We start from the raw sequence: 57,671 nt of genomic DNA, 5'->3' as shown, positions 1-57,671 counted from the left end.
GCCCGAGCCTGGCCCCCTAAGCCATGCGCTGCAAGAGATTATGCAAGAAGCTTATGCCCAGCATAACGTGCAAGTTGAGTACGTGGAGATGCCGCGTACGCGCAGTTTAGTTGAAGCCAACAACGGCCGAATTGCCGGCGAGCTAGGGCGCTTGCCTGATTTAGACGAAAACTATCCGAATTTACGCCGCAGCAGCTTTCCGTTGTTTGGCTTTCAATTAGTGCTGGTTGCCGATCGTCGTTATTGCGGCGTGTGTAATTTGCAAGATGTCGAAAACCTAGCCTACATCAATGGTCAACAAGGGCCGGTGCAACTACTCAAACAGGAGTCTTTTAAGGGCCCGACAGTACAGGCTCAAGACCTGCACCAGTTGCACTTGATGTTTAGTAATAATCGCGTTCGGGCGCTGCTCATCAACGATTTTGAAGCGCGTCAATTGGGTTACTATCAGCAAAAACATTTGGTGATTGTGCCACTCAAATACATCGTTGGTTATCATTACCTACACAAGCAGCATGAAGCCTTGCTGGCCAAGCTCGATAGCACCCTTGACGAGATGCACGATAACGGTCGTATCACGCAAATTTTTAATGACCATCAAGTGATTATCGAGCCGCTACAAGAGTTTAACCAGCCGCCCCATTTTCAGTTAGTGTCAGCCGCTGCCGGGTTATGGCGAACGCGCACCTCGGTGGATGGGTCAGGCCGTTATTGGGATGTCATTCGGCACGTTTTTGAACCCGTCGCAGACGAACTTGATTTACATACCAGCAGCTTTCAGCGCGCGGTATTGGGGCTGCAAGATCAGCGCTTCGATATGCTCATTGGTAGCAATATCGAGCAGGTTCGTGTGGATGCTGTCAGTTCTCGCTTGCATGTTGATTACGACATGGATTTATATGTGTTTGCCCTCAATCAACACAGCATCACCGCGGCCATGCAGGGGGCGTTGAAGCGGCCCGTGTGTTTTGTTGCCGGGTACCATTACGAGCATTATTTTCCGACCGGTACATCCTTTTATCATGGCAGCAACGCGCTGGATTGCTTTGTGATGTTAGACAAAGGACGCGTTGGTGCAGTGGTCACCTTCAGGGCCAATCAACCCGATTGGATAACTGCCCCATATCACGAATTGAAACTTCGTGAGGCTGACCCTATTCATGTGTTATTTCACAACACCCCACGCGGGCGCCTGCTGCGAGATTGGTTTGATACCCAATTTAGAGAGTTGGTGAGCTCAGGCGAGATTCGTCAATTTTACTCTGAGCCGGAACTTGAGCACGCCCAGTTAGATACTGACAAAGATCGTTAGTAGCATCCGCTGCTAATGAGTAAAGAGAGTTCATTTGCATGTTTCATATTGCTTTGTTTAACCCGGTGATGGCAGCCAACACCGGTAATATTATCCGTTTATGTGCGAACAATGGCTGTATGTTGCACTTAATTGAGCCGCTGGGTTTTGACTTTGAAGAGAAAAAACTACGCCGAGCAGGGTTGGATTATCACGATTTAAGCCGGGTTGAGCGCTATCCTGATTTTGCAGCGTTTAAGCAGGCTATGGGTGAGCGTACCCTTTATGCGATTACCACCAAAGGTACTGTAGGTTATACCGAGGTAGCTTATCAGCCCGACGATGTGCTGCTGTTTGGTTCCGAGACCAGTGGCTTAGCGCCTGAGGTGATGGAGCAAATTGCACCAGCCCAACGTTTGCGAGTTCCCATGATGCCCAACAACCGCTCACTCAATTTATCTAACACGGCGGCGCTGGTGAGCTACGAAGCTTGGCGTCAGCAGGGTTTCGCACAAGGACAATAGGTAACGCAATGCGTGATTATGGCTTTTGGGTAAAACTAGCAACACGGGCATCGGTGTCGGTGGCACTGTTGTTGATTGTGGTTAAAGCCGGTGCTTGGCTGATGACAGACTCATCGAGTATGTTGGCCTCGCTGACGGATTCCATGCTAGATAGCTTAGCCAGCCTGTTCACCTTTTTCGCCGTTCGTTATGCTATTCAGCCAGCCGATAACGAGCACCGCTTTGGCCATGGTAAAGCTGAATCGCTAGCCGCGTTAGTGCAGTCGGCGCTCATCACGGGCTCCGCGCTGTTGTTGTTTGTGCATAGTATTCAGCAATGGGTGCAAGGCTCACCGGTGCAACAACACCAGATTGGTATCTATGTGTCGCTATTTGCTATTGTCGCCACCTTGGCCTTGGTGATCTTGCAGCGCATTGTGGTGGCAAAAACACAATCTAAAGCCATTGCTGCTGATTCGTTGCACTTTACCTCTGATTTAGCCTTAAATACCGCAGTTATTGTTGCGCTCCTGTTCAATGCCTATGGCATGGGCTGGGCGGATAGTGTGTTTGCTATCGGGATTGCTATTTTCTTGGCCTATGGCGCGGTGCGCATCGGCTGGGATGCGTTTCAAAGCTTGATGGATAGAGAACTACCAGAAGCTGAGAAGCAGCAGATTTTAGCCACCATTAAAGCGGTACCGGGGGTGTTGGGCGTGCACGATTTACGCACTCGCGAAGCCGGCCAAGTTCGTTTTGTACAATGCCATATAGAATTAGATGATCATTTGTCGATTCGTCAAGCTCATCACATTGCTGATACGGTTGAACGCCAAGTAGCGGCGCTGTTTCCGCCTACCGATGTGATTGTGCACATGGATCCACAATCGGTGGTACCAGATAACGACGACACGCCTTTTTAGGGATGCGCTTGGTTAAACCAAGCTTGAATGTGCGTTAGCGCTTGTTGCCGATACGGGTCTGCTTCGATGAATAATTCATGCCGAGCTCCCTTTATCACTTCGATGCGGCTAGCCGCATGCGGTAGTTGCTGCACAAACTGTCGTTGGCCTTGGTTATCGACAATGGTGTCAGCCCCAGCTTGCAACATTAAGATCGGAATACTGATTTGCGCTGCTTGTTGCTGAGCTGCGCGCACAGCCGCAAAGGCCTGTGCTACCCAATTAAATGTAGGCCCGCCTAGTTGTACTTGCGGATGCTGATCGTACAAGTCACGGAACATCTGATAACGAGCTTCGCTATGCGTGAGTTCGTTTTCGTCAAAGGGCACCGTGCGGTAATCTTCCATCCCAATAAAGTACCAAGGCTTGCGCGGCTGTACCCATCGATTCAACAAAGCGCCTGATACTGCAATGGTTTGCGCCAGCCACTTGGGCGTACGGCCGGTATCTAGCCCCAACATAGGCGCTGAAAACACGGCTTTCTCAATCTTATGGTTGCCACGAGCTAGCATCAAACTGGCAATAGCGCCGCCCATGGAGTGAGCCAGCAGGTATTGTGGCAACTGCGGACACAGTTCGGTGGCGGCGGCAGCAACGGCTTCAAGGTCGGTGACAAAATCTTCAAATTGGTCGATATGGCCATGGTGAGGATTATTACTTAACCTATCTGAGAAACCTTGGCCACGGTGATCTAACACGGCCACGGCGTAGTCTTGTTGGGCTAGCCACCAGACTAATTCTTGATATTTTAAGCCCGCTTCTACTCGCCCTGGGCTAATCAGCACCAAGGCTTTGGCTTGCTCCGGCTGATGCAAATACCAGGTTAAGTTAACCTTATCAGGGCGCACTAACTGCAGGGTTTGTACTTGCTGCTGCCAAAAGGGAGTGATGGTTTGTAGATAAAAGCGCAGCCATTGAGGATCATTATCGGCTGGCACAGATTGCTGCGTCATTGCATGGTTACCGCTGGTTAACTATTGGGCCTCAACTTAGGCAGATGGTGCTTGTGCTGCGGTTTCATCCTCGCTCACTAAGGGTAGTGTTACTGTCACTTCTAAGCCACCGTCAGGATGATTGCGCGCGCTCACCGAGCCGCCTAACACATTTGCTGCCCTTAAGCTTAACGCCATGCCTAGCCCAACGCCAGCTTTATGATGGCGCGATGGGTCACCACGATAGAAAGGTTCGAACAGCTGCGCTAGTTGCTCTTCTGGCACGCCATCACCGTGGTCACGCACCAAGATAAAGCACTCGCTATCGCCAAGCTCGCAACTGATCTCAATACCATGGTCGGTATATTGCAGCGCATTACGCACTAAGTTTTCTATCACTAGGCGCAACAGTTCGTCATCGCTAGCAGTAATCGGCCAATCACCATCTAGTACCCTCACCCGCTCCCCGTAGCTGGCATCTACGTAAGCCAAATCAGCTGCGAGTACGCGCATGAGTTCGCCGACATCAAGTTGTTCACGCTGTAGCGGTACTAAGCCGTTTTCTAGGCGCGATAAAGATAAAATTCGCTCAATGATGGTGCCTAAGCGATCCACGTCACGGGCCATCTGGCTTAAGTGTGGGTTGCTATCAGGGTTATCATCGTCTTGGCTTAGCATCAAGGCTACTTGCATCCGCGCCAGCGGTGATCGCAACTCGTGCGAGACATCACTCAATAAACGCCGTTGGGCGTTTCGTGACACGGTAAGATCGTGTGCGGCAGACTCTAATGAGCGAGCTAGTTCGCCCAACTCATCGGAACGTTTAGGGAGCTTTTTTAGATGCAGTCGCTCTGCACCTTCGGCAATTTCCTTGGTAGCAAAGGTGAGCCGCTTCAGCGGCTGCACCAACCAAAAGCCAAGCAAGACGGCGATGAGCAAACTGCCAAACACCAAGGTTAGAGTTTGTGCTTGCTCTGATTGCTGGGCGTCGGCTTGTTGCTCTGCTTGCTCGGTTGCACTCAGCGGTCGAATCAACAGAATCTTTTGTTCGCCTAAACTAAAAGGGCCGATCAATAAGCCATTGGCGAGCCGTAATTGTTCGGGCTGGTCGGCGGCTAACTGGCTTAGCAGCACTTCGTAATGGGTACTGGCTAAATTAGGCTCTAGCTGCAGGCGGTTGGGCCCGGCCTCGGAAGTGACAGCCGCTGCCACTCGGTACTGGGCTGCTACTAAACGCCCTGGCGATAGTGAGCTGAAGGTTACTTGATCGGATAACAGCGGCGCCAAGGCAGTTTTAATACTGTCTTGTAAGGGTTCTGGCTGGGCTGGTTTGGCATACCATAGCGCTAATAGATAACCGCTGGTGGCTACCGCAAAGAGCAGTAGCCAGAACAACAGCAATAGTCTTAAGGTAAGCGATTGATACCAGCGAATAGCCATGCTGTCCCTAGCTTAGGCCAGTTGCAGTAGGCGGTAACCGCGGCCACGCACGGTTTGAATGCGCTCGGGGTTAAGCTCAATTTTTTTACGGATGTTGCTGATATGCACATCAAGGCTGCGATCAAATGGCGCAAGTTGACGTCCCAACGCTGCTACTGATAACTGATCTTTGCTCACAACTTGGCCTTGTCCCTGCACTAAGGTTCGTAAAATATCAAACTCAGTGGGGGTCAGTTCTAGCTTAGCTTCATCGCAGCGCACTTCGTTTTGCTGAGGGTCAACCCAAAAGCCCGCATAATGAATAGGCTCAGGCACCACTGTCGTATTTGGAGTGCGTCGCAACAAGGCTTTCACTCTTGCAACTAACTCGCGCGGGTTAAAAGGTTTAGGCAGGTAGTCGTCAGCACCTAGCTCAAGGCCTTGTACGCGGTCATCATCATCACCACGCGCGGTTAGCATCAACACTGGGGTGCTGCGTTGCTGCTGGCGTAAGCGCTGTAATAACTGAAAACCGTTAATACCAGGCAGCATCACATCTAACAGAATGAGATGATAAGAGCCGCTAAGGGCACGCTCTAAACCCGTCTCACCATCGGCGGCTAAGGTTAATTGATAGCCTTCTTTGGTCAGAATCTGCTCCAGCATACTGCTTAATTCGGCATCATCATCTACTAACAATAACTTGGTCATGGTGTTGTTCCTGAGTTTTCTAGAAGTATAGTTTTCTTAATTATGTAAAGAAAGCTCGTTGCTTTACACAGGGTTTACCTTAACTTTACGCTTCGTTAAGTTTGCGCGCTAAGGTATTGCGCCCCCAACCCAGGATCTTCGCGGCGTTTTGCTTGTGTCCTTGAGTATGTTCTAAGGCAAGCTCCAACGCCAGTTGTTCCACTTCTTTGCACAAAGGTGCCAAAATATCTTGCTCGCCGGCCGCGATGCGCCGCTTCAACTCCGTCTGAAGAACCACTTGCAGACCCAGCTCTGGCCCCAGCTCCGTAGCTGGGGCCGAATGTCTTTCGGCTTGCAACTCAGGGGGCAGATCGCTTACTTCGACCACGGCGGCGGGGGCCATTACAGTTAGCCAGCGGCAGCTGTTCTCGAGTTGGCGTACGTTTCCTGGCCAAGGCGCTTGCTGCAACACTGCCATGGCAGCCGCACTGATACGCTTGGGTTGACCACCGAGTTCTTGCGCTGCTTGCTGCAGAAAATGTTCCACCAATTGCGGAATGTCGCTACGCCGTTCAGCTAAAGTGGGCAAGGTTAGTCGGATCACGTTGAGCCGATGCAGCAAATCCTCTCGAAACAACCCGTCTTTGACTCGTTGTTCGAGATTCTGATGGGTGGCTGCGATGATACGCACATCAACAGTAACAGGTTCATAGCTACCGATGGGATAAAACTGGCCTTCTGCGAGTACTCGTAACAAGCGCGTCTGCACCGCTAACGGCATATCACCAATTTCATCTAAAAAGAGTGTGCCGCCATGCGCTTGCGCAAAACGGCCTTGGCGGGCATTGCTGGCCCCGGTAAAAGCACCTTTTTCGTGCCCAAACAGTTCAGCTTCTATCAAGTCAGCAGGAATCGCCGCCATGTTGAGCGCAATAAAGGGTTTGTGCGCGCGCGGGCTATTATCATGTAGCGCTCGGGCGACCAGTTCTTTACCAGTGCCCGATGCACCATTGATCAGTACCGTCACGCTAGAATGAGAGAGCCGCCCAATGGCCCGAAACACATCTTGCATCGCTGGTGCTGAGCCAATCAAACCACGCAGCCCGCTGCTAGGTTCAACCGCGGTAGCTGGAGTGGGAGCTTGGCTGCGCTCTCTTTGTAAGGCGCGACTCACCGTTTGCACCACGTCGTTTAAATCAAAGGGTTTGGCGAGGTATTCAAAGGCACCACCCTGAAACGCACTCACCGCTGATTGTAAATCAGAATGGGCAGTCATCACGATTACGGCTAGCTCCGGATAATGATGACGCATATGCTCTAGCACCGCTAAGCCATCATCACCGGGCATCCGAATGTCACTTAACAGCACCCGCGGCTGGCTGCTGGGCGCTTGCTGTGCCAAGGCCTGATACACACTGCTGGCATCGGCAAAACTGCGACAGCTTAAACCCGCCCGGGCGAGCGCCCGCTCTAATACCCAGCGAATGGAGCTGTCATCATCCAGAATCCAAATGTCCGCATTGCTGCTGCGGTTTGCTTCGTTGCTGCTTAGGTTGTTCATGTTAAGGTTTCTACATAGGGTAGATAAAGGGTAAATTCGGTGTGCCCTGGGCGCGATTGCAACTCAATCTTGCCACTATGTTGGTGCACGATATTCTGCGCTATCGCTAAGCCCAAGCCAGTACCGCCGGCTCGCCCACTTACCATAGGATAAAACAGGGTATCGCGGAGTGCTTCGGCAATACCCGGGCCGTTATCTTGAATCACGATCACCGCACATTGCCGGTAGCGCTTACCATACAAGGTTTGTTGGTGGGCGATGCGGGTTCGTAGCACAATCTCGCCACCAGCTTCTGGCGCCAGCGCTTCACATGCGTTCATGACAATATTGAGTAACGCTTGCTCAATCTGGTCTGCGGCCATGGTTAACTCAGGCAAACTTGGGTCGTAATCTCGTTGCCAACGAATCTGTTCGGCACCAGCTAAACGGGCCACTTGCAGCACCCGCTCGAGCACCGCATGGATGTTGCTGGGCTCTGGTTGGGGCAACTGATTTGACCCTAACATGCGATTAACCAAGGTGCTGAGACGATCGGCTTGGTTAATGATTAAATCGGTATACTCTTGTAATTCGGCATCATCAAGTTCGCTTGCCAGCAACTGCGCAGCGCCACGTAAGCCACCTAACGGGTTTTTGATTTCATGGGCCATGCCGCGCACCATGCTTTGCACTGCCAGTAGTTGCTGCTGTTGTACGGTTTCTTGATTAATGCGCCTAATTTGGTCCATTTGCCGCAGCTCAAGCAATACGCCAATGCGCTGCTGCTCTAGTTTCAGTGGCTGCGCAACTAGCTCGACCGTGATGCGTTGGCCGTCATGAAAAACTAAGGTCACGTCGCTGTCGGATACCGATTGGTCGTCATTGAGCGCTTGCTTGAGGGTGTTGGGGTCGATGCTGCTGTAGCTAAACAGACTAAAAAAATCCTGCTGTTGCAGCCGATTACGACTGCCATCAAGAAGCGCCTCGGCCGCGGTGTTCATGTAGGCAATACAATAATCGGTATCGAGTTGCACCACCGCGGTTAAGAGCTGATCTAAACTAGGTTGCACCACAGTGGTGCAATCAGCGTTAGTTGCCGTCATTGCCACCACCATCACCGCTAGTTGCTCCGGTCGCCAAGGCTGGGCTGTTGATATTAGCCCGCAGCACATACACCACAATAGTATCTGAGCGCGATACTTCGTTACCTTCGGCATCAAGCACCCGCAGTTGCAAGCGCCGCTCGCCGCGGTCGATATCAGTCAAGGTCAGTTCGGTTTGGCTGGAACCCTGCCAAGCAATGCGCTGATCAACTCGCAATTGTAACTGATAGCCATCGGGTAGTGGGTTGGGTGTGGTTTGCCACCGCACCGCAACTGAACCATCGTTGGCACGCACCGCGGCTTGTTGCGCGGGCGCAATGATCTGGGCCGTGGGCGCTGCGGTATCAGTAACCGTTGGCATGGCGGTTTGAGTTTGGGTAGTAACCGGGGTGTGCGTGGTGAATTCGGTGACTGGCACCGGCTGTAAGTTAATCACTTCAGCTTGGGGTAAGGGTTGATCCGAATATGTGACCGAGCCATCAGCATTTTGCCGTTTGTAAACTTGCTGTGCCGCTGCAGTTGAAACTGCAACGGCCAGCATTATCACAACCATGAGGCGGCTAATAAGCATCGGTCCTCCTAGGTTCAAACCTCAGCTGAATTAGACGCTGTAGTAAAGGTCGAACTCGATTGGGTGAGTGGTCATTTTCAGCGTCATTACTTCTTTGTGTTTCAGCTTAATGTACGCATCAATCATGTCGTCCGTCATCACGCCACCAGCGGTTAAGAACTCGCGATCTTTATCCAACGCTTCTAGGGCCATTTCTAATGAATGACACACGGTTGGAATTTCTTTCGCTTCTTCTGGTGGTAAGTCGTACAAGTCTTTATCCATAGCATCGCCAGGATGAATCTTGTTTTTAATACCGTCTAAACCAGCCATTAAGAGTGCCGCAAAACATAAGTATGGGTTAGCGGCTGGGTCTGGGAAGCGAACTTCGATACGACGTGCTTTTGCACTAGCAACCACTGGGATACGAATAGAGGCAGAACGGTTACGTGCTGAGTAGGCCAACATGACCGGTGCTTCGTAACCAGGGACTAACCGCTTGTATGAGTTGGTGGTTGGGTTACAGAAAGCGTTCAAGGCACGTGCGTGCTTGATGATACCGCCGATGTAATACAACGCCATTTCGCTCAAACCGCCGTACTGGTCGCCAGCAAACAGGTTTTTACCATCTTTGCTAATCGACATGTGAACGTGCATACCTGAACCGTTATCGCCAACAATCGGCTTCGGCATAAAGGTTGCGGTCATACCGTAAGAATGGGCTACGTTGTGGACCACATACTTGTAGGTTTGAATCTCGTCAGCTTTTTTAACCAATGTGTTAAAACGGGTGGCAACTTCGTTCTGGCCAGCAGTAGCAACCTCGTGGTGATGCGCTTCAACCACTAAGCCCATGTCTTCCATCACGGTACTCATAGTGCTGCGGATGTCGTGCGCTGAGTCTACCGGAGGCACAGGGAAGTAACCGCCTTTTACGCCAGGACGGTGCGCTAAGTTGCCGTCTTTGAATTCTTTACCTGAGTTCCATTTTGCTTCGTCGGCTTCAATTTTGTAGAAGCTGCCGCTCATGTCAGTATGAAAACGTACATCGTTGAACAAGAAGAACTCTGGCTCTGGACCAAAGAACGCGGTGTCACCGATGTTCATGCTTTGTAAGTATTCTTCAGCGCGACGAGCGATAGAGCGTGGGTCACGATCGTAACCTTGCATGGTGTCTGGCTCGAGGATATCACAAACCACGTTCATGGTGACTTCGTCAGTAAACGGGTCTAATACTAGGGTACTGCAATCTGGCATCAGTACCATGTCTGATTCGTTAATACCTTTCCAGCCGCCAATCGACGAGCCGTCAAACATTTTGCCTTCTTCAAAGAATTCTTCGTTAATTTGCGACACCGGAATGGTCACGTGCTGCTCTTTACCTTTGGTATCGGTAAAGCGCAAATCTACAAATTTAACTTCGTTTTCTTCAATAAAAGCCATAACGTCTTGTGGTGTAGACATGTGATCCTCCGCGATCGCAATCGTCAAAATGAACAATGAGTATAGCGTGCACTGAAACTTTCTGCACTGCGTTTGCACAAAACTAAAGCAAACCCCGTGCCAACTATTTAAATATCAATTAAATCAATAACTAATAATTATGCTAACGATATTAGGAGGTGCTTTTACTCACCTTTTGCACCATGATAGTGCATTTGCGTGCATTGTGATAGTGCATCGCGATAGTGCAACCGGTAAAATGCACAAAAAAAGGGCCCCACCCACGGAGCCCTTCGCAATCAATCAGTAACGAACAAGGTTGAACAATTAAAGATGCTTAGCCTTGCGTCGTAATAACGACGCATACAGCAGCGGAATAACCACCAAGGTTAATGCTGTTGATACTGCGATACCGAAGATCAAACTCACTGCTAAACCACTGAAAATCGGGTCATCCAGAATGAAGAACGCCCCCAACATGGCCGCTAGTGCCGTTAATACAATCGGCTTAGCTCGCACCGCTGCAGCTTCTATCACTGCCTCGTTCAAATCCTTGCCAGCCGCCACTTCTTCGCGGACAAAATCCACCAAGAGAATGGAGTTGCGCACAATGATGCCAGCCAACGCAATCATCCCGATCATCGAGGTTGCGGTAAACTGTGCTCCCAGTAACGCATGCCCTGGCATAATCCCTATCAGGGTGAGCGGGATCGGAGCCATGATTACCAGCGGTACCGCGTAGCTGCCAAAGTGGCCCACAACCAGCAAGTAAATCAACAACAAACCGACGGCATAGGCAGCTCCCATATCACGGAAGGTCTCGTAGGTGATTTGCCACTCTCCATCCCATTTTAGTGCAGCCGTATCCCACACATCGGGCTGGCTGATGTAGGTTTGTGGCAACTCAATGTCACCAGCTGCGGCAAACAAACCGTATAAAGGACTATCCAAATCACCCGCCATATCTGCCGTCACATAAACCACCGGACGTAGGTCTTTGTGGTAAATCGGCTGGGCATAAGGGCGCTGAACTCGGTCGATAAGCTCCGCCACCGGAATCGCCTGGCCACTGGTTTGTGATAGCACAGTGACATTTTGCAGCTGGCTTAACTGACCTTGCCAAGTGTTTGGTAACCGTACTTTTACTGCTACCGGTTGGGTTTGATGGGGAATGGCTAAATAAGTGACATCCATCCCTGCCAAGGCCGTTTGCAATACCCGTACCACTTGTTCAGCCGTCACTCCTAATTGCGCCGCACGCTCGCGGTTAACCTGCCAAACTTCTTCTAAACTATCGCTCACCAAGGTGCTATCAATATCCACCACACCTTCGGTTTGCTGCAGTTGTGCCAAGGTTAACTGAGCGGCATCAGCCCGAGCCTGTGCACTTGGGCCGTAAATTTCTGCAACAATGGGTGCCATCACCGGTGGCCCTGGCGGCACTTCAACGATTTTCAATGACGCGCCAACAGCTTCGGCAATAGGTGTCAGTAACGGGCGAATGGCTAAGGCCAACTCATGGCTTGCCCGCTCTCGCTCGCCAAGCTCTTTCAGAGTGACTTGCACATCGCCCATGTTAGCGCCTTGGCGCAAATAGTACTGCCGCACTAAACCATTAAAGCCTATCGGTGATGCGGTACCCGCATAAATCTGCGTCGCGGCTACTTCGTCCACGCTATCAAGCGTCTGCGCTAGTTCCACCAGCACCGCGTTGGTCTGCTCTAAGGTGCTGCCTTCGGGCATATCCAACACCAGCTTAATTTCACTTTTGTTGTCAAACGGGAGCATTTTCATCACCACTGCTTGCACCACCGCAAGACCGAGCATCGCCACAATCAGGCCAATGAGGCCAAAGCCCATCAGGTAGCGACGTTTGCGATGAGTTAGCAGCGGTAGCATCAGCTTATGAAAGAAACGATGCAATTTATCACTTTGCTGCTCTTGATGATGCTCATCTTTGAGTAAGTGGCGCGCCAGCCAAGGGGTAACGGTTAACGCAATCAGCAGCGACAGCAACATTCCCAAAGATGCATTGATAGGAATGGGGCTCATGTATGGGCCCATTAAGCCACTAACAAAGGCCATGGGCAAGAGCGCGGCAATCACCGTGAAGGTTGCCAATATCGTTGGCCCACCTACTTCGTCTACAGCAGCAGGAATGGACGTTTTAAGTGACTTGCCCAGCCCTAAATGGCGGTGAATATTTTCTACCACCACGATAGCGTCATCCACCAAAATACCAATCGAGAAGATCAGGGCAAACAGCGACACGCGGTTTAAGGTAAAGCCCCACGCCCACGATGCAAATAAGGTCATGGCTAGGGTTAAGACCACCGCACTGCCCACCACCACGGCCTCACGTTTACCAAGTGTGAGCAGCACTAAAGCCACCACCGAGATAGTCGCAAAGATCAGTTTTTGGATCAGCTTAGAAGCTTTATCGTCTGCAGTTTGGCCGTAATTGCGAGTGACTTCTACCTGCAATTGTTCAGGCAACAATTGCTGCTGCATGGTAGCTAAACGAGCGAGTACTTGCTCGGCTACCACCACGGCGTTTTCGCCTGCCTTTTTGGTAATGGCTAAGGTTATTGCTGGTGCAAGCTCACCCCCCTTTTGCCGCGACCACACGTACTGTGACGGTACTTCTGCTTGGGTTGATATTTCCGCCACTTGATGCAAGCGCACTGGCTTACCATCAACATTGGCTACAATCAGATTGCTCAGCGCCTCAGCACTTTCAATAAACCCACCTACTTGCACTGGGATGTACTGATTGCCCTGTAATCGATACCCCGCTTGCCCACTTTGGTTTTGGCTAGCTAGCGCTTGGCTAACCGCATTAAAATCCAAACCAACACGAGTGAGGGCGGTGTTATCTAAGGTGACATTTATTTGCTCGGGCTCGGCACCAATAATACTGATGTCTCGCACCCCGGCGACGTTTTGCAGCGGCTCAATCAAACTATCAGCTACATCCTTCAGCTCTAAGTCTGCGCCGGTTAGGGTTAGCCCTAAAATTGGTACATCATCAATGCCTCGAGCTTTCACAAGCGGTTGCGTAAACTGCGGATGCTGTTGCTGCCAACCGGCTAACGTATCAAACAATTGCACCAATGCCGTGTCGCGCGCGATGCCAACTTCAAACTGCACCGTCACTAAGGCTTGGCCAGGCTGCGACACCGAGAAAATATGTTCAATACCCTGCATGCGGGCAAAATGACGCTCTAACGGTGTGGTCAGTTGCTGTTCAACTTGACTCACATCGGCACCAGGAAAGGCGATCATGATATCAGCCATGGTCACATCAATTTGGGGCTCTTCTTCGCGCGGCGTGATCATCGCCGCCATAATCCCCAGAATTAAGCCAAATACCGCCAACAGCGGGGTTAGTTGGGAGCGCTCACCCCAGGCTGCAAACTTACCTGCAATCCCTAGTGGTTTATTACTCATAACGAATAACCTCGCCAGCTTTTAGCCCGCTGACCACTTCTACTTGACCATTTTGAGTGAGGCCTAAGCGAACCGCACGCCAGCTATTATCTTGCATTCGCACCATGGTCAGTTCACCACGTTGCAACACCGCTTGCTGTGGTACTAGAAGGCCCTCGTGCTCACCCACTTGCACGACCACCGGTAACCACTGACCGGGCAATAGATTACCGTCTGCAGGCAAATTTAACCGTAATCGCACGGTACTGGAGGCACTATGAATGGTGGGAAATAGACGCTGTGCTACGGGTTTTAAGCCGGCTACTTCAGCCCATTTGAATTGCTCGACCGCCGTTGCAAACAGCGCAGGAATATCAACATGCACTCGTAATTCGGCCGGATCAAAGCCCGACATCAACGGGGTGCCTGGCTGCACTAACTCACCTGGCTCTACTAAACGCTCACTCACGACACCGCTGTAAGGAGCTTTGACTGCGGTATAAGACAGTTGCTCTTGGGCGCGCTTGGCTGCTGCTTGCGCCGCTTTTAACTGGGCATTAGCGTTGTCTAAGCGCGCTTTAGCCCGATCGAGTTCGGCATCGGGCACTAACTTTTGCGCCACTAATTTAGTGACTCGATCAAATTCCTGCTGCTCAGCCACTAGGGTTGCTCGTGCTGCCGCTACTTGGGCTTGGGCCTGAGCCACAGCTTGATATTGATCAACGGAGGTGATGGTGACTATGGTGGCACCCGCTTCAACCTGGTCACCAACATCCACGTTAACGGCTTCAATACGGCCAGAAACTTGCGCTGATACGGTCGCGCTGTTGGTTGACTCAACCACCCCTTGCAAATGAATGTATTCAGCAATAGATGCTTGCTTTACGGTGTAATCGGTGGCGTGAGCCATGCCACTGCTGGTGACTAAAACGAGTGCGGCGCTGAACATCAGGCCGACTAAACTACGATTTAAAATCATCTTCATCCCCTTGCTAGAAATCTCTATAGAAAAAATTATAGAGCATATTCTAGCAACTTGGGATGATTTATTTCGCTTTTTTCTAAAGAACTTCGAAAACCGCGCCGTAACTGCCTCGGCGCTGAGTTGCCGGAGCCTTACCTTGGTCGTCTTGATACTCAGCTTCCATAAAATACTGGCCGGCCTCGGTCCAAGTTACTGAGAATTCGCCGGCACCATTACTGGTCACTGTTTGCTCTTCTTGCTGCGCACGGTAGCGCATGCCTTCACGAATAACAGTAACTTCAGCACCAGCTACAGGCTTGCCATCAAACAGCACTTTAAAGTCTGCGGTTTCGCCAGCGTACAAATCGTTTGGATGAGTTACTGGAACCACTTCAAAGCCCTGGTTAGTTGGCGCCAACACCGTATCGCTCGGGGCTCCGTTGGTCACAAAAGTTTCAATCCGACGCGAGTATTCAGTAATGGTTAAATCTTGCGCTTGTTTTGGCACTTCACGCTCAAAATCACCCGGCTTAGGCGTAACCCCACGACCTGGCCAGAATTGACGTTCACCGTTGGCATCTACCCAGCGGGCTTGCAGGTTTTGCGATGCGGTAACAACTTTATAGGTGCCATTTTCGGTAAGCTGCAAATCAAAAACGGAGCGCAATTTACCCGTATGGGCATTCTGTAACTCTAGCGGCTGACCGTTGGGTGCTAATGCCACAACCCCATTCAGGCGGAACGCCACATGGTCACGAGCAAATATTTCGTTAGAAACTGCCGCCTCAAAGGTAACCCAAGCATTTTCTTTAGAAATCACCGTGGCATCAGGTTTGATCCAAGCGCGATGCGCCTCGGCCGAAAAACTTAGGGCGAGGGCCCCGAATAAAATAATATAACGCATGCTAGTTTCCTTTCGTTCTATTTCAATCAAAGATAGTAAGTGTTCACATTCAGATTCGCGTGATTATTGTGCTGTTACGCTTAACTTAATCAGGCCGAGCTCGTGTTGACCTTGCACTTGCGCACTAGCCGGTGCCTGTAATGGCAAGGTGATAGGCAGTTGTAGATGTTCACGACCACCAACCTCACGCGCGGCTTCAATATTCAACCGATACTCACCTGGCGGTAGCTCGGCTAACTGCGGTAAAAATTGGCTTAAATTAAGGTTATGGCTGCCCGGGCGGCGGGTTGCTCCAGTAACTCCATCAATCGGCATGGTGGCCATGCGGCCACTGCGGCGCCACCATTGACGCATATCCTTGAGCCATTTTTCGCCCTCTTTGTTTGCTAGTTTGCCGTCATACCAAACAGCAAGGTCGGCCACCCGTTGATGTTTCGCATCGGCTAACCAGATAGCAACATAAGGTCGATGGTATTCAGCCACATCTAACTGCGGGATCTCTACGTGCAATAGCATCTGCTTGGGCGAAGCGGCTTCTGCTGCATGGGCTGGTACCAACAAGGCGAACCAAGGAACAACCACGCCCAGAGCTACCCACCACCAAGTAGATTTACGACCTTTGGCATAGCGCTTTAATAACAACAAACCGCTTACTGAAAACACCAGCATCACGACCGCTAAAATATCTAACATAGTTATCCATCCCCAGCCGGTATTGCGGCCCTTGTGTAAATCGTTGAAATAGGCAATCCAGCCTCGATCAATGCTTTCTTGGTAAAACATGCCGGTCTCTAAATCGACTCGAAACCAGAGATCACCACCGGCCCGAGGTAAGCCAAAATAGGCCTCAAACTCGTCCCACTGGGCGGCTTTTTCAGCAGGCAAGGATTGCTGCTGCGAACTTAAGTACCAACCTCTGAACACCGCTGGTAGAGGCCCTTCCGCGCTGTAAGACCCTTCGAGTAATTGCTGCTGGCGGGCTTGCATTGCCTGTACCACAGCCGTGGGCAGCTGCTGCTCTATCACTGTTGTAGAGGGCGAGGCTTCTAGCTGATGCGCATGGTTTAAGGTGATGCCCGTAAGCGCGAACAAAAGTGTCGCAACTAAGCAGGCGGCTGAACTAACCCAATGCCAAGCTTTCAGATCGCGCCAGCCTGATTTGCGGCGCGTGGGTTTATCCTGTGCAGCATGACGGCGCTTGGATTTAGGCGATTGACTTGTTGATGAAGTGATTGGGCACATTCTTCGAATCCGTTCTACCTAGTTGAGCTCTCAAAGCAAAAACCGACTCGGTCAATGTTTTTGAGAATTATTATCATTTAACTGTTTACATGATAAATGAGAGTTATTATCATTTGCAACATCGAATTCATTAATTTTCATTAAAAGGTTGTTTTATGTCACTTCGGACTCGTCCTACACCGCTTGCTTTAATGATTGCATCACTGGTATTCACCACTATCCAAGCGCCAGCTATGGCTGCTGGCGAACCGGTTCCAGACCCTGATGCAAAAGACCGCGTAGAGCGGATCGTGGTTACTGCTGCGGGCTACGAAACCAAGGTTATTGATGCACCAGCGAGTGTAACCGTGGTAACTCGCGAAGATTTGGCAACCAAACCCTATTCGGGCTTAGCCGATGCCTTGCGTGATATAGAAGGTATTGATGTAGGTTCTGGACAGGATAAGAACGGTAACTTAAGTATCACCATGCGCGGCTTACCCGCTGAATACACCTTAGTGTTGATTGATGGCCGTCGCCAAAATGATACCGGTGATATTGGGCCTAACAACTTCGGTAACAGTCAGTATATGTACATGCCGCCGTTGGCAGCTATTGAGCGCATTGAAGTGGTGCGCGGGCCTATGTCTACTTTGTATGGTACCGATGCCATTGGTGGGGTGGTGAATATTATTACTCGCCGCACCCTGGATGCCTGGCACGGAGATGTGTCGGTAGCTGGTACTTTGCAAGAAGATGACCAATACGGCAATGACCAAAAAGTTGATTTTTACCTTACCGGTCCTATTAACGAGGCCTTGAGCCTTGCCTTACGCGGCAGTGGTTATTGGCGCGAGCCTAGTGAACCGGGCTACGTGACTGAACTGCCGTTGCCCGATGGCAGCACTTGGACCGATTCAGGCAGCTTTGGCGACCGCAAGATTGTCGGCGGTAAGTCTTGGAACTACGGTGCTACTTTAGACTATAACCTGACTGAAAAGCAGCGCTTTGCGCTTAGTTACGATTTAGCTAAACAGCGCTACGATAACACTCAAAGCCAAGTGGGTACGCTTGATTCTGCCGAGAACATGTGGCGAGCTGGCGGCAACGGTTTAGTTGAGCCCCGGGTTGGTTATGCGCCTTACCAGCGGGTGCAACGTGAGCAAGCTGTGCTCTCTCATATTGGTACCTTTGATGCTGGCGTATGGCGCAATAGCATCACCCATAGTATCAGCGAGAACTTAGGCCGTAGCTTACCGCTGTCTTTGGCAGAACGTGCTGCGTTTCAACAGCTGTGGGACCAAGCAGTCGCAGACCAAGGCGTGAGCCGACCGGTACTGACTGATGATATTCGCGCGGTGATTGAGAGCGAATACTTACCTCGCCCTAATCGACCACTAAAACTGACCAACTGGATTTTTGATTCGACTTTTGAGATGAGCTTCGCCCGCAATAAGCTGGTGACTGGGGTGCAATACCTTGATGTCTCCATGGAAGACGGGGTGTTTGGTTTTTACGGTAGTGATTATCGCGCAGGAACCACTCAAGACCATCGCCAATGGGCTATTTTTGCAGAGAACAGTTTTGATGCAACCAACTCGCTGACCTTAACGACCGGCGCTCGTTACGATCATCACAATATCTTCTCTGGACAGTGGAGTCCGCGAGTTTACTTAAACTACAGCATTAACCCAGACTGGACCGTTAAAGGCGGGATCAGCACCGGCTACAAAGCACCTAAACCCAATGATCTCTTCCCTGGCATCACTGGCTTTGGTCGCCAAGGTACCATTCCTTTGGTGGGTAGCCCTAACCTGCAACCAGAAACGAGCGTGAACTACGAAGCGGCCGTGTATTTTGATAACGCATACGACTTTACCGCCAACCTCACCGTGTTCTACAACGAGTTTGACGACAAAATCATTCGTCAAGACAGTGCCCCTAACTGTGAGATCGCACAGCCAGGTCAGTATTGTGTAGACATTGGTGAGGGTTGGGCGGACCTTGGCTACGACTACTTTACTCAATATGCCAACGTTGACAAAGCGGTCACCAAAGGTGCTGAGGTGTATGCTGAATACGATATTACCGATGCTTTAAGCGTACGCGGTAACTACACCTACACTCACAGTGAAGTGCGCAGCGGCGCTGACAAAGGTTTACCCTTGGTCAATACGCCTGAGCACATGGCCAATGCTACGCTAAGTTACGCCCTAACCGATGCACTGAGCTTTGATTTACGTGCCGAAGTACGTGGTGAGCGCTTCCGTGGAACCGCCAACGTGACCGGCCCGGCCGGCCCTGAAACCGTTGAGGAATATTACAAAGCTTACGAACTGTTGCATTTAGGGGCTAACTACGAGCTCTCTGAATCATGGACTTTACGGGCCAGAATCAACAACTTGCTTGATACCGACTTGTCTAGCCGCAGCTGTTTGCTAGCCGACAATGAAGTTGAGTACTTATGTTCGCCCGATTACAACACGGCTGAACGCGCCCGCAGCTTCTGGTTCTCAGCCAGCTACAGCTTCTAATAACCAGCGTTTAAGTACTTGCGAAGAGGGGCTGCGGCCCCTTTTTTTGTGCTTACAGTTGTGCCACAATCGCTTGTCTTATTTAACTTATGTGAAACCCATGTTCCTGCTGATTCTGTTTGCTTTTATTGCCGTTGGTATTTCTTTTTTATGCTCCATTCTTGAAGCTGCCTTGCTCTCTATCACGCCAAGTTACGTGGCGCAACTTAAGGCAGAACAACCGGTATTGCATGGCAAACTACAAGCGCTCAAAGATAATATTGACCGCCCCCTTGCGGCTATTCTTACCCTCAATACCGTAGCCCATACTGCAGGTGCAGCGGGCGTAGGTGCACAAGTTGGTGTGGTGTTTGGCGATGGTTATTTAGCGATTGCCTCAGCAGTCATGACCGTCTTAATTTTGGTGCTCTCAGAAATCCTCCCTAAAACTATCGGTGCCAAATTCTGGCGTCAGCTAGCTCCTTTATTGCCTGGCATCCTGAATCTGATGATCCTCATCTTGAAGCCTTTCATTTGGCTATCCGATCAAGTCACCAAACGTATTGGTGGAGAAGAAGATGTTGATGTGCGCTCAGAAATTAAGGCGCTAGCGACCTTGGGTGAAGAGCAAAAAATCATCGATACCGATGAGCGTCGAGTGATCAGTAATATTCTGGACCTGCACACCATTCGTGTGCGGGATGTGATGACACCACGTACGGTGTGTGAATCCGTACGCCCAGATGAGACCGTCAGTGACTTTTTGTATCGGGTAAAATCGATGCCCTATTCGCGCTTTCCGATTATTGATGCAGACGAAGTACCTCATGGCATTATCTTGCGCAATGAAGCGCTGGAGTCAGACACCTCGCAAAGCATTGCTGAATTAGCCCGCGAAGCCGAAATTGTTAGCGAGATGGTGAACGTTGAAAAACTGATGGCAAGACTCATTCAGCAGCGTCAACATATGGCATTGGTGTACGATGAGCATGGCACTTGGATGGGCTTAGTGACACTAGAAGATATCATTGAAACCATCCTCGGCCAGCCTATTATGGACGAAACTGATACGGTTCCGAGCCTTCGTCGCTATGCCCAGCAACGCTGGGGTAAGCGCCTCAAACACGACAATAACAGCGTAAATTAAGTCTTTTGCTGCCACAAGCCTGTAAAAAAACTAGCGTAGTGTTAGCTGTATGCGTATAATACGCCGCTATTTTAACCACTCGTGACATTCTCGCGGCGTGGCCATTTTGGGGTCCTATCCTCGCGTTTTTACAGGCTTTATCAATGACAATTCAAGCAACTGAACTTTCCAAGCTGCGCAATATTGCAATTATTGCGCACGTTGACCACGGCAAAACCACCCTTGTTGACAAACTTCTTCAAAGCTCCGGCACTTTAGAAAGCCGCGGTGGCGCTGAAGAACGGGTGATGGACTCCAACGATCTTGAGAAAGAACGTGGCATTACCATTTTGGCGAAAAATACAGCGGTAAATTATCAAGACTACCGTATCAACATTCTTGATACCCCTGGACACGCCGATTTTGGTGGTGAAGTTGAGCGGGTATTGTCGATGGCCGATTCAGTGTTGTTGGTGGTTGATGCCGTTGACGGACCTATGCCACAAACCCGCTTCGTTACGCAAAAAGCTTTTGCGCATGGCTTGAAGCCGATTGTTGTTGTAAACAAAATCGACCGTCCGGGCGCACGTCCTGATTGGGTTATCGACCAAATTTTTGATCTGTTTGATAACCTAGGTGCTACCGATGAGCAGCTAGATTTTCCAGTTGTTTATGCTTCTGCATTAAACGGTTGGGCAACCCACGATTATAACGTGGTGACTGACAACATGACCGCGTTGTTTGAAACCATTCTAGACAAAGTATCTCCGCCCGATGCGGATCGTGATGGTCCATTGCAAATGCAAATTTCACAGCTTGATTACTCAAGCTACGTGGGCATTATCGGTATTGGCCGGATTAAACGTGGTTCATTGAAAGTTGGCCAGCAGGTAACTGTGGTTGGCGCTGATGGTTCTACTCGTAACGGTAAAGTTGGCCAAGTCTTTGGTTATTTGGGCTTAGACCGTATCGAAACCGATAAAGCGAGTGCCGGCGACATCGTTGCTATTACTGGCTTAGGCGAATTAAAAATCTCTGACACCGTATGTGCGGCTGGCTCAGTAGAAGCTCTGCCTGCATTAACTGTAGATGAGCCAACAGTAACCATGACGTTCCAAGTAAACACCTCTCCGTTTGCTGGTAAAGAAGGTAAGTATGTTACTTCGCGTCAAATTCTTGAGCGCCTGCAACAAGAGCTTAAGCACAACGTTGCCTTACGCGTAGAAGAAACTGACAACCCAGACCGCTTCCGGGTGTCTGGCCGTGGTGAACTTCACTTAGGCGTACTTATTGAAAATATGCGTCGCGAAGGCTTTGAGCTGGCGGTATCTCGCCCTGAAGTTATCATGCGCGAAGTTGACGGCGTGAAAGAAGAACCGTTTGAAAACCTGACCGTGGATATTGAAGAACAACACCAGGGTTCAGTGATGGAAAAACTTGGCTTGCGTAAAGCTGAAATGACCAACATGACCCCAGATGGTAAAGGCCGTATTCGTATCGACTTCGTTGTACCTAGCCGTGGTTTGATTGGCTTCCAGACTGAGTTTATGACCTTAACCTCAGGCACCGGTTTGCTTTACCATAGCTTTGATCACTATGGTCCGTTTAAAGGCGGCAACATTGGCCAGCGCATCAACGGCGTCTTGATTTCTAACGCCCAAGGTAAAGCCCTAGCCTACGCCTTGTTTAACCTACAAGAACGCGGCCGGTTAATGCTTGGCCACGCGGAAGAAGTTTACGAAGGTATGGTGATTGGTATTCATAGCCGGTCTAACGACCTAACCGTAAACTGTCTGAAAGGTAAGCAATTAACCAACATCCGTGCAGCTGGTACTGATGATGCCTTGTTACTAACGCCACCTATTCGGATGTCATTAGAGCAAGCTCTTGAGTTTATTGATGACGATGAATTGGTAGAAATCACACCAAAATCAATTCGTGTTCGTAAGCGCTTGCTTACTGAGAACGAGCGTAAACGAGCTAGCCGTAGCTAATTGATTAGTCACAACAGCTTGATTAAGAAAACCAGTCAGAAGGTTCTGACTGGCTTTTTTTTCGGTTATCCTGATGGTACCGGTTAGTCCGCTTTGTTCTTCTTTTCTCTACGTTTTTCTTTCAACGTTTTTTGCGGCTTTTTCTTCTGCTTTTCTTTACTCATGATGATCTCCTGCTGAGTTGATGGCAACAACACACCAGTGACTTTCACTGGCCCTATCAGACAAATAAAAAGTAGCGCCTAACGGCAAAGAAAGTAGCGCTAACCCCATCGGCGAAAGATAAGAGATCTTATGTCGCTGTAAGTTAGCGCTACTTGGCTCGACAATTGTCAGATGAAAAACTTGTTTATCATGGGCATTTAATTGACGCACGGTTACCCGCGAACCTATCACCACCCGCGCATTCATTTTTGATGCAGGACGGTCGCTGAGTTCTAAGCGTTGATAGAGATCGGCAAGTAACAAAGGGTCTTGTAGTACCCTAAATTGCTGACATTGAAACCATGACTGATGTAAACAAGCGGCGGAGTTACAATAACCCCAAATACGCGCAAGCACGGCTTTACTCCTACCGAACTAAAACACGAAAAATCATTAATTAGCTACATGGCTAGTTGCTTTGGAAAAAACAAGATACGCCGATTGCTTAAACTGCAATCGGCTTAATTTGGAAAGGTGAGTGCGGTACTTAGAATTGAATAATCGTACTTAAACATAATAAAACTGGTTACCCTCTTTGCTTAGGCGCAACCATAGCCCTTTCATTTAGGAAAGGCAAGCCACCATAACTTAGATCATATTTGGCTGGGGCAAAACGTAATAAAAGACGGATAAGAAGTGCAGTACACTACCGGCTAAAACAAAGAGATGCCATATGGCGTGATGAAATGGCAATGACTTCCAGACATAAAAAATCACGCCAAAAGTGTAAGCTAGGCCACCGCCTAATAATAACCATAAACCTCCGGCGGCAACGTTATCTAGCATGGGTTTTATCACTAAAATGGCCATCCAACCTAGCCCTAAGTAGAGGCTTAGCGAAAGCCATTTTTTGCGTTCTTTAAGCGCAAGCTCAATAACCACACCGAAGATAGCAATGCTCCACACCACGGCTAGCAGGGTCCAACCCCAAGCGCCACGTAAGTTTACCAAGGCGAACGGGGTGTAGGTGCCGGCAATCAGTACATAAATGGCGGCATGATCAAGATGCTGGAAAAACGCCTTAATTCGCGGCCACGGAAATGCATGATAAAGCGTCGAGGCCGAATACAATAAAATCAAACTTCCGCCATAAATAGCCGCACTGACCACATGAAAAGTGTCACCATAAGTACTGGCCCAAGCCAGCATCAGCACTAATCCGACAATGGCTGCTATGGCGCCGGCACCATGGGTTAACGCATGGGCGACTTCTTCAGCCACACTATAGGCTTTGTGCTTTATCTTGGTCATGCCATCCTACTCTGGGTTAAGTTTCGGTGCGTTTGGGCTCGTAATGGCCTTGGCTAATATTTTCTAGTGCCCGCATGAACATTTCATACTGGCGTTCATTTTCATAATCCAAATGATATTTATTGTGGAACTCTAGCGTCATACGTACGCCATGTCCCTCTAAAAAGACGGTATAGCCATCGTGGTCGGTATAGGCCGAAATACCCTCTAAGGTATGCTTACCTTGTTCGGCTTTACCGTATTCATGAATTGTCTCATAAGCATCTAATACTAAGCGTTGATCAATCTCATTCTTCATGGCAACCCCCTGTTAAAACTTATTAGGCTACGTTTGAGCATAGCACTTGCGGTTCAACAATGACTATTTTTTGTCTTTAACTCTATACTTTAACTCTATAGTTAAGCTATGGGGATTAAGATCTTATCTTGCAAGTTTTTCATTTATACATACATACATGAATGTTTGTATAAAATAGTTTATAATAGTCCATAGTTTATTCTATTGAGGTGAATTGTGGTACGCCGTACAAAAGCTGATGCATTAACAACCCGCACTGAGTTACTCGATGCCGCTGAGCTAGTATTTAGTAGCAACGGGGTAGCTAATACCTCGATGATGCAAGTTGCCGAAGCCGCTGGGGTAACACGCGGCGCTATTTATCATCACTTTCAAAACAAACTGGATCTTATCAATGCATTGATGGATCGGGTTAAATTACCTGTGGATGAAATGCTAGAAGAAATTGTCCAAGCTCATCAGGATAATCCACTAGCTATTCTAAAAGCGCGGTGCTTTCATATTATTCACCAGGTTGAGCACGATCCGCACATGCAAGCACTGATCAATATCTTGCTGCACAAATGCGAATACGTGGACGATGCCTTACCGATTCATTTGCGCCATCTAGGTGGTCGTAACGCTTGCATTGAAGAGTCTTGTATTTTGCTTGATGAAGCAAAAAAGAAAGGCCTTATTGGTGCCGATCTTAATTCTCAAGCTATTGTGTTGGGATTATTCAGCTTGGTTGATGGGCTGATGTACAACTGGCTACTCGATAAAAGCTTGTTTGATTTAAACAGTACCGCCAAACAAGCCATTGAATGTTACTTCAAGGGCTTGCAGGCTTAACTCGGCTTAAAATTAGCCACCTTGCGCAATAAAGCTCTCAATAGCTGCTTGGTCAAACTCAGCGAGGCTTTCTGCGCTGGCATTAGCGCAGCTAAGAAACATGGGTGCAACCCAACTTTGTACAGCACTCATCACTGTATTTAAATGGGTCAATACCCGCATACAGCCTAAGCGACCTGGCGCAGCGCCAGCTAGTAACACGGTTTTACCCTGCCACGGATTCTGTGGTAGCCGGGTCGACCAATCAATCGCATTTTTTAATAAAGGCGGAATCGAACTATTGTATTCAGGCGATACAATAATCACTTTGGTGACGTCGTTGATAGCTGTCGCTAGCTTCTGAATATTTGACGGTACTCCATTTTCTTGCTCGTAGTCGCCTTGATACAAAGGTGCATCTAAATCGGCGGCAGCATACAGGTGGCAGGCCTCGCCCGCAGCCGTTGCGACTGCCGCAATTCGTTGCTGCAACACGGCATTAATAGAATCTTCGCGGCTGCTGCCGGCAATGATAAGTAAACTCATGATTGTCCCTCTTGCATGGCTTTAATAAAGGCGTCAGATTCCGCTATTGCCGCTTCCATTTCTTTGATCAACACAGCGATATCCGTTTCTAAACTACGATACTCGCCGCGAATGGCATCTACCGCCGACGCATTGAGGTTATGCTTTAAAAATAGAACGTTGTCCTGCAGTTTAGCTAACACGGGGTCCATGGTTGCCGCGGCCCGCTCCATACTTGCTAACAGACTTTTGTAACGCCGTTCGGTATCACGAAGTGAGCGCTCGCTTTGGCGACGCATGGCGTCATTAGAGTACATCGCAAGTTCATCTTGCCATTCGTCAAACAGTGCTTCGGCGACATCATGAATAGCTTCAATGCGATCGTTAACCCGCTCGGCCGCCGCTTTACTGGCTTCATAATCATCATTTAACGCATTGTAGCGCTGCTCTAGCTCACCACCGTCAATGTTCAACAACGCATCAAGTTGTTCTAACGCTGATTTAAATTCTTGCTGGGCATCGCCTTGCGCTTCACGAGCATCGTCCACTCTATCCACGAGAATATCGCGCTTGTGAATGCCGACTTTTTCCATGGCGCCGTAGTAAGCACTTTGGCAGCCCGTTAACAGTACTGCGCCTAAGGCAACACTGGCAATCTGCAGCAGAACTCGCATAACATCTCCTTATTTGCTGTGGTATTCGCCACAGTATACCTGCAAGGCGGCTGTTTGAAAAAGAAACTATTGCTGCGCTAGGCTAATAAGGTAGTAAGGTACCGTCCCAATGCCAAAGCGCACCGCTGTGCTGCGGATCGAGTTGTGCGATGACAGCTGCAATACGTTGTGCCGATAGTTGCGCAGAGTAGAGCTTATCTGGCGTGAGTCGGGCTTGGAAGGGTTTAGAAAGTTCGGTATCCGTGGTACCCGGATGAATCGCTGCGATGGTGAGCTGTTTATGTGTACGTCGTAACTCTATAGCGGCGGTTTTAAGCAACATGTTTAGGGCCGCTTTACTGGCTCGATAACTGTACCAGCCTCCCAAATGGTTATCAGTGATACTGCCAACCTTGGCGCTCAATTGCACAAAGCTGCATGGTTGCTGCCGAGGTAAGTAAGGCACTAATTGCTGTAACAGCAATAGCGGCAATATGGCATTCACCTGATATTGATGTTGTAACTGCGCCAGATTAAGATCCGCTAAACGCTTTTCTGGCTGATAACTATCGGTGTGTAATAACCCAATAGCGCTAAGCACCCCACTCACGACCTGACCGGCGGTCAACTGCTCCGTTAAGACTTCAAACAGCGGCGCTAAATGCTCTGGCTGGTAACCTGCGACTTGTACCCAAGTCACCTCAGCGGCCAAGGATACCGGCGGCGCTGTTCGAGAAACAGCAATCACAGGTTCAGCTTGGCTGTAATAATCCACCAACGCACGACCTAAACCACCATTTGCACCTATAATTATCCGCATACTTGCTCCTCTATCTTGATATAGTCTTTACGCAAGCACTAGGGTTTGGGATTATAACGCCCTACTAAATAGTCAGATTAACTCAAGGAATCACCATGACCGAGCTGTCATCTTGGCAACAACAAGGGTTAGAACGGCTGCGCTACGCGGGGCGGTTTTTGTTGTATTTTGGTAAGCGCTGTTTAGACGACCGCGTCACCATTATTGCCGGCCACTTAACCTTTGTTAGCATGTTGGCGTTGGTGCCGATGATGGTGGTGATGTTTTCGATTTTCTCGGCTTTTCCTATGTTTGAAGAGTTACGTGAACAGCTAGAAGCCTTTTTATTCGCCAATTTGCTGCCCACTTCTAGCGAAGTCATTAGCGAGTACTTAAATACCTTTGTTGGTAATGTTTCTAAGATGACCACCATTGGGGTGGTTTTTGTGATTGTGGTGGCGGTAAATCTTATCAGCACTATTGATGCCACCATGAACCGTATTTGGCGTAATCATCAACGCCGACGCATTGTGGTTGCGTTAGCTGTGTACTGGATGATTTTAACCTTGGGCCCTATTCTGATGGGTTCGGGGATGGCCGTGAGCTCTTATCTGATATCTTTGACAGCATTTGCTGAAGATTACGTATCAGGAATTCGTACCACGCTCCTCAGCGCAGTGCCGATTGTCACCTCGCTGGTTGCTTTTTTACTGCTGTACGTGATGATGCCAAACCGTATCGTACGCGTGCGACATGCCTTTTGGGGGGCGCTGCTAGCTGCCATCTTATTCGAAGTCAGCAAAAGAGGCTTTGCGGCCTATATCACTGCGTTCCCTAGTTACGAAGCCATTTATGGGGCTTTGGCTGCTATCCCAATTTTGTTACTGTGGATTTTCGTGTCATGGAATATTGTGTTGCTGGGTGCCGAATTAACCGCAAGTATTGAAGAGTTCACTACCCCAGCGGCACCTCCTGAGGCCGATCCCGCTGCAGCAGCAACCTCTAACACTGGAGATCAGGGGTCTGAATGAAAGCTTTAATTCAACGAGTGCGCCAAGCTAGCGTGAGTGTGGCTGATGTTAAGGTTGGTGCGATAGAACAGGGCTTACTGATCTTGCTCGGGGTAGCCACCAGCGATACCCTAGCTGATGCGCACAAGTTAGCGAACAAAGTGGCTCACTATCGCGTCTTTGCCGATGCCGATGACAAAATGAATGTGAGTTTAATCGATGCCCGTGGCCAAGCGTTAGTGGTGTCGCAGTTTACCTTGGCAGCCGATACTGATTCTGGCCGACGGCCAAGTTTCTCTACTGCGGCAGCTCCGGCTCAAGCAGAGCCTCTTTATGAGGCCTTTGTTGCAGAGTTAACTAAGCTTGGTATCTTCTGCCAAACCGGTCAGTTTGGTGCCGACATGCAAGTTAGCCTGGTGAACGATGGCCCCGTGACTTTCTTACTGCAGGTACCCGCAGCAAAGACTTAGTAAAGGATAAAAACATTTATGTATCGAGTAATTACGCCGTCTACGCCAGAACAATGGGAAAGTTATTATTATCTGCGCTGGCGGGTATTGCGCGAGCCTTTTCAACGTCCACGCGGCTCTGAACAAGATGAATATGATGGTGTAGGTCAACATCGTATGGTGGTGAACAGTGCCGGCGAAGCCATTGCTATTGGCCGTTTACATTTTAATAGCCCTGACGAGGGACAAATCAGGTTTATGGCCTCGGCTCCTGAGCACCGGGGCGAAGGCCATGGCGTAGCTATCGTGCATGAACTAGAAAAGGTAGCTCGTGCTGAAGGTGCCAAGCATGTTGTGATTAACTCACGTGATAATACCCTCGGTTTTTACATTAAATGCGGCTACGAGGTGGTAGAAGAAGGCGATACCGTGAAAAACCCGCAAGCCGAGCACCAGTTGCGCAAAACCTTTACCGAGTTTAACCGCATTATTTATCGTCCTAGCTGGTGCCAAGATCTACAACAAACCTGGCATCAAGAAATTCCTATCACGGATACCATGGGCATACGTATTACTCAGTATACGGGGCGCGAATTTGAGACGGCTGCCATCTTGTCGCGCAATATTAATGTGCATGGCACTATGTTTGCCGGCAGTATTTATTCACTCGCAACCTTGACATGCTGGGGCTTACTGCATTTACAATTGCGCGAAAGAGAGTTAGCCGGAGCCATTGTGTTAGCCGATGGGCAGATCAGCTATCACAAACCGGTGAGTAAAGAACCTAGAGCGCTGGCTCGCTTATCAAGTTTTACCGGGGATTTAAGCAGCCTTAGCCAGGGGCAAAACGCACGCGTAACGCTTAAGTCGCAAATTTACGATGGCGATAAACCGGTCGCAGAATTTACTGGCCAGTTTGTTGTTTTAGCGAAGAAAAAATAAAAAGGACGTAAACATGAGTGAATCATTAACCGCCCAGCAGTTGTTACGCATCCGTAGTAAGTTAGAAACCGTGGTCAACGAGCAACCCAACAGCCGTAACGCTGAAAGCGCACAAGCTGCACTGCAACGTATGCGTAGTGGCGAATATGGCTATTGTATTGAGTGCGGTGACGAAATTTCAGCAGCGCGGCTAGCAGCCAAACCAGACGTTGCTCTGTGTGTTGACTGCCAAGCGCTTAAAGATGAAGAAGAGGACGCTTAAGCGTCCTCAAGTAATGCCCCGGTGGTTATTAATGAAGATAACTCACCTTGCTTGATAAGCTGTGAAATAGCAGCGATATCAGGCGAAAAGTAACGATCTTGATCATAAAAACCTACCTTTGACCTTACCATGGCATGCGCCTGTTCTACTGCATTAGCAGCTTTTAACGGGCGTCTAAAATCTAACCCTTGAGCCGCTTCTAATAGCTCAATAGCCACAATATCACGCACGTTAGCTGCAATATCTGATAATCTTCGTGCGGCAAAGGTAGCCATAGACACATGATCTTCTTGGTTTGCCGAGGTCGGCAGGCTATCAACCGATGCCGGATGCGCTAGGGTTTTATTCTCTGAAGCAAGAGCAGCTGCAGTCACCTGCGCCAGCATAAAGCCCGAGTTAACCCCACCGTCATTCACTAAGAAAGGTGGCAAGTTACTTAGATGGTGGTCGATTAAAAGTGCACTACGGCGTTCCGATAAGGCACCAATCTCACTGGCCGCAATCGCTAAGATATCAGCTGCCATTGCCACTGGTTCGGCATGGAAGTTGCCTCCTGAAATAATGTCGCCATTATCAAAAAATACCAGCGGGTTATCGGTTACACCATTAGCTTCGCGCACCAAAATAGCGCTGGCATGTTGCAGCTGATCAAAGACCGCACCCATCACCTGTGGTTGGCATCGCAACGAATAAGGATCTTGAACTTTTTCGCAATCCGCATGGTTACTACCAATCTCTGACGTATCACCCAAGAGCTGCCGGAAGCTCGCTGCGACAGCGATTTGGCCGGGTTGACCACGCACCGCATGAATTCGTGCATCAAAGGGTGAACGCGAGCCCATGGCAGCCTCTACTGACATAGCTCCAGTGACCAAGGCTGCATCAAATACCCGCTCGATTTGGAATAAACCATGCAACGCCAAAGCCGTGGACGCTTGGGTACCATTAAGTAGCGCTAAGCCCTCTTTGGGTGCTAAGCGGCCGAGCGGCTGCAACCCTACTTTAGCTAAACCGGTAACCGCATCGTAGATCTCGCCATTGATGCGAACTTGGCCTTCACCTAGTAGTGGCAACACCAGATGCGCCAGCGGGGCTAAATCACCCGACGCACCTACTGAGCCTTTGCTGGGTACGCAGGGGTACACTTGATGATTAAGTAAATCAACCAACGCATCAATAACCTCTTGGCGGACGCCAGAATAGCCACGGCTGAGCGAGTTGATTTTGAGTAACAACATCAAGCGGACAACGGTATCACTCATCAGCTCTTGAGTACCTGCAGCATGGGATAACACAATACGGCGCTGTAGATCTTCTAATTTTTCTGGCGGGATACGAGTGTTTGCCAGCAAGCCAAAGCCGGTATTAATGCCATAGACCACTTTGCCGGCGGCCAGCACCGCAGCTACGGTTTGTTGTGACTTAGCAATTGCTTCATAAGCTGCGCTCGTCAAACTCAATTGCTGTGGCTGCTGCCACCAGTCGCGCAGTTGCTCTAAACCCAGTGCACCTGGCTGTAATTCAAAACTTGGCATCTTCGTCATTGCTGTCATTTGGATTGCTCCACCATAGGTAAATCTAAGCCTTGCTCACGGGCGCACTCTTGTGCAATTTCGTAGCCAGCATCGGCATGACGCATCACGCCAGTGCCAGGATCGTTCCATAGCACTCGGCCTAAGCGTTGCTCAGCAGCATCACTACCATCAGCAACAATCACCACGCCGGCATGTTGGGAGTAACCCATACCAACCCCGCCGCCATGATGTAGGCTAACCCAAGTTGCGCCACCTGCGGTATTTAACAAGGCGTTTAACAACGGCCAATCTGACACTGCATCGGAGCCGTCTAACATGCTTTCGGTTTCGCGGTTAGGGCTGGCGACAGAACCTGAATCTAAGTGGTCGCGGCCAATCACAATCGGCGCTTTCAACTCGCCGGCTTTCACCATCTGATTGAAAGCTTTTGCAATGCGCGCACGGTCTTTTAGGCCAATCCAGCAAATACGAGCCGGCAAGCCTTGGAAGGCAATACGTTCACGCGCCATATCTAACCAATTATGTAAGTGCTTATCGTCTGGGATCAGCTCTTTCACCTTGGCGTCCGTTTTATAGATATCTTCAGGGTCACCAGATAACGCGACCCAACGGAATGGGCCTATCCCTTGGCAAAACAAAGGACGAATATAAGCTGGCACAAAGCCAGGAAAATCAAAGGCATTGGCTACCCCCACATCCTTTGCCATCTGCCGAATATTATTGCCATAATCAAGGGTTGCCGCGCCTCGCTGTTGCAGCGTTAACATGGCTTGTACTTGTACCGCCATCGACTGTTTCGCGGCAGCTACGGTGGCGGCTGGGGCTTGCTGCTGTTGTAGCTGATAGTCAGCTAAACTCCAACCTTGTGGGACATAGCCATGCAAAGGATCGTGTGCTGAAGTTTGGTCTGTCACCACATCGGGAGTAACCCCACGGGCTACCAGCTCCGCATAAACATCGGCGGCATTGCCAAGCAGGCCAACCGAAATAGCTTCGCCCTTGGCTCGTGCTTGCTCTAGCAGTTGTAGTGCTTGATCTAGGCTTTCGGCTTTGTAGTCCAGGTAGCGCGTGCGCAAGCGAAAATCAATTCGAGTTTCGTCCACTTCAACAGCCAGCATACTGTAGCCCGCCATGGTTGCCGCCAGCGGCTGCGCTCCACCCATACCGCCAAGCCCGCCGGTAAGGATCCAACGGCCACGAGTTTCGCCGCCAAAATGCTGGCGCGCCACGGCCACAAAGGTTTCGTAAGTACCTTGAACAATGCCTTGCGAGCCGATGTAGATCCAAGACCCTGCGGTCATTTGACCGTACATCATCAAGCCTTGCTGATCTAATTCGTTAAAGTGCTCCCAAGTGGCCCACTGAGGTACTAAATTTGAGTTGGCAATCAGGACTCGCGGCGCATCTTCATGAGTCGTGAATACTCCCACTGGCTTACCCGATTGAACCAATAAAGTTTGATGGGGCTGCAAGCGTTCTAATACTTCAACGATTTTATCGTAGGCTTCCCAGCTGCGCGCGGCGCGGCCAATACCGCCATACACCACGAGCGCTTGCGGATGTTCTGCCACTTCTGGGTCGAGATTATTCATCAGCATCCGTTTGGCAGCTTCAATCTGCCAGTTTGCTGTAGTGAGCTGACTACCGCGGTCTGCACGAATCTGGCGACTGCTATCTAATCGGGTAAAACTCATCGTAGCTCCTTTGCTTACTAAGATTTAAAGGTTAAATGGCCGCCTAGCACAAAACGCGAACCTGGATGGGTTAGCACGGCATAAGTGACAATACCCGCATGACTCCAGGTACGGCGAATAATCCGTAGGCACGGCTCTGGCTTGCTTAAGCGCAACCATTCACACAATTGTGCACTAGGGCTAACCGCTTCAATTTGGTGGCTAGCTTCGGTTAGCGGTGATTCCGCACTCAAATATTCATGCGGGGTGAGCTTGGTAAAATCTTGTTTGAGGTAGTGCGTGGCCATGGAAGGGTTCACGTAACGCTCTTCTACCTGCACCGGCACCCCGTCTTCTAGATGAGTGATGACCGAGAAAAAGACTTTGCTGGCTACCGGTACTTGCAGAAACTCCGCGACTTGCGGGCTAGCCGGTTGAGCTTTAAGTGTGTGCACAATAGCTTGATGCTGGTGGCCGCGATTGGCAATTTCATCGGCAATATTGCGTATAGCCATAAAGGATGTTTGCGACTTTAGCGGCGCCACATAGGTACCAGAGCCTTTGTTGCGCAACACCAAGCCCTCATCCGCCAGTTCTTGCAGGGCACGCCGCGCGGTCATGCGACTCACGTTAAATTGCTGTGCTAAGGCATTTTCTGAGCTTACCAGATGATTTTCAGGCCACTCTCCAGAGGCTATTTTTTGATACAGATGTTGTTTAATAACCGAGAACTTTGCCATGCCTCTACACTTTAAGATTTATTAAATTGTGCTAGAGTGTAGGCAAGCTTAATTGTATATACAAGTAGCAAAGGGAAAATTCATGTCAGCTTCCACCCTGCAAGCCATCCACAATGTCCGTTTAGCCACCATGCAAGGCGATGGCTACGGTCTTATTGAACAAGGCCTGATTGTGTTTAACGCTAGCGGAATTCAGTATGCTGGTGAGCATCTCAGTCATGCCGAAGGAGGCCCTGATCTAAGCCAAGTAGAATTGCTTGACGGTGGCGGCGGCTTGGTTACCCCCGGCCTGATTGACTGCCATACTCATTTAGTTTGGGCAGGCTCGCGCGCTAATGAGTTTGCCCAGCGTTTGCATGGCGCTAGCTACGCTGATATCGCTGCTCAAGGCGGCGGTATTGCAGCTACCGTTGCCGCCACTCGAGCGGCAAGCCTTGAGCAAATAATCGCGCTGAGCCAACCACGCTTAGAGGCGTTGATGCGTGAAGGCGTTACTACCATCGAGATCAAGTCTGGCTATGGCCTCAGCTATGAGCATGAGCGGAAACAGCTATTAGCGGCTAGAGCCTTAGCCGATAACAATCCAGTGTCGGTGGTAACCACTTTGCTCGCGGCCCATGCCTTACCACCTGAATATCAACAGCAGCCTGATGCATACATCGACCTCATTGTAGAGCAGATTCTACCGCAAATAGCAGCCGAGGGATTAGCCGACGCAGTGGATGCTTTTTGTGAGAAGGTGGGCTTTACCACGGTTCAAACTGAGCGCGTGTTTGCTGCAGCCAAAGCGCTAAATCTGCCGGTTAAATTACATGCAGAGCAACTCAGTAACCAAGCAGGGAGCCAATTAGCCGCGCGTTATCAGGCGTTATCTTGTGACCACCTCGAATATCTCGACGAAGCTGGCGTCGCGGCCATGGCGGCGAGTAATACCGTTGCGGTGTTGTTACCCGGAGCTTATTACTTTTTGCGGGAACAACAATTACCGCCATTAGCATTGTTGCGTGAGTACCAGGTACCTATTGCCTTAGCAACGGATGCCAACCCAGGCACTTCGCCTATTTTTAGTTTGTTATTGATGTTGCAGATGGGCGCGACATTGTTTCGGCTAACCCCAGAAGAGTGTTTACGTGGAGTAACGGTGGCGGCCGCACAAGCACTGGGGCTTCACGACCGCGGTCAATTAAAAGCTGGAATGCGGGCTGATCTATGCTGGTGGGACTGTGCCGACCCAGCCACACTTAGCTATCAGTTTGGCCTGCAGCAATTGCGTGGTTGCTGGCATCAAGGTCAACGCCGATAAAAGCCAGCATTAATTCGCTGAGTAGTTGCCCGCACACCATGTCTCCCACAGCCTGTCCGGCGGGGTGTAAGCTGGGTGCGGCTTCCGCTAAATGCAGGTATGCGGCACGGGGTAACTGCGCCAATTGTGCGACAAACTGACAGGCCTGCGCCGCACTCACGCCTAAATAATTTATCGCACTTGCAGGCGCACCTTGAATCGCATCAATATCCACTTCTATGCCTAACGGCAGTTGCCCCTGCGCTTGCTGCGCTAGTTGCGCTGACCACAGCGGTTGCCAACCGTGCTGGTAAATGGCTTGAATACTGCTGTAGCTAAACCCAGCAGCAGTTAATGCTTGCAGGCTGGCGGCATTGTTCTTAGCTAGGTGTAGCCCCATCACATGGTAATGTTGTAACACCCCAGCCGCATGTGCATAAGAAAAACCATTACCGCTATGGCGCCCTTCTAAAGCACGAAAATCAGCATGGGGATCTAAATTAATGGCAGCAACAGGGCTAGCTTTGGCAGTGGCTAATGATTGTAATAACGGATAGGCATTATTATGTCCGCCACCGATTAAAATCACCCGAAAACCTTGGCTAAAGAGCGGCGTCAACACAGCGCTTAGGCGACTATCAAGCTCGGCACACAGCTGCCTTAATTGGGCCAATTGTGACGGTTCAGTTACCTCAAGCTGGTTCGCTTGTTGCTGTAAATCATCACAAGCTAAAGCGCCTAGCATCAGTATCTGATCCGTTACTAGGTGGGCGTTAGCTTGTAAATTGAGCCAGCTTTTTAGGGCGGCATGAAAGCCATGTTCAGCACCCCCTCGGCCTAAGTTGGCACGCGGGCCAATACCTTCAGGCACGCCAATAATCGCGATTCTTTGGCCTTGCTGCCAAGCATGGGCGAGGGCCTTGTTATAAGCAGGGATATCAGCAACAGGTGGTAACCAAGTGAGCACTTGGCCCAAGCGAGTTTCACCGCTACGAGGGGTAAACCACGTAGCGGTGGGTAGGGCTTCAAACAACATAGGTTATTCGATATCGAGAGGTTCTGGAGAAATAATCACGCCGGTACTATCAGCATAAAGATGGTCTTCAGGTAAGAAGGTTACCCCACCAAAGTTCACTGCTGTGTCGACTTCACCAACGCCTTCACTGATGGCTCCAACCGGAATAGAAGCGACTGCCATAATGCCCATATCAAGCTCGTCTAGAGCTTCAACATCGCGCACTGCGCCATAGCAAACAATACCTTCCCAGTCGTTATCAAAGGCTAATTCAGCGATAGCAATATCAATCAATGCACGTCGATTAGAACCGCCGCCATCAATTAAAAGTACTTTGCCAGTGCCTTGCTGCTGTACGACTTCTTCAATCACGCCTTTATCTTCAAAGCACTTGATGGTGACTAACTGACCACCAAAACTGATGCGCCCGCCATAATGAATAAACATGGGCTCGACCACATCAATCATGTCCGGATATAAATCGCAAAGTTCTGAAGTATTGTATTCCATGGCCATTCCCCTACTCTCTGTGCTGGCAACCTACCTGCGGGCTTGCAGGTAGGCACCGATGCGTTAACTTTGCACAGTATAGCGGGTAAACGGCCTAGGCAAAAGCAAGGCTTTACTGCGTTAGCTCAAGCGCTTACAGAATAAAGCGACTTAAGTCTTCGTCTTGTGCTAATTGGCCCACATGTTGCTCGACATAGGCAGCATCAATTTCAATTCTCTGCCCATGTAAGTCACTGGCTTTAAAAGATATTTCTTCCATCAAACGCTCCAGCACTGTGTGCAAACGACGCGCCCCAATATTTTCCGTGGTTTCGTTCACATGAAACGCTGTTTCAGCAATCCGAGCAATCCCATCTGCGGTAAATTCAATATCTACCCCTTCGGTTGCCATCAAAGCCTTGTACTGGGTAGTTAAAGAGGCATTCGGCTCGGTCAGAATGCGCACAAAGTCACCGCTGGTTAGCGCATTAAGCTCAACTCGAATAGGTAACCGACCTTGCAGCTCAGGAATCAGATCTGATGGCTTAGACATCTGAAAAGCACCTGAAGCAATGAACAAGATATGGTCGGTTTTTACCATGCCGTGCTTGGTTGATACTGTGGTGCCTTCTACGAGTGGAAGCAAATCGCGTTGTACGCCTTCGCGACTTACATCTGGGCCCGAGACATCACCGCGCTTACAGATCTTGTCCACTTCGTCTAAGAACACAATGCCATTTTGCTCAACCGACTGCAGCGCCTGCTCCTTGATTTCTTCAGGGTTTAGCATTTTCGCCGCTTCTTCTTCAATCAGGTGCTTGAAGGCGTCTTTGATCTTCAGCTTCTTCGGTTTTGCTTTGCCGCTACCTAGGTTTTGGAACATGCTCTGCAATTGCGAGGTCATTTCTTCCATTCCTGGTGGCGCCATAATTTCTACGCCCATTTGCGGCGCGCTTAACTCAATCTCAATTTCTTTATCATCAAGCTGACCTTCGCGAAGCTTTTTGCGGAATACTTGGCGAGTATTACTGCTATCACGCTCTGGCTCGGCTTCGTCAGCCCAACCGGTCTTTTTAGCGGGTGGCAATAGCGCGTCGAGAATACGTTCTTCAGCGGCTTCTTCAGCTCGGAAACGTACTTTTTGCATCATCTGTTCACGTGTTTGCTTCACTGCTGTATCAGTAAGATCGCGAATGATAGACTCCACTTCTTTACCAACATAGCCAACTTCAGTGAATTTAGTGGCTTCTACTTTGATAAAAGGAGCATTGGCTAACTTAGCTAACCGCCGTGCGATTTCAGTTTTGCCCACCCCGGTTGGCCCTATCATCAAAATATTCTTTGGGGTCACTTCAGGACGCAATTCATCACTTAACTGCATCCGTCGCCATCTGTTACGTAGCGCTACTGCGACTGCTTTTTTGGCATTGTCTTGGCCAATAATATGACGGTTAAGTTCGTCAACAATTTCACGTGGGGTCATATCAGACATTGGCTACCGACTCCTGCTCTTCGATGGTTTGGAAACTATTAGTAAAGACACAGATATCACCTGCGATAGTGAGCGCTTTCTCAACAATCTCCCGCGCGCTTAAATCGGTGTTTTCGAGTAGTGCCGTGGCTGCTGACTGGGCAAACGGCCCGCCTGAACCAATCGCAATGAGATCATGCTCGGGTTGCACTACATCACCATTACCAGTGATGATCAGTGACGTATGCTTGTCAGCCACGGCCAACAGCGCCTCGAGTCGGCGTAGAGCACGGTCGGTACGCCAATCTTTGGCAAGCTCAACAGCAGCGCGCATGAGGTTGCCCTGATGCACCTCAAGTTTCTTTTCAAAACGTTCAAATAGGGTGAAAGCATCCGCAGTACCGCCAGCAAACCCAGCCAATACTTGACCGTTGTATAGCCGTCTTACTTTGCGTGCATTGCCTTTCATTACGGTGTTGCCAAGTGAAACTTGGCCATCGCCACCGATGACAACTTTGTCACCGCGGCGGACAGATACGATAGTAGTCACAATTCGTCCTCTTGGTTGCTATGAACCAGTTATGAGGACGAATTTGTGAAATTCAATAGGTAGGTTATTCCCAATTCCAAATCATGCAATTGTGAATGCGGGCACGTTCTAGTTTGTGGCGCTCGGCTTCGGCTTCGCGTTTTGTTGCGTAAGGCCCTAGAATCACTCGATGCCAGGTGCCAGTTTGACCTTCGGTAGTACGGACTTGCGACTCTAAGCCGGCCATCGCAATTTGCGCACGCAAGCGCTCTGCATCGGCCAATTGCCGAAACGAACCGCATTGCATCACTTTCGGTGGGCCCACCTCACGTTCTGGCACATCCACAATCACTTCTTGGTTTTCTAGCTCGTCAATATACTCCCAGCGCTCTTGCGGTAACTCTGGCAGTTCATTGATGGATTGTGGCACCGTCGCTGGCACAGGCTCGGGCTGTGACGGACTGACCGCTGGTTGCTGATGGCGTTTACCGGCAATAGTAACCAAACCCCACACGAACAAGCCAACCAGTACCAGAGCTAACACCACAATGCGCCAAGGCACAGCGCGTTGAGCTGAGGCCTTTTTTGCGGCTGGCTTTTTCTTTACCGGTGGCCGTTTGGGTGGACGCTTACGATTGGCGTAATCCATGCTTACATCTTCTCAAGTGTATGAATACCCAATAACTGCAACCCTTGGCGTAACGTTTTGGCAGTTAAAGCGGCTAACTTCAAGCGACTTTGACGCAGCGCTTGGTCGTCTTGCTGTAAAATCGGACAGGCTTCATAGAAACTTGAGAATTTACCCGCCAACTCAAACAGATAGCCACATAAGAAGTGTGGCATGGCTTTATCTGCAACTTGCTGCACCACTTCGTTAAAGCGAACTAATAAGTTGGCTAACTCCAGTTCACGCTCATCATTTAAGACAAACTCGCCACTCACTTCTGCCGGATTGATCTGGGCCTTGTTAAAAATACTGACCACCCGCGTGTAAGCATACAGCAGATAAGGCGCAGTATTGCCTTCAAAGCTAAGCATGGTGTCCCAATCAAAAATGTAATCGCTGGTGCGATTCTTTGATAAGTCCGCGTATTTTACTGAGCTGATACCGACCACTTTAGCTACGTGCTCTTGCTCGCCGGCAGTTAAATCTGAATTTTTCTGCTGCACCAGTTCTAGCGCGCGTTTTTCTGCCTCGTCAAGCAAATCTGCTAACTTGGTGACACCACCGTCACGACTCTTATACGGGCGCCCATCTTTACCCATCACGGTACCGAATCCGTAGTGGTCCATTTGCAAATCAGCCCGGGCAAAGCCGGCTTTTTTAGCTAGGGTAAAGATCTGCTGAAAGTGTAAGCCTTGGCGTTGGTCAACAAAGTACATCAAATGATCGCCATGCAACACATTCTGGCGGTAGCGTACTGCTGCCAAATCGGTGGTTGCATACAAGTAGCCGCCACCCGATTTTTGTACGATAACCGGTAGCGCTTCACCATCTTTATTCTTAAATTCGTCTAGGAAGACACATTGTGCACCTTGGTCTTCAACTAACAGACCTTGTGCTTTTAAATCTTCGATGACTTGCGGCAGATCATCATTGTAAGCACTCTCCGCCATCACATCAGCTCGTGTAAGCGCAACGCCTAAACGGTCGTAAACTTCTTGGCAGTGGCTTAACGACACATCGATAAACTGTTGCCATAACTGACGGCAGCGCGCCTCACCCGATTGCAGCGCAACCACCAGCTCGCGCGCGCGGTTAGCAAATTCAGGGCTGTCATCAAAACGTTTCTTGGCCGCCTTATAAAAGGTCTCCAGATTACTAAGCTGCATGTCTAACTCAGCATCACCTAGTTCTTCCATGTGCGCTAATAGCATCCCGAACTGGGTACCCCAATCGCCCACATGATTCTGTCGTACCACCTTGTGGCCCAGCAATTCTTGTACCCGCGCCACAGCGTCACCGATGATAGCTGAACGCAAATGGCCAACGTGCATTTCTTTGGCGAGGTTAGGCGATGAATAATCAATCACGATGGTTTTTGCCGCCGGGGCCGCTTGAATCCCCGTAGTTGCACTAGCTAAAGCGTGCTCCAATTGATCAATCAGCTGCTGTTGGCTCAGGGTGAAATTGATAAATCCTGGCCCTGCGATATCCGCTTGAGCTAACCAATCAACCTTAGGCAAGGCTGCTATCAACGCCTCGGCTAGGGCGCGCGGGTTCATTCCCGCCGGCTTGGCCAAGGTCAGAGCTAAGTTGGTGGCAAAATCGCCATGGCTTTTATCGCGGGGGCGGTCGAGCAGAATGCGTGGTTGCACATCGGCTGGTAGCACGCCCTGTTGCTGTAAATCAGCAATCGCGGTGGCAAGAATTTGTTCCAACTGTTCTTTCATTGATATGGCCTTAAAAACAAAGAGTGAAAAGCAAAAAATATCTTGCCGCATTTTACGCTGTTGGGGGCAGAAAAAAAACCGCTAGGTGAAGTCTTGTGGGTCGACATCTAACGACCAGCGCACTTTGCGCAGTTCGGCGCGCTGCTCTAATTGAGGCAAAACATGACGCAGCACTTGCGCACGAAGCCCACGCTGTTGAAATTGCAGCAATAATTGAAACCGGTGGCGACCTGCTCGGCGTTCCAGTAACGCTGGTAATGGCCCTAACACACTGATGTCAGCAATCTCGTTAAAGTAGCTGGCAATAAATTCCAGTGCCGCGACGGCTGCAGTCGCATGCTGAGCTTCTGCCCGAAACAATGCTTGATAGGAAAATGGCGGCAACTGGGTAAGCTGACGCTCATGCAGCGCCGTCCGCGCAAAATGCCCGTAGCCATTATTGACCAAGTCTTGTACGAGCTCGTGCTCCGGATGATGGGTTTGCAGCACCACTAAGCCTTGTTTACTAGCCCGCCCGGCCCGACCTGCTACCTGGGTATAGAGTTGGCCTAGGCGTTCGGCTGCACGATAATCGGCACTGTATAAAGCGGCATCAACATCTAGCAAAGCAACCAAGGTTACTTCAGGAAAATGATGTCCTTTGGCTAGCATTTGGGTGCCCACTAAAATCTGATACTTATTAGCGCGCGCATCTTCTAAGTACTTCGCTAAACTACCTTTGTGGCGAGTACTGTCACGGTCGATACGCAGCACTGGATACGCTGGGAACAACTCAGTGAGCGTTTGTTCCAATTGTTCAGTACCAACCCCGCGGCCTACTAATTGCGTTGAACCACAGTCGTGACATTGCTGCGGCAGGCGTTGCGTGGCCCCGCAATGATGGCAATGTAGCTGTTTATCCCCTTGATGGACAGTGTAATAAGCATCACAGCGGCGACATTGGGCTAGCCAACCGCATTCATGACAAAGCAGTGCCGGTGCATAACCGCGCCGATTTAAAAACAGTAGTACCTGTTGTCCTGCAGCTAGTTGTTGCTCAATGAGGCTAATCAAAGGTTTGGATAAACCAGCCTTAAGTGGCTGATTTTTCATGTCGATGACGACGTGCTTGGCAGGTTTAGCCAAGCCAGCTCGCTCGGTTAGTTGTAAATAGCCGTAACGCCCCTGTAAGGCATTATTGAGAGTTTCGAACGAGGGAGTCGCTGAACCTAGAATCACCGGCACCTGCTCTAATTGAGCGCGCACCACGGCAAGATCGCGAGCATGATAGCGAAAGCCGTCTTGCTGCTTTAGCGAGTTATCATGTTCTTCATCGACCAAGATCATGCCTAACTTGGCGCAGGGCGTGAAAATAGCCGAACGGGTACCAATGATGATGGCAGCGCTACCCGCGCGCGCATCTAACCAAGCATCCAAACGCTCGCGGTCAGTCAGCGCTGAATGCAACATCACCACAGGGACGTCAAAACGTTGTTGAAAACGCCGTAAGGTTTGCGGTGTCAGCCCAATTTCAGGCACCAGCATCAGCACTTGTTTGCCCTCTCGCAACACTTGCGCCATCGCTTGCAGGTACACTTCGGTTTTACCACTGCCGGTAATGCCTTCCAGCAAATAAGGCCGCGGCTGCGTTGCCGCAGCAATAGCCGCAACCGCAAGGGCCTGCTCAGGATTTAACTGCAATGGCTCGGCAGCAATCTTAAAGCCCCACTGCGTATCGGCTGCGGGCACATGAGTTACAGCCTCAACCCAACCTTTGCTTTGTAGGGCTTTGAGGGCGCTTGCTGAAAACTCTTCAATGCGAATATCGCGTGCTAACAACGCACGCTGCTGCAGGGTAGCCAACAATCGTTGCTGCTGTGGAGCGCGCTGCAATGGTGCTAACTCTTGTGCGGCTCCAGCGTTAGTCACTTGGTAGAGGGTGGTTGCTTGATAAGAGGCACCTTCACCTTGGCGCAGTAAAGCAGGCAAGGCATGTTGCAATACATCGCCGAGTGGATGCTGATAGTAATCAGCGGCAAAGGTCAGCATCTGCCACAGGTGCTCAGGCCACAAGGATTGCTCGTCAAGCACCTCGAGCACGGCTTTGCGCTGGTAGGGCTGCGGCTGCTCTGCGGCACCAATACAAATTCCGACCATCACGCGCTTACCAAACGGCACCCGTACCCGCGCCCCTCGCGCTGGCAAGGTGCTACAGTCATAGTCGAATAGGCGCAGCAAGGGTACCGGCAGCGCAACTTGAATTACCTGAGTCATAGTTCCAGTTTACCTGAGCGCAGGCCTCGGGTTAAAGCTTTATCGGCTACTTTACTAAGCGCCAAACATCCGTTACAATTCGCGCCCTAATTTTGAGCGATTGGATAATAATCCATCGTATTGTGTATTGATGAATTTGCATGGTGCTCGGCAGCAGATCGGGTGGCGATGCAGCCTAACTGAGGTAACCCCCATGAAAGAAGGTATTCACCCTAATTACAGCGCAATGAAAGTAACTTGTGCATGTGGCCACTCGTTCACCACCAACTCAACCAAAGGCGGTGAGTTGCACTTAGACGTATGTTCAGAGTGTCACCCGTTCTACACTGGTAAGCAACGTATCATGGATACCGGTGGTCGTATTGAGAAGTTCAACAAGCGTTTCAGCGTGTTGGGCGGCAAGAAGTAAGCTGTTTTCAAGCTCTTCTAGCGAGATTTGCAGAAAAGGCGCCGAAAGCCGCCTTTTTTGTTTGAATATAGTCTTTAGCCATTGTTTTATAAAGATTTTGATATGGTGCTAATTTAAGCACCTGTACTTTCTACCTGTTGTATCATCCCGCTGTTTGCCTCGTCACGAATAGTTTAATCTCACCTTATATCGACCCAACCATCGCTGCTCTTGGTTATTCAATATCGCCCGCTCAACCGCCTAACTGAACTTGTTATGAGGTATGACATGTTGAAAAAATCATTGCATCTAACCCATCAATTATTCATCATCGTTATATTCTTTATAACCCCTGTTAAATTGGCGATAGCCCAAGGTGCATAACAACCATGACCGACTTTCGTAAACAGGCTTTGGATTATCATGCGTATCCAACGCCAGGTAAAATCAGTATTGAACTCACAAAACCAGCCGCAACCAGTAAAGATTTAGCGCTAGCCTATAGTCCCGGCGTTGCTGAACCTGTGCGTGCTATCGCTGAAAACCCTGATGATGTTTACAAATACACAGCTAAAGGCAACATGGTCGCTGTTATCTCAAATGGTACCGCTATTCTCGGATTAGGTAACTTGGGGCCGATGGCATCTAAGCCCGTAATGGAAGGTAAGGCTCTATTATTCAAGCGTTTTGCTGGCTTAGACTCGATTGATATTGAAGTCACCCACCGTACCACCCAAGACTTTATCAATACCGTTGCCAATATTGCTGACAGTTTTGGTGGGGTAAACCTCGAAGATATCAAGGCTCCAGAATGCTTTGAAATCGAACAAGCCTTAATTGAACGTTGTGATGTGCCGATTTTCCATGATGATCAGCATGGCACCGCTATCGTAACCGCAGCAGGTTTGCTCAATGCGTTAGAAATTCAGGGCAAAGAATTACGTAAAGCACAAATCGTGTGTCTAGGTGCTGGCGCCGCCGCTATTGCCTGTATGGAGTTGCTGATAAAATGCGGCGCGCAACGTGAGCATATCTATATGCTCGATTCAAAAGGCGTGATTCATACGCGCCGTGAAGACTTAAACGAATACAAAGCCCTATTCGCCAACAACACCGATAAACGTACGTTAGCTGAAGTGATTACCGAGGCCGATGTCTTTGTTGGGGTATCGGGTCCGAATCTGTTACCGCCCGATGCGTTAAAATTGATGGCCGCTAAGCCTATTGTCTTTGCTTGTTCTAATCCAGATCCTGAAATTAAACCTGAGTTAGCTGTTGCTGTGCGTGATGATCTGATCATGGCAACTGGGCGTTCAGATTATCCAAACCAAGTGAATAACGTACTCTGTTTTCCGTTCATTTTTAGGGGCGCTTTAGATGTGCGTGCGCGAGCTATCAATGACGAGATGAAGCTAGCCGCTGTCGAAGCCATTCGCCAATTAGCCAAAGAGCCTGTGCCAACTGCGGTTCTTGAAGCGGCAGGGGTTGATAAACTTGAGTTTGGGCCTGATTACATCATCCCCAAACCGCTCGACCCTCGGTTACGCACACGGGTTTCTAAAGCCGTTGCAGAAGCCGCCATAGCGTCAGGCGCTGCACGGATTAAACTACCGAAAAATTACATGCAGGAATAATTCAATAAGCAATATATTTATGCTTGTTTAATGAATTTTTATTCACTATACTTACGCCATTGTTAACTGCGTAACGTATGATTGTGGATGAACCAGAGTAAATTAATTCCTTGTGCTGTATTTGGGGCCAGCGGCTATAGCGGTGTTGAACTGGTATGGCTGCTGCATAATCACCCGCAATTTAACGTTGCCTACGGGTTTACCTCTAGCGCACGTCCCGCAGAACCTATCGCTGCTTTGTATCCGCAACTAGCCGGACGCTGTGACCTGATTCTGCAACCTTGGCATCCCAACTTGTTAGGCGCTGTCGCCCAGCAAGTTCGGGTTGCTTTTTTAGCGCTCCCTCATCAAGCCAGTGCCGAACTTGCGCCGTTATTAATCAAGGCAGGCATGACTGTGTTTGATTTATCTGGCGCTTTTCGGTTACAAGATGCTAAGCAGCATCAAGCGGCCTATGGCTTTAAACAGCCGCACTTAGCCCAGCCAGTTCCTTATGGCTTAGCCGAATGGGTTGACTTACAAGGTGACGAGCCGCTTATCGCCGTGCCTGGCTGCTATCCTACCGCGGCAGCAACTGCACTGATGCCAGTACGCACCATGCTCAAGCCAGATAGTGCTCCTATTGTAAATGCTGTTAGTGGCGTTTCAGGTGCAGGACGCGCAGCTCAAGCTCATACCAGCTTCTGTGAAGTAAGCTTGCAAGCCTATGCTATTGGTACTCACCGCCACCAAGCTGAAATGGCCCAAACGTTGGGCTGCGAGCTTCTATTCGTGCCGCATTTAGGCTCGTTCAAACGGGGTATTCTGGCGACTGTGTACGCCCAGTTAGCCGCCGGCGTAAGCGCACATCAAGTGCAGCAAGCCTTCCATCAAGCCTATGCCGACCAGCCTCTAGTGCGAATTTGCCAAACCCCACCCAAGCTGGCGCAAGTAGTGGGCACGCCTTATGTGGATGTGCACGTTACTGTGATAGGTAGCCAACTGGTGGTGTCTGTTGCTCTGGATAACTTACAAAAAGGAGCCGCTGCACAAGCTGTACAATTAGCTAATCAATACATTGGCTTACCCACTGAGTGTGGCTTACTGCATGCTGGAGCTGTGATATGAGTGTGCCACTCGTAATCAAATTAGGCGGCCGCGTGGTCACTGATAACGACTGCTTGCAGCAATTGTTCAGCACAGTTACACGGCTTGCGGCACTACGGCCGTTGGTGCTGGTTCACGGCGGCGGCGACCAAGTACAAAGCTTATTGCAACAGCTTGGCCAGAGCAGCCACAAAGTAGATGGGCAACGGATCACGCCTGCCGCCCATATGCCGATTGTGGCGGGAGTCTTAGCCGGTGATATCAATACCCAATTGTGCGCAGTAGCGCAGCAATATCAATTGCTTGCGGTAGGTTTAACCCTAGCCGCTGGCGGCACCGTACAGTGCAGCCAAGACACCAGCCGGGGCGCGGTTGGAATTCCTAGCCCGGGCTCAGCGCAACTGCTAGAAAGTCTGATTGAACAAAATTATTTACCCATTGTGAGCTCCATTGGGGTGAGTGCAGCGGGCGAGCGGCTAAACGTGAATGCCGACCTTGCTGCTGCAGCGATTGCCCAAGTGTTACATGCGGATCTTATTTTACTGACCGACGTGCCTGGCATTCTTGATCAGCACGGTCAACTCATCGATACCATTCACGCCGACCAAGCTCCTGACCTGATTGCCAGTGGTGTCATCAAAGACGGGATGGTGGTGAAACTACAAGCAGCATTGCAAGCTGCACACGCCTCGCGACGAAGCATCGCGGTGGCCGGCTGGCAAGATGCCAACGCGCTCACCCGTTTGGCTAAGGGTGAATCCGCCGGAACCCGCGTTAGATATTAAGCCGACGCTATCCATCTGATTACTTACTGGAATTTACTATGCATGATTTATTAGCTATGCGCGATTTAAGCAGCGCACAGGTTACTCATTTATTGGAGTTGGCGCAGACCATCAAACAGCGTCCGAGCGCTTGGCAGCAAACCCTACAAGGCAAAAGTATTGCGTTGTTGTTTGAAAAGCCGTCATTACGCACCCGCGCCAGCTTTGCCGCAGGTATTCATCGGTTAGGTGGCCATAGTATCTACCTTGATGCTGCGCAATTGATGGGAGTACGCGAGCCGGCCAGTGATGTTGGCGCTAATTTGGCACTTTGGCACGATGCTATTGTAGCACGGGTTTACGCTCAGGCGACCTTGGTAGAACTTGCCGCCGCATCTGATAAACCCATCGTGAATGCTCTTAGTGATGAGTGCCATCCCTGTCAGGCATTAGCGGATCTGCTCACTTTAAAAGAGCATGCTGGCGAGCTAGCAGACCTTACTCTAACCTATATTGGCGATGGCAATAACGTCTGCCAAGCATTGATGGCTGGCGCTGCCGCTACCGGGATGAACTTGCAAATTGTAACCCCCGCTGATTATCAACCAAACCCAGCTTTGGTGGCCTTAGCGCAACAGCAGGCACAAACCACGGGCAGCCAGATCAGCTTGCATACCCAGATCACGGAGCTGCAACAAACCGATGCTATTTATACCGATACTTGGTTCTCGATGGGGCAGCAGCGCGATAGTAACGAGGTGATGCATGACTTTGCTAGCTACCAAGTTAATAGCGCGCTGATGAAACAACTAGGAGCGCGCTTCTTTATGCATTGCTTGCCTGCCTATCGCGGTCGTGAGGTTACGGCTGAGGTTATCGATGGGCCACAGAGCTTGGTGCTACACCAAGCGGAAAATCGTTTGTTTGCACAAAACGCCATTCTTGTTGAATTATTTGCTGGAGCTTAATCATGACTGCATCTGTTAAAAAAGTTGTTTTGGCCTACTCTGGTGGTCTTGATACTTCTGCCATTGTGCCTTGGTTAAAAGAAAACTACGACTGTGAGGTAGTAGCATTCGTGGCCGATGTGGGCCAAGGTGAAGATGAGCTAGAAGGCGTTGAAGCAAAAGCTATCGCTTCTGGCGCCAGCAGCTGTCACATTGTTGATTTAAAAGAGCAGTTTGCTCAAGAGGTTATTTACCCGACGCTGAAAACGGGAGCCTTATACGAAAGCCAATACTTATTAGGCACTGCGCTCGCTCGGCCGATTATTGCTGCTGCACAAGTCGCGGTAGCGCGCCAAGTAGGTGCCGACGCACTGGCTCATGGCTGTACCGGCAAAGGTAATGACCAAGTACGCTTTGAATCCGCTTTTGCCGCTCTTGCTCCTGATCTTACCGTGATTGCGCCTTGGCGCGAGTGGAGCATGCGGTCGCGGCCAGATCTCTTGGCCTATCTTGCTGAGCGCAATATTCCGTGTGCGGCTTCAGCGACTAAAATTTACAGTCGTGATGCTAACCTATGGCACATCTCTACCGAAGGCGGTGAATTAGAAGACCCGTGGAACGAGCCATCAGCGCAAGTATGGACTTGGACTGTCGCCCCAGAGCAAGCGCCGGAACAACCAGAATATTTACAGTTAAGCTTTACTGCTGGCAGCCTCACTGCGATTAATGAGCAACCGATTGCGGCAGTAGCGGCAATTGAGCGACTCAATAAAATTGCTGGAGCCCACGGTATTGGCCGCTTAGACATGGTAGAAAACCGGTTGGTTGGGATGAAGTCACGCGGCTGTTATGAAACTCCTGCTGGTACGGTTTTATATGCAGCCCTGCAAGGCCTTGAAAGCTTAGCTCTAGATCGTACCACCCAAGATTATCGGATTCGTTTGGGCAACGAGTTTGCGCAACTTATGTACGATGGCCGCTGGTTTACTCCACTCAAAGATGTGATGTTAGCTGCGGCAGAACAAATTGCGAAGCCTTTAACCGGTGATGTGGTGGTCAAACTCTATAAGGGTACCGTGAGCGTCACGCAAAAACGTTCACCCAACAGCTTGTACTCCAATGCTTTTGCTACGTTTGACGAAGATACTGTTTACAACCAAAAACATGCAGAAGGCTTTATTCGTTTGTACAGCTTAGCTAGTCGTATTCGTTGTTTACACCAAACTGCCGCAGCTGAAGCTGCCGACAAGGAGCAACCATGAGTTTATGGGGCGGGCGTTTTAGCCAAGCCAGTGCCGATGAATTCAAGCAGTTTAATGACTCGCTGCGGTTTGATTATGTACTGGCACCATTTGATATCCAGGCTTCTCGGGCGTGGGCTGAGGCCTTATTGAGTGCAGAGCTGATTAGCTCTGCCGAACAACAACAGCTGGACCAAGCCTTGGCGGACTTAGCGCAGGCGGTAACGGTTGATCCTCAGTTGCCCTTGCAAAGTCAGGCTGAAGACATTCATAGCTGGGTGGAAGGCGAGCTGATCAAGCGGATTGGCGATACCGCGAAGAAGCTTCACACCGGCCGTAGCAGAAATGATTTAGTGGCGACTGATTTACGCTTGTTGTGTAAACAGTTTACCCAGCAACTCATTCGCGAAAACTTAGCCGCTGTGCAGGCTTTGCTCGAATTTGCTAAACGCTATCAAACCAGCTTATTACCGGGCTACACCCACTTGCAACGGGCCCAGCCGATAGTAGCTGGGCACTGGGCTATGGCCTACGTACAGATGCTACAACGTGATGTTAGCCGGCTACGCGATGCTGCCAAGCGGATGGATGTCTGCCCGCTCGGTAGCGGTGCCTTAGCAGGAACAACTGCCGCCATCGATCGGCAGGCGTTGGCGCATGAGCTTGGCTTTCGTCAAGCATGCGAAAATAGCTTAGATGGTGTGTCGGATCGAGATTTCGCCCTAGATTTGCTGCATATCGCTAGCACCGGGATGATGCATTTATCGCGTCTGGCCGAAGATGTCATCTTCTATTGTTCTGGCGAAAGTGGCTGCTTTGCCATGAGCGACCGTATCAGCAGCGGCTCATCGTTAATGCCACAGAAGAAGAACCCAGATTTGTTTGAGTTGTTAAGGGGCAAAACAGGGCGAGTTCTGGGCCATTTACAAGCGCTGTTCATCACCTTGAAAGGCTTGCCATTAGCCTACAACAAAGACATGCAAGAAGATAAAGAAGGCCTGTTTGATGCCCTGCAGACCTATCAGCATTGTCTGGCCATGCTCGCGTTCGCCTTACCTGAGTTATCGGTGAATCAAGACCATGCCGCCCAGCAAGCTTTGTTGGGCTACAGCAATGCGACTGAATTGGCTGATTATATGGTGGCGCAAGGGATTCCGTTTCGGGATGCTCATCACCTTACCGGTAGCTTAGTGCTCTTGGCTCAGCAAGCTGGCGTAGCACTCGAGCAGCTCGATTTAGCCGCCATGCAACAAGTGTGTCCGCAGTTGCAGGCCGATGTCTATCAGGTTCTTGATAGCCAATACGGTTTGCATAAGCGGCAGGCTCTGGGTGGCACCGGGCCAAGCGCCGTTAAACTAGCTATCAAGCACGCCGAAGACTGGTTACATGCGGCCGAAGCGGCAAGTAAACATGTGCGCCAAGCTCGTTTAGCAGACGCCGACAAGATTTGTGAATTGATCGCCTACTGGGCTGAACAAGGTGAAAACTTACCTCGTGACAAAGCGGATGTATTGCAAGCGATTCAGAGCTTTGCCGTAGCAGAAATTAATGATGAAGTGGTAGGCTGCGCAGCACTTTACGTCTACACCACTGGCTTGGCCGAAATTCGTAGCTTAGGATTATTTCCACAAGCGCAAGGTAAGGGGCTGGGAGCAGAATTGGTCGCTTGGTTACTCTGGAAGGCACGTGAGCTTGGGATTAAACGGACCATAGTGCTAACCCGAGTACCTGAGTTCTTTGGCAAGTTGAACTTTAAGCTGACGGTGAAAGATGCGTTACCAGAAAAAGTGATGAAGGACTGCGACATCTGTCCTCGTAAAGAGAACTGTGACGAGACCGCGCTTGAGTATTTATTGAAATAACCAGACTTAACCGCCCCTGCAAGTGACCCGTGGTAGAAGTAGTGCTGCTGCCACGGGTTATTGTTTGGTCGCCGTACTGCGTCACTAACCCGAGCTAATCTTCGTCGTCGTAGAGCTCGTCTACTTCCGGAATAGGTAGGTTACGCCGTTCTAATTCAGCCCGCACTTCGGCAGGAATTTTATGTGGATTATCTTTGCGTAAATCATCATCGGTAGGCAGCGGTTGCCCAGTGAAAGCATGCAAAAAAGCTTCACACAGCAGCTCACTGTTGGTGGCATGGCGTAAGTTCTTGACCTGACGACGAGTTCGCTCATCGGTTAGCACCTTGAGTACCTTGGTAGGAATGGATACCGTAATTTTTTTTACGTGCTCGCTCTTTCTACCGTGTTCCACATACGGGTAAATATACTCACCATCCCATTCCATACCGTACCTATACACCCTGTTCATTGGCTAGGCTGACTGCAACTGCTAATGACAGTCAGCAAACTCAGCAAAATAAAAAGTTAAAAACCTTAAAGCTTGTGGTGAATTGTACTGTGGATATTAAATCAGTCAACTTTATACGTATAGCGGTCTATACTTCTTTATCTGTTCGTTTTAATCTTGCACAGTAAAACTCACGTAAGCACATGCTAGGTTAACCAACTTTATGCATCGCGCGCTTTATTGAATGGGGGCTACCCCCTATAATTATTGTTCATTCATTATCAGCAGACCGCTGCACACAGGAGAACGCACACGCATCATGACGGTTGAGGTTAAAGTTACCCCCGAGCAAATTCAAACCGTGGCCGAGCAAGTTCAGGTTCACAAATTTGGTGGCAGCAGTTTGGCCGATGCCTACTGTTATCGTCGCGTCGCTCGCATTGTTAGCGAATACGCCGGTGCTAGTGATTTAGTCGTAGTGTCTGCTGCGGGCGATACCACCAACCGTATTCTTGCCATTATTGATGCCAAAGCTGATGACCGTGGCGTTGCCGAAGTGCTGCTGAAACAACTTGAAAAATATCAGCAAGGGCTAATCAATGAGCTGCTTAACGGTGACCAACAGCAGCGCGTACTAGAATTATCGCAACATGATTTTAAGCGCTGGTACGGGTGGTTAAACGACCAAGAAGTGATTACCCATAAGCCTGAATTGCTGTCTTACGGCGAGTTATGGAGTGCCCGTTTATTAGCAGCCCTTTTGCAACAGCAAGGGGTCACCGCCGATTACATTGATGCGCGTACTTTCTTGGTAGCTGAAGATGCACCCGAGCCACTGATTCAGGTACCCGTATCTCGTGCTGGCTTGCTCAACCGCATTGCACCTCACCCGGGTACAAGATTTATTGTGACCGGCTTTATTTGTGCCGACCCTAGTGGGCGTTCCTTAATTTTAGGTCGTAACGGCAGTGACTATTCTGCCACCCTCGTTGGTAGCTTAATAGATTCTAAGCAGGTCACTATCTGGAAGGATGTGGCTGGGGTGTACTCAGCGGATCCGCGTAAAGTAGAGCGGGTGGTGAGCCTACCTATTCTAGATTGGCAAGAAGCAGAAGAACTGGCACGGTTAGGTAGCCCGGTGTTACACCCGCGTACCTTCCAGCCGGTTAACCGCGAGCGCATGGTGATTGCGGTGCGCTCTAGTTTGAAGGTAGAGAATCAGCAAACTCGTATCGGCTTATACGAAGATACCGAAGCTAAAGGCAAGGTGTTAACGTCGCTAGCCGACGTGGTGTTGTTTAGAGTTGATTTAAGCGATGCCCAGCTGATTGATAAATTTGAAAATTTAGAACTGACTCCGCTTATTAGCTGGAACGAAGTAGCACAACATCATGCCTATTATGCCTATCACCAAAACCATCTCGACTTTTTACAGCAGTGGTTACTTGAGGTAGATAAAGCGGATCATGTAGTGCAGATGGAAGGCTACTCGATGATTGCCTTGGTAGGTAATCGGATTCAAGAGACGGCCCAGTACAGCACCTTTAAAACCGAGTTAAGCGCACAGAACCTGCGGCGTTTGGCGTTTTCGCCAGATAACAATGCAGTGATTGCTATTTTGGAGCAAAAGCTGGATAACCGCTTACTCAATCGTATTCACAGCCAATTATTTAACTATCGCCGCAGCCTTGGCGTGTTGGTGGTGGGCCGTGGCAACATTGGTAGTGCTTGGTTAGCGCTGTATCGTCGCTTGCGTGAACGTATCAACGAGCAAATGGACGTCCGCATCATCGGGATCCTGAACTCCAAACAAATGTGGTTAGATTACAACGGTCTGGATCTTAATGATTGGGAGCAGCAATTTGATCAATTTGCGCGTCCGTACGAGATGAGTCAGTTGATACCCGAATTACCAAATGCGCCTTATGATGAATTGGTGATGCTGGATTTAACCGATGCTATTGCGGTAGCACAACTGTATCCGAGCTTTTTTGCCAACGGTTTGCACATTATCAGTGCCAATAAGCGCGCGGGTGCTTCAGGCGAATCGCAATACAACGAAATTCGTACCATTCAGCGCGAGTACGAACGTGAATGGTACTACAACACCACCGTCGGTGCTGGCTTACCATTAAATTACGCGCTGAATGATTTACGTAACTCGGGCGATACCATTCGCAGTATTTCGGGTATCTTCTCAGGTACCATGAGTTGGTTGTTTGAGAACTTTAACGCTGAAGTAAATTTCAGCGATTTGGTGCGCGAAGCCAAAGTTCGAGGCCTGAGCGAGCCCGATCCACGCGAAGATTTATCCTGCCAAGATATCATTCGTAAGATGTTGATTTTGGCTCGTGAAATCGGCTTGCGCTTAGACTGGCAAGACATTGATGTCGACAGTCTGTTACCAGAAAGCTTGGCTGATATTTCCTTAGATGAGTTTATGCAGCGTTTACCTGAACTTGATGCTGGCATGCATGGCCTTTATCTTGATGCACAAAAAACCGGCAAGGTACCGCGCTTGTTGGCTAGCTTTGCAGTACAAGATGACGATAGCGTGCGGGCTCGTGTAGGCATTGAGTATATTCCGGAAGGCGATATGCTGGCCAACCTCATTCCGGGCGAAAATATTTTTGTGATTTATACCGATTGGTACCACGAGATGCCGCTAGTTATTAGTGGCCCAGGCGCCGGTAAAGAAGTAACCGCCGGTGGTGTGCAATCTGATTTGAATCAACTGTTAAGTCGCTTGATTAGCCAGCGCTAAGCTAGCAATGACCACAAAAAAGCTGGTAGTGCCTATGCCCTACCAGCTTTTTTTAGGTCTAATGACGTGAGCTGAGGCTCACTAGAAAATCGAATCATCCTCAGCAAAGATGTCACGATTAGTCTCGCCCTTGGCATACTCAGTGGGCGCTGTTCCCGGCAAGAAATATTCAAATCTAGAGGTGTAATCATTAGCACGGCTGAGTTTGCCCGTCGCCAAATCGATACGCGCCGAGACTAAACCTGGTGGCACAATAAAGGGCTCCACCGGAACATCTTGCACCGCCACTTCCATAAAGTCTATCCACATCGGCAGGGCCGTCTTTGCCCCCGCCTCTGTGCCGCTAATGGGCTGCTCCGCACTACTTAGATTCTCATTCATGGTGGTGCTGCCCAAAGCCCGCTCTAGATTATCAAAGCCTACCCATGCAGTTGTTACCAAACCACTGACGTAGCCCGAGAACCAAGTGTCTTTCACATCGTTGGTGGTACCTGTTTTACCCACGACGTTACGGCCAGCTCTGTTAATCAGGGGCTTAGATTGCTGTACTCGCCAAGCGGTGCCGTTCCAGCCAGTACGATGCTGCCAGCTACCGCCACCCCACACTGCTGATTGCAGCCCTTGCGTAATCAAGAAGGCATTTTGCTCGGTAATCACCTGCGGGGCAGGTAACACCTCACGCTCACCGCTTTCACAAAGCACACAGGCTACTGCTGGGCGGGCCGAATAAAGGATCTCGCCTTGGCTATTTTCAATCCGCTCAATAAAATAAGGATTCACCAGATAGCCCCCGTTCGCAAATACCGCATAACCGCGTGCAACTTCTAACGGCGTCATCGAAGCTGAACCCAACGATAATGATTCGTTACGCGGTAGTTCATCGATGGCAAAACCAAATCGAGTTAGATATTCAACCGTGGTGTCTACTCCTAGCGCACGCAATAAACGTACCGAAACGACGTTCTTCGACTTAGCTAAACCTTGCCGAACTCGAATCGGACCTTCATACACATCCGGTGAATTACGTGGTCGCCAAGCAATACCACTGCCTGGATTCCATTGGTTAATCGGGGCATCATTCACGAGCGTAGCTAAGGTAAAGCCATTTTCTAATGCCGCAGAATAAATAAAGGGCTTGATGTTAGAACCGGCCTGACGCTTAGCTTGAATTGCTCGGTTATATTGACTCACACTAAAACTATAACCACCAACGGCAGCAGCAATGCCGCCGTCTTGGGGGCGCAGCGCAATAATAGCAGCGCTCGGCTCAGGAATTTGCGCTAAGCGCCAGCCTTGTTCTGTTTGTCTTACTCGTACTTGCTCGCCGACTTTAAGCACATCCGCCGCTTGTTGCGGTGCAGGCCCTTGCCGATCGGCATGCAGGTAGGGTCTTGCCCATGCTAGGGCGGACCATGCTAGACGACCAAGGCGACCATGACTTAATTGCACCGTGGCTTGTTGCTCAGCCACTTCGATCACTACTGCGGGTTCTGTTAAGCCAATATTTTCTTGGGTTTGTAGATGCTGATTAATAGCTTCTGCGGTCCAGGGCTCGGCGTCGGCTGGCCACAGCACTTGCTCTGGCCCACGATAACCATGGCGCTCATCATAGCCGTGCAAGTTCAGTCGAACAGCCTGCTGAGCCGCACGCTGCTGCTTGGCATTGGCGGTAATATAAACCTTAAAGCCGCTGGTATAAGCCATCTCTTCGCCGTAACGATTGACCATTTCAGCACGCACCATTTCAGCTAAATAAGGCGCATCCATGGTTACTTCAGCGCCATGTAGCTTAGTCGCAATGGGCTCAGCTAAGGCTTGCCGATACTGACTATCGGTAATGAAACCTTCTGCCAGCATCCGGCCTAATACCACCGCCCGTCGCTGTTCAGCGCGCTCAGGGTTACTGATAGGGTTCATGGTCGAGGGCGCTTTCGGGAGACCAGCTATCATAGCCATCTGCGCCAAAGTCAGGTCTTTAACATCTTTACCATAATACACTTGGGCTGCCGCACCCACGCCGTGAGCACGATGGCCAAAGGTGATTTTATTCAAATAAAGCTCAAGAATTTCATCTTTGCTGAGCTCTTTTTCCATCCGCAACGAAATAAAAGCTTCTTTTACTTTACGCGACCAGGTTTGTTCAAAACTGAGATAAAAGTTACGTGCTAATTGCTGAGTGATGGTCGAACCACCACCCTGAATTTCACCCGTGCTGACCAATAAAAAGAAGGCCCGAGCCACACCTATGGGGTCGATGCCAAAATGCTCATAAAAGCGCTGATCTTCAGTTGCCAGAAAAGCTTGTATTAATGGTTTCGGAATTTCGTCTAATTGCAAAGGAATACGGCGTATCTCGCCAAACTGCGCAATCAGCTCACCATCGGCAGAATAGACCTGCATGGGAGTTTGTAATTGCACCTGCTTAAGCTCAGCAACGCTTGGTAAATCATCCTTTAAAAATAAATATAAGCCGGCTACGGTGAGCGCACCTAGCACCACCGTAGTGATCGTTATCCATAAAAACCACTTCAAAATCTTCAAAAAGTCGCCCCTTGTATCCGTGTCATCTGTTGATTCGCGGGTTGCGTATAAGTTCTACATATTATAGAAAGATACCAGAATAAACAGAACGATTATTTAGAATTTGCAAAGTGCTTTGCATGATCATTACATTTGCGCTTAATATGATCATTCGCATAGAACAATTTTAATAACACGTGCGCTATACTATTCCTATTCCAGTTAGGGGAGTTCCATGGGTTTATTTGGCTTTGGTAAGAAACCGGGGCTAGGTATTGATATCTCAGCAGAGGCCGTTCGTGGTGTCGAGATCATGCCTACCGATAACAGCTACAGCATTGAGCATGTGGCCGAGGTGACGCTGGCCAAACAGATCATGGATGGTGATGAGATTGTCGATATAGACAAGCTCGGCAAAATGATTGCCCAGCTACGCAAACGCATGGGCCATGCGCGTGTTGCGGTGGCTGCGATATCCGGTAATCAAGCCATGCAGCGTATTATAGCGATGGATATTGAGCTGGATGACGAAGCTATTGGCGAAAAAATCGAATCAGACCCTGACCTATTATCCGTTGATACGGCCATAGACCATGTTTACGATTACGAAAGTCTAGGAGAACATCCTTCGCTACCTGGGCAGCAACGCGTCATGTTGATGGCGGCTCGAGCCTCAAGTGTGAGTACTCGCAGCCAAGCCATCGAAGCTGGCGGCTATAAAGTAGCGGTCATGGATGTGGATAACCATGCGGTAGCACGCACCTGTAATCATGTGTTACCCCATCTTTATCCAGACGTGGCTGCCAGTAATTTACCATACGTGGTGGTCGACATTGCCGTCTCGGCAATGCAATTGGTTGTAGTGGT

Annotated in this window: 50 protein-coding genes (2 of these 50 cut by a window edge); 21 read left to right on the top strand and 29 right to left on the bottom strand. The window is 49.8% G+C overall.

Going from position 1 to position 57,671, the window contains the following annotated elements:
• The 3 genes in view from NOG12_RS08325 to fieF are tightly spaced (at most 38 nt apart) and all read left to right on the top strand, a layout consistent with a single transcriptional unit that may run on beyond the window.
• A protein-coding gene (locus tag NOG12_RS08325; protein ID WP_313932953.1) for a hypothetical protein crosses the window boundary here: on the top strand, positions 1-1,312 show its 3' portion. It extends 185 nt beyond the left edge of the window; only the last 1,312 of its 1,497 coding nucleotides appear in the window; its start codon lies off the left edge, out of view; the stop codon is at positions 1,310-1,312.
• Positions 1,313-1,350: 38 nt separating this feature from the next.
• Positions 1,351-1,815 carry a tRNA (cytidine(34)-2'-O)-methyltransferase gene (locus NOG12_RS08320; RefSeq protein WP_153826245.1) on the top strand — a complete coding sequence of 155 codons (465 nt, stop codon included), beginning with the start codon at positions 1,351-1,353 and terminating at the stop codon, positions 1,813-1,815.
• A gap of 8 nt (positions 1,816-1,823) precedes the next feature.
• Positions 1,824-2,717, top strand: a complete 894-nt coding sequence (fieF, locus tag NOG12_RS08315) for a cation efflux pump FieF (protein ID WP_153826246.1) — start codon at positions 1,824-1,826, stop codon at positions 2,715-2,717.
• Here fieF and NOG12_RS08310 read toward each other — a convergent pair.
• From NOG12_RS08310 to NOG12_RS08260, 11 genes are all read right to left on the bottom strand, one after another.
• Entirely contained in the window at positions 2,714-3,709 is a 996-nt protein-coding gene (locus tag NOG12_RS08310; protein WP_153826247.1) for an alpha/beta fold hydrolase, read from the bottom strand. The genes fieF and NOG12_RS08310 overlap by 4 nt on opposite strands.
• A gap of 36 nt (positions 3,710-3,745) precedes the next feature.
• Complete coding sequence (locus tag NOG12_RS08305) at positions 3,746-5,128, bottom strand: sensor histidine kinase (protein ID WP_313932952.1); 1,383 nt, start codon at positions 5,126-5,128, stop codon at positions 3,746-3,748.
• A 12-nt stretch (positions 5,129-5,140) separates the two neighbouring features.
• Positions 5,141-5,818, bottom strand: a complete 678-nt coding sequence (locus NOG12_RS08300; RefSeq protein WP_110075621.1) for a response regulator transcription factor — start codon at positions 5,816-5,818, stop codon at positions 5,141-5,143.
• An 85-nt stretch (positions 5,819-5,903) separates the two neighbouring features.
• Entirely contained in the window at positions 5,904-7,358 is a 1,455-nt protein-coding gene (gene ntrC, locus NOG12_RS08295; RefSeq protein WP_313932951.1) for a nitrogen regulation protein NR(I), read from the bottom strand.
• A complete protein-coding gene (glnL, locus tag NOG12_RS08290; RefSeq protein WP_313932950.1) occupies positions 7,355-8,440 on the bottom strand; it encodes a nitrogen regulation protein NR(II) in 1,086 nt (361 codons plus the stop codon). Before glnL ends, ntrC begins: the two co-directional genes overlap by 4 nt.
• Entirely contained in the window at positions 8,427-9,011 is a 585-nt protein-coding gene (locus NOG12_RS08285; RefSeq protein WP_313932949.1) for a DUF4124 domain-containing protein, read from the bottom strand. The genes glnL and NOG12_RS08285 overlap by 14 nt, the downstream gene beginning before the upstream one ends.
• A 30-nt stretch (positions 9,012-9,041) precedes the next feature.
• Positions 9,042-10,454 carry a glutamate--ammonia ligase gene (gene glnA / locus NOG12_RS08280; protein WP_219968236.1) on the bottom strand — a complete coding sequence of 471 codons (1,413 nt, stop codon included), beginning with the start codon at positions 10,452-10,454 and terminating at the stop codon, positions 9,042-9,044.
• Between the two features lie 306 nt (positions 10,455-10,760).
• Complete coding sequence (locus NOG12_RS08275; protein ID WP_313932948.1) at positions 10,761-13,883, bottom strand: efflux RND transporter permease subunit; 3,123 nt, start codon at positions 13,881-13,883, stop codon at positions 10,761-10,763.
• Positions 13,876-14,841, bottom strand: coding sequence for an efflux RND transporter periplasmic adaptor subunit (locus NOG12_RS08270; protein ID WP_162014558.1), 966 nt, complete (start codon positions 14,839-14,841; stop codon positions 13,876-13,878). Before NOG12_RS08270 ends, NOG12_RS08275 begins: the two co-directional genes overlap by 8 nt.
• An 82-nt stretch (positions 14,842-14,923) precedes the next feature.
• Positions 14,924-15,730, bottom strand: coding sequence for a DUF4198 domain-containing protein (locus NOG12_RS08265; protein ID WP_153826253.1), 807 nt, complete (start codon positions 15,728-15,730; stop codon positions 14,924-14,926).
• Positions 15,731-15,793: 63 nt separating this feature from the next.
• On the bottom strand, positions 15,794-16,972 hold the full coding sequence (locus tag NOG12_RS08260; RefSeq protein ID WP_313932947.1) for a PepSY-associated TM helix domain-containing protein: 1,179 nt from the start codon (positions 16,970-16,972) through the stop codon (positions 15,794-15,796).
• Positions 16,973-17,127: 155 nt separating this feature from the next.
• Between NOG12_RS08260 and NOG12_RS08255 the strand changes: the two genes are divergently transcribed.
• From NOG12_RS08255 to typA, 3 genes are all read left to right on the top strand, one after another.
• A complete protein-coding gene (locus tag NOG12_RS08255; RefSeq protein WP_258306597.1) occupies positions 17,128-19,485 on the top strand; it encodes a TonB-dependent receptor domain-containing protein in 2,358 nt (785 codons plus the stop codon).
• A 100-nt stretch (positions 19,486-19,585) separates the two neighbouring features.
• A complete protein-coding gene (locus tag NOG12_RS08250; RefSeq protein WP_313932946.1) occupies positions 19,586-20,611 on the top strand; it encodes a CNNM domain-containing protein in 1,026 nt (341 codons plus the stop codon).
• Between the two features lie 143 nt (positions 20,612-20,754).
• Positions 20,755-22,584 (top strand): translational GTPase TypA, encoded by a 1,830-nt coding sequence (typA, locus tag NOG12_RS08245; RefSeq protein WP_153826255.1) that lies wholly within the window; start codon positions 20,755-20,757, stop codon positions 22,582-22,584.
• 156 nt (positions 22,585-22,740) lie between these two features.
• Here typA and NOG12_RS08240 read toward each other — a convergent pair whose 3' ends face one another.
• The 3 genes from NOG12_RS08240 to NOG12_RS08230 form a co-directional block, all read right to left on the bottom strand.
• Positions 22,741-23,145, bottom strand: coding sequence for a GreA/GreB family elongation factor (locus tag NOG12_RS08240; RefSeq protein WP_313932945.1), 405 nt, complete (start codon positions 23,143-23,145; stop codon positions 22,741-22,743).
• A 231-nt stretch (positions 23,146-23,376) separates the two neighbouring features.
• Entirely contained in the window at positions 23,377-24,039 is a 663-nt protein-coding gene (gene trhA / locus NOG12_RS08235) for a PAQR family membrane homeostasis protein TrhA (protein WP_110076986.1), read from the bottom strand.
• A gap of 16 nt (positions 24,040-24,055) precedes the next feature.
• Entirely contained in the window at positions 24,056-24,337 is a 282-nt protein-coding gene (locus tag NOG12_RS08230) for a DUF3081 domain-containing protein (protein WP_110076985.1), read from the bottom strand.
• A 216-nt stretch (positions 24,338-24,553) separates the two neighbouring features.
• On the opposite strand from NOG12_RS08230, the gene NOG12_RS08225 reads away from it, so the two are divergent.
• Positions 24,554-25,168: a TetR family transcriptional regulator gene (locus NOG12_RS08225; protein ID WP_313932944.1), complete on the top strand. Its 615-nt coding sequence runs from the start codon at positions 24,554-24,556 to the stop codon at positions 25,166-25,168.
• 12 nt (positions 25,169-25,180) lie between these two features.
• Here the strand turns inward: NOG12_RS08225 and NOG12_RS08220 are convergent, their stop codons facing one another.
• From NOG12_RS08220 to NOG12_RS08210, 3 genes are all read right to left on the bottom strand, one after another.
• Positions 25,181-25,693, bottom strand: a complete 513-nt coding sequence (locus NOG12_RS08220) for an NADPH-dependent FMN reductase (RefSeq protein WP_110076983.1) — start codon at positions 25,691-25,693, stop codon at positions 25,181-25,183.
• Entirely contained in the window at positions 25,690-26,346 is a 657-nt protein-coding gene (locus NOG12_RS08215; protein ID WP_110076982.1) for a DUF2959 domain-containing protein, read from the bottom strand. Before NOG12_RS08215 ends, NOG12_RS08220 begins: the two co-directional genes overlap by 4 nt.
• Before the next feature lie 82 nt (positions 26,347-26,428).
• Positions 26,429-27,145, bottom strand: coding sequence for an SDR family NAD(P)-dependent oxidoreductase (locus NOG12_RS08210; protein WP_313932943.1), 717 nt, complete (start codon positions 27,143-27,145; stop codon positions 26,429-26,431).
• 95 nt (positions 27,146-27,240) lie between these two features.
• On the opposite strand from NOG12_RS08210, the gene NOG12_RS08205 reads away from it, so the two are divergent.
• Genes NOG12_RS08205 through NOG12_RS08190 form a run of 4 tightly spaced genes read left to right on the top strand, consistent with a single transcriptional unit; the run spans position 27,241 to position 29,787 of the window.
• Positions 27,241-28,155: a virulence factor BrkB family protein gene (locus NOG12_RS08205; protein ID WP_110076980.1), complete on the top strand. Its 915-nt coding sequence runs from the start codon at positions 27,241-27,243 to the stop codon at positions 28,153-28,155.
• On the top strand, positions 28,152-28,604 hold the full coding sequence (dtd, locus tag NOG12_RS08200; RefSeq protein ID WP_110076979.1) for a D-aminoacyl-tRNA deacylase: 453 nt from the start codon (positions 28,152-28,154) through the stop codon (positions 28,602-28,604). Before NOG12_RS08205 ends, dtd begins: the two co-directional genes overlap by 4 nt.
• A gap of 18 nt (positions 28,605-28,622) precedes the next feature.
• Positions 28,623-29,525 (top strand): bifunctional GNAT family N-acetyltransferase/hotdog fold thioesterase, encoded by a 903-nt coding sequence (locus tag NOG12_RS08195; protein ID WP_313932942.1) that lies wholly within the window; start codon positions 28,623-28,625, stop codon positions 29,523-29,525.
• A gap of 13 nt (positions 29,526-29,538) precedes the next feature.
• Positions 29,539-29,787, top strand: a complete 249-nt coding sequence (locus NOG12_RS08190) for a TraR/DksA family transcriptional regulator (RefSeq protein ID WP_110076977.1) — start codon at positions 29,539-29,541, stop codon at positions 29,785-29,787.
• Here the strand turns inward: NOG12_RS08190 and hutH are convergent.
• The 3 genes from hutH to hutC are packed head-to-tail and all read right to left on the bottom strand — an operon-like array spanning position 29,784 to position 33,735.
• Positions 29,784-31,322 carry a histidine ammonia-lyase gene (hutH, locus tag NOG12_RS08185; protein ID WP_153826316.1) on the bottom strand — a complete coding sequence of 513 codons (1,539 nt, stop codon included), beginning with the start codon at positions 31,320-31,322 and terminating at the stop codon, positions 29,784-29,786. The genes NOG12_RS08190 and hutH overlap by 4 nt on opposite strands.
• 14 nt (positions 31,323-31,336) lie before the next feature.
• Positions 31,337-33,016, bottom strand: a complete 1,680-nt coding sequence (gene hutU / locus NOG12_RS08180) for a urocanate hydratase (protein WP_313932941.1) — start codon at positions 33,014-33,016, stop codon at positions 31,337-31,339.
• A 17-nt stretch (positions 33,017-33,033) separates the two neighbouring features.
• Positions 33,034-33,735 carry a histidine utilization repressor gene (gene hutC / locus NOG12_RS08175; protein WP_110076975.1) on the bottom strand — a complete coding sequence of 234 codons (702 nt, stop codon included), beginning with the start codon at positions 33,733-33,735 and terminating at the stop codon, positions 33,034-33,036.
• Positions 33,736-33,832: 97 nt separating this feature from the next.
• Here hutC and hutI point away from each other — a divergent pair, with 97 nt between their 5' ends.
• Positions 33,833-35,038, top strand: coding sequence for an imidazolonepropionase (gene hutI, locus NOG12_RS08170; RefSeq protein ID WP_110076988.1), 1,206 nt, complete (start codon positions 33,833-33,835; stop codon positions 35,036-35,038).
• Here hutI and NOG12_RS08165 read toward each other — a convergent pair.
• The 7 genes from NOG12_RS08165 to priA form a co-directional block, all read right to left on the bottom strand.
• Positions 34,977-36,053 (bottom strand): formimidoylglutamase, encoded by a 1,077-nt coding sequence (locus NOG12_RS08165; protein ID WP_313932940.1) that lies wholly within the window; start codon positions 36,051-36,053, stop codon positions 34,977-34,979. The genes hutI and NOG12_RS08165 overlap by 62 nt on opposite strands.
• Before the next feature lie 3 nt (positions 36,054-36,056).
• Entirely contained in the window at positions 36,057-36,542 is a 486-nt protein-coding gene (gene rraA, locus NOG12_RS08160) for a ribonuclease E activity regulator RraA (RefSeq protein ID WP_313932939.1), read from the bottom strand.
• A gap of 133 nt (positions 36,543-36,675) precedes the next feature.
• Positions 36,676-38,013 carry an HslU--HslV peptidase ATPase subunit gene (hslU, locus tag NOG12_RS08155; protein WP_110076972.1) on the bottom strand — a complete coding sequence of 446 codons (1,338 nt, stop codon included), beginning with the start codon at positions 38,011-38,013 and terminating at the stop codon, positions 36,676-36,678.
• Positions 38,006-38,542, bottom strand: a complete 537-nt coding sequence (gene hslV / locus NOG12_RS08150; RefSeq protein ID WP_110076971.1) for an ATP-dependent protease subunit HslV — start codon at positions 38,540-38,542, stop codon at positions 38,006-38,008. The genes hslU and hslV overlap by 8 nt, the downstream gene beginning before the upstream one ends.
• A 64-nt stretch (positions 38,543-38,606) precedes the next feature.
• Entirely contained in the window at positions 38,607-39,170 is a 564-nt protein-coding gene (locus NOG12_RS08145; RefSeq protein WP_313932938.1) for an SPOR domain-containing protein, read from the bottom strand.
• A 2-nt stretch (positions 39,171-39,172) separates the two neighbouring features.
• Positions 39,173-40,915: an arginine--tRNA ligase gene (argS, locus tag NOG12_RS08140; RefSeq protein ID WP_313932937.1), complete on the bottom strand. Its 1,743-nt coding sequence runs from the start codon at positions 40,913-40,915 to the stop codon at positions 39,173-39,175.
• Between the two features lie 81 nt (positions 40,916-40,996).
• On the bottom strand, positions 40,997-43,168 hold the full coding sequence (gene priA / locus NOG12_RS08135) for a primosomal protein N' (RefSeq protein WP_313932936.1): 2,172 nt from the start codon (positions 43,166-43,168) through the stop codon (positions 40,997-40,999).
• Between the two features lie 193 nt (positions 43,169-43,361).
• Between priA and rpmE the strand changes: the two genes are divergently transcribed.
• The 7 genes from rpmE to argH all read left to right on the top strand — a co-directional run bounded on the left by rpmE (position 43,362) and on the right by argH (position 51,090).
• Positions 43,362-43,577, top strand: coding sequence for a 50S ribosomal protein L31 (gene rpmE / locus NOG12_RS08130; protein ID WP_110076968.1), 216 nt, complete (start codon positions 43,362-43,364; stop codon positions 43,575-43,577).
• A gap of 368 nt (positions 43,578-43,945) precedes the next feature.
• A complete protein-coding gene (locus NOG12_RS08125) occupies positions 43,946-45,190 on the top strand; it encodes a malic enzyme-like NAD(P)-binding protein (RefSeq protein ID WP_110076426.1) in 1,245 nt (414 codons plus the stop codon).
• Between the two features lie 87 nt (positions 45,191-45,277).
• The gene (gene argC / locus NOG12_RS08120) at positions 45,278-46,297 is read left to right on the top strand and encodes an N-acetyl-gamma-glutamyl-phosphate reductase (RefSeq protein WP_313932935.1); all 1,020 of its coding nucleotides are present in this window, start codon (positions 45,278-45,280) and stop codon (positions 46,295-46,297) included.
• A complete protein-coding gene (gene argB / locus NOG12_RS08115; RefSeq protein WP_313932934.1) occupies positions 46,294-47,061 on the top strand; it encodes an acetylglutamate kinase in 768 nt (255 codons plus the stop codon). Before argC ends, argB begins: the two co-directional genes overlap by 4 nt.
• Positions 47,062-47,099: 38 nt before the next feature.
• Positions 47,100-48,008, top strand: a complete 909-nt coding sequence (gene argF / locus NOG12_RS08110) for an ornithine carbamoyltransferase (protein WP_313932933.1) — start codon at positions 47,100-47,102, stop codon at positions 48,006-48,008.
• A gap of 2 nt (positions 48,009-48,010) precedes the next feature.
• Positions 48,011-49,249: an argininosuccinate synthase gene (locus NOG12_RS08105; RefSeq protein ID WP_313932932.1), complete on the top strand. Its 1,239-nt coding sequence runs from the start codon at positions 48,011-48,013 to the stop codon at positions 49,247-49,249.
• On the top strand, positions 49,246-51,090 hold the full coding sequence (gene argH / locus NOG12_RS08100; RefSeq protein WP_313932931.1) for an argininosuccinate lyase: 1,845 nt from the start codon (positions 49,246-49,248) through the stop codon (positions 51,088-51,090). Before NOG12_RS08105 ends, argH begins: the two co-directional genes overlap by 4 nt.
• A gap of 94 nt (positions 51,091-51,184) precedes the next feature.
• On the opposite strand, the gene metJ is transcribed toward argH, so the two are convergent.
• Entirely contained in the window at positions 51,185-51,517 is a 333-nt protein-coding gene (gene metJ / locus NOG12_RS08095) for a met regulon transcriptional regulator MetJ (protein WP_313932930.1), read from the bottom strand.
• 322 nt (positions 51,518-51,839) lie between these two features.
• Between metJ and metL the strand changes: the two genes are divergently transcribed.
• Positions 51,840-54,284 carry a bifunctional aspartate kinase/homoserine dehydrogenase II gene (gene metL, locus NOG12_RS08090; protein ID WP_313932929.1) on the top strand — a complete coding sequence of 815 codons (2,445 nt, stop codon included), beginning with the start codon at positions 51,840-51,842 and terminating at the stop codon, positions 54,282-54,284.
• 81 nt (positions 54,285-54,365) lie between these two features.
• On the opposite strand, the gene NOG12_RS08085 is transcribed toward metL, so the two are convergent.
• A complete protein-coding gene (locus NOG12_RS08085; protein ID WP_313932928.1) occupies positions 54,366-56,825 on the bottom strand; it encodes a penicillin-binding protein 1A in 2,460 nt (819 codons plus the stop codon).
• A gap of 214 nt (positions 56,826-57,039) precedes the next feature.
• On the opposite strand from NOG12_RS08085, the gene pilM reads away from it, so the two are divergent.
• Positions 57,040-57,671 carry the 5' portion of a type IV pilus biogenesis protein PilM gene (pilM, locus tag NOG12_RS08080; protein WP_110076434.1) on the top strand. It continues 436 nt past the right edge of the window, so the window shows 632 of its 1,068 coding nt (coding positions 1-632); the start codon lies at positions 57,040-57,042; its stop codon lies off the right edge, out of view.

The organism is Pseudidiomarina fusca (assembly GCF_032227045.1).
GTDB lineage: Bacteria > Pseudomonadota > Gammaproteobacteria > Enterobacterales > Alteromonadaceae > Pseudidiomarina > Pseudidiomarina fusca.
Note: the sequence above shows the minus strand (reverse complement) of the source record. Positions and strands in the feature narration are given on the sequence as shown.

Coding starts and splice junctions, on each gene's coding strand:
- NOG12_RS08320 (WP_153826245.1), top strand. CDS start 1,351: ATGTTTCATATTGCTTTGTTTAACCCGGTGATGGCAGCCAACACCGGT.
- fieF (WP_153826246.1), top strand. CDS start 1,824: ATGCGTGATTATGGCTTTTGGGTAAAACTAGCAACACGGGCATCGGTG.
- NOG12_RS08310 (WP_153826247.1), bottom strand. CDS start 3,709: ATGACGCAGCAATCTGTGCCAGCCGATAATGATCCTCAATGGCTGCGC.
- NOG12_RS08305 (WP_313932952.1), bottom strand. CDS start 5,128: ATGGCTATTCGCTGGTATCAATCGCTTACCTTAAGACTATTGCTGTTG.
- NOG12_RS08300 (WP_110075621.1), bottom strand. CDS start 5,818: ATGACCAAGTTATTGTTAGTAGATGATGATGCCGAATTAAGCAGTATG.
- ntrC (WP_313932951.1), bottom strand. CDS start 7,358: ATGAACAACCTAAGCAGCAACGAAGCAAACCGCAGCAGCAATGCGGAC.
- glnL (WP_313932950.1), bottom strand. CDS start 8,440: ATGACGGCAACTAACGCTGATTGCACCACTGTGGTGCAACCTAGTTTA.
- NOG12_RS08285 (WP_313932949.1), bottom strand. CDS start 9,011: ATGCTTATTAGCCGCCTCATGGTTGTGATAATGCTGGCCGTTGCAGTT.
- glnA (WP_219968236.1), bottom strand. CDS start 10,454: ATGTCTACACCACAAGACGTTATGGCTTTTATTGAAGAAAACGAAGTT.
- NOG12_RS08275 (WP_313932948.1), bottom strand. CDS start 13,883: ATGAGTAATAAACCACTAGGGATTGCAGGTAAGTTTGCAGCCTGGGGT.
- NOG12_RS08270 (WP_162014558.1), bottom strand. CDS start 14,841: ATGATTTTAAATCGTAGTTTAGTCGGCCTGATGTTCAGCGCCGCACTC.
- NOG12_RS08265 (WP_153826253.1), bottom strand. CDS start 15,730: ATGCGTTATATTATTTTATTCGGGGCCCTCGCCCTAAGTTTTTCGGCC.
- NOG12_RS08260 (WP_313932947.1), bottom strand. CDS start 16,972: ATGTGCCCAATCACTTCATCAACAAGTCAATCGCCTAAATCCAAGCGC.
- NOG12_RS08255 (WP_258306597.1), top strand. CDS start 17,128: ATGTCACTTCGGACTCGTCCTACACCGCTTGCTTTAATGATTGCATCA.
- NOG12_RS08250 (WP_313932946.1), top strand. CDS start 19,586: ATGTTCCTGCTGATTCTGTTTGCTTTTATTGCCGTTGGTATTTCTTTT.
- typA (WP_153826255.1), top strand. CDS start 20,755: ATGACAATTCAAGCAACTGAACTTTCCAAGCTGCGCAATATTGCAATT.
- trhA (WP_110076986.1), bottom strand. CDS start 24,039: ATGACCAAGATAAAGCACAAAGCCTATAGTGTGGCTGAAGAAGTCGCC.
- NOG12_RS08230 (WP_110076985.1), bottom strand. CDS start 24,337: ATGAAGAATGAGATTGATCAACGCTTAGTATTAGATGCTTATGAGACA.
- NOG12_RS08220 (WP_110076983.1), bottom strand. CDS start 25,693: ATGAGTTTACTTATCATTGCCGGCAGCAGCCGCGAAGATTCTATTAAT.
- NOG12_RS08215 (WP_110076982.1), bottom strand. CDS start 26,346: ATGCGAGTTCTGCTGCAGATTGCCAGTGTTGCCTTAGGCGCAGTACTG.
- NOG12_RS08210 (WP_313932943.1), bottom strand. CDS start 27,145: ATGCGGATAATTATAGGTGCAAATGGTGGTTTAGGTCGTGCGTTGGTG.
- NOG12_RS08205 (WP_110076980.1), top strand. CDS start 27,241: ATGACCGAGCTGTCATCTTGGCAACAACAAGGGTTAGAACGGCTGCGC.
- dtd (WP_110076979.1), top strand. CDS start 28,152: ATGAAAGCTTTAATTCAACGAGTGCGCCAAGCTAGCGTGAGTGTGGCT.
- NOG12_RS08195 (WP_313932942.1), top strand. CDS start 28,623: ATGTATCGAGTAATTACGCCGTCTACGCCAGAACAATGGGAAAGTTAT.
- NOG12_RS08190 (WP_110076977.1), top strand. CDS start 29,539: ATGAGTGAATCATTAACCGCCCAGCAGTTGTTACGCATCCGTAGTAAG.
- hutH (WP_153826316.1), bottom strand. CDS start 31,322: ATGCCAAGTTTTGAATTACAGCCAGGTGCACTGGGTTTAGAGCAACTG.
- hutU (WP_313932941.1), bottom strand. CDS start 33,016: ATGAGTTTTACCCGATTAGATAGCAGTCGCCAGATTCGTGCAGACCGC.
- hutC (WP_110076975.1), bottom strand. CDS start 33,735: ATGGCAAAGTTCTCGGTTATTAAACAACATCTGTATCAAAAAATAGCC.
- NOG12_RS08165 (WP_313932940.1), bottom strand. CDS start 36,053: ATGTTGTTTGAAGCCCTACCCACCGCTACGTGGTTTACCCCTCGTAGC.
- rraA (WP_313932939.1), bottom strand. CDS start 36,542: ATGGAATACAATACTTCAGAACTTTGCGATTTATATCCGGACATGATT.
- hslU (WP_110076972.1), bottom strand. CDS start 38,013: ATGTCTGATATGACCCCACGTGAAATTGTTGACGAACTTAACCGTCAT.
- NOG12_RS08145 (WP_313932938.1), bottom strand. CDS start 39,170: ATGGATTACGCCAATCGTAAGCGTCCACCCAAACGGCCACCGGTAAAG.
- argS (WP_313932937.1), bottom strand. CDS start 40,915: ATGAAAGAACAGTTGGAACAAATTCTTGCCACCGCGATTGCTGATTTA.
- priA (WP_313932936.1), bottom strand. CDS start 43,168: ATGACTCAGGTAATTCAAGTTGCGCTGCCGGTACCCTTGCTGCGCCTA.
- rpmE (WP_110076968.1), top strand. CDS start 43,362: ATGAAAGAAGGTATTCACCCTAATTACAGCGCAATGAAAGTAACTTGT.
- NOG12_RS08125 (WP_110076426.1), top strand. CDS start 43,946: ATGACCGACTTTCGTAAACAGGCTTTGGATTATCATGCGTATCCAACG.
- argC (WP_313932935.1), top strand. CDS start 45,278: ATGAACCAGAGTAAATTAATTCCTTGTGCTGTATTTGGGGCCAGCGGC.
- argB (WP_313932934.1), top strand. CDS start 46,294: ATGAGTGTGCCACTCGTAATCAAATTAGGCGGCCGCGTGGTCACTGAT.
- argF (WP_313932933.1), top strand. CDS start 47,100: ATGCATGATTTATTAGCTATGCGCGATTTAAGCAGCGCACAGGTTACT.
- NOG12_RS08105 (WP_313932932.1), top strand. CDS start 48,011: ATGACTGCATCTGTTAAAAAAGTTGTTTTGGCCTACTCTGGTGGTCTT.
- argH (WP_313932931.1), top strand. CDS start 49,246: ATGAGTTTATGGGGCGGGCGTTTTAGCCAAGCCAGTGCCGATGAATTC.
- metJ (WP_313932930.1), bottom strand. CDS start 51,517: ATGGAATGGGATGGTGAGTATATTTACCCGTATGTGGAACACGGTAGA.
- metL (WP_313932929.1), top strand. CDS start 51,840: ATGACGGTTGAGGTTAAAGTTACCCCCGAGCAAATTCAAACCGTGGCC.